This is a genomic window from Olsenella sp. An290 (assembly GCF_002159535.1).
Taxonomy (GTDB): domain Bacteria; phylum Actinomycetota; class Coriobacteriia; order Coriobacteriales; family Atopobiaceae; genus Thermophilibacter.
Genome location: NZ_NFIU01000014.1, coordinates 1 through 50103 on the forward strand (window position 1 = coordinate 1; position 50103 = coordinate 50103).

Consider the following 50103-nt stretch of genomic DNA (forward strand, 5'->3'; position numbering starts at 1 on the left):
TGCATGTTATTTTTCCTCGCGGCCCGCTCTGGTGGCGCAGCCGCCAGGAAACGCGCCGAGTGAGCGCCCGGCTGCGGTGCGCTGCCAGGAAACGCGCCGAGTGCGCGCTCGTCCGGCGTCCCGGGCGCGCACTCGTCAATCTTTCTGTCCGTCCGGACAAAAGTTGCGCCCACTGCGCGCAGGGCAGCGCGCACTCGGCGCGTTTCCTGGCAGCGCACCGCAGCCGGGCGCTCACTCGGCGCGTTTCCTGGCGGCTGCGCCACCAGAGCGGGCCGCGAGGAAAAATAACATGCACAAATCGAGCTCGCAGGCCGATTATTTCAGGTTCGGACCAAGATTTGTATGCTGCCGCACGCATGCCGCCAGTTGCGCGCCATGCCCGGCGACGCCGGCCTACCCCACCCGGCGCGAGGCGCTCACACCCCGAGCGGGCGCGCGGGCCAGAGGCGCTGCGGCCACGGCGTCTCGAGCGCGAGGCGCGCGCCGGTCACGGGATGGTCGACCCCCTCTCGCCAGGCGTGCAGCAGAAGCCCCGCGGTACTTCTCGCCCCGCCGTAGAGGGCGTCGCCAACGATCGGGAACCCAAGCGAGGCCAGGTGCACGCGAATCTGGTGGCGCCGCCCGGTGATGAGCCCCACCAGCAGCAGCGAGCGACCGCCCTCTCGGGCAAGGCAGCGAACGCGGGTCTGGGCCGGCTTTCCCTGCCCTGGCCGGCAGGCGCGCATCCGGCGGGCGTCGTGGCGGTCGCGGCCGATCGGGACGTCGATGGTGCGCTCGCCGGACGGAAAGGAGCCCCGCACGACGGCGAGGTAGGCCTTCTCCATCCCGTGTCCCGCGACCTGCGCGTCGAGCGCCGGCTGCGTGGCTCGGTCCAGCGAGAAGAGCACGAGCCCGGTGGTCTCCACGTCAAGGCGCTGCACCGCCTGCGGCCGCACGGCCCCGCGCCCCTCGGAGGCAAGGTGGGCCGCCACGGCATCCGTGAGCGTGGGCGCTCCCGTCCCGTCCCCATGGACAAGCATGCCCGCGGGCTTGTTCGCGGCGAGAAGGACCTCGTCCTCAAAGACCACGAGCCCCGCAGCGTCCGACCGACCTCTCGCTCCCACGCCCGACCTCCCCGCGCGACGCCCTCCCATACGAGAAAAGCGTAGCCCAAACGCCGACGCCCCGAGTCTGGAACCGCGGGCCGTCCGGACCTGGGGCCGCGGGCCCTTGGGGGGAGCGGAGGGACGGCGGGTGTGATGCCGCCGCCAGAAATTGCGCCCGGTGCGCGCCGGACGAGCGCGCCGGGCGCGCACCCGTCAATTCTTCTGTCCGCTCGGACACAAGTCGCGCCGGGTGCGCGCGAGCTGACGTACACCGGGCGTGATTTTCCGCACGCCAAAACCGCGCCCCGCGCTCCGCGCCAAAACCGCACCCCGCGCCACCCGCTGCGTGACAGTATCGTAAGCTCTGCCGCTCACCTGCCGTTTTGTCCCCTTCGGAACCGCGTGGGCCGCCGCGACCGTAGCACGCCCGCACCCGTTTGGGATACGCTCGCCGTGTCGGCCGAGCGGGCCGGCCGCCAGGACGTCACGACCATCGGAGGCATCATGCCCAGAAAAGACGAGAGGGTGCCCCGCGCGGACGCGACGGCCCCCGCGACCGACCCCTCCCCCGCCGAGCCCTCGACCAAGCCCCCAACCAAGCCCTCGGCCGAGCCCCTCGCCGTGATCGGGCCGGACGGCACGCCCGCGTCCGCAGGCGACGCCCCCGAGACGGAGGAGGACGTCGAGGCGCGGCTTGCCTACGAGTCCCTCATGCGCCACCGCAAGGCCCGTCGCCGCAAGAAGATCGTCGCCGGAGCCGTGGTGGGCGGCATCGCCCTCGTCGCGGCCATCGCCTGGGGCGTGATCGGGGGCCAGTCCTCGCAGGCACCCGACGCGGCCCCCCTCCAGACCATCCCCGTCACGCGCGGAGAGTTCTCCGAGTCCGTTCAGGCCACGGGCGCCGCGCAGCCCCTCTCCTCGGTGATCGTGACCCCGGAGGTCGACGGGATCATCGAGACCGTCAACGTTGCCGAGGGCTCGACGGTCAACGAGGGCGACGTGCTTCTCACCATCCGCAACGACGAGCTCGACCGCGCCGTCCGCTCGGCTCAGATCGACGTGCAGAGCGCCGAGGCGGCCGTTGCGCAGTCGCAGGAGGCCTACAACGCGACGTGGCGCGCCTGGAACGCCGGCGTCACCGAGCCGGAGGGCGAGGCCACCACCAAGGCCATGGTCCAGCAGGCCCAGGCCGACCTCGACGGCAAGAAGCTCCAGCTCGAGAGCGCGCGCGAGGCGCTCGACACGGCCACCTCCAACGCCGCCAAGCGCACCGTGAAGGCCCCCACGTCAGGCTCGGTGGTGGTCATGAACGCGGTGAGCGGCGCGGCGCTCGGGGCCGGGGCGTCCGGGGGCGGCGCGAACGCCGGGACCACGAGCGGCTCGGGCGGCCCGCTCGTGCAGATTGCCGACCTCTCCCAGATGACCGTCAAGGTGCAGGTCAACGAGGTCGACATCTCGCGGGTGTCCGTGGGCCAGGCCGCGCGCGTGACCTTCTCGGCACTGCCCGGCGTCATGCTCGACGCGCAGGTGACGCGCATCTCCACCGTCTCGACCATGGGCGACGGCATGACCGGCGCCTACGGCGTCGTGACCTATGACGTGGAGCTCCTCATCCCCGAGCCCGTCCCCGAGCTCAAGCCCGGCATGACCGCGAGCGTGGAGATCATGCAGCAGTACGTCCCCGACGCGCTCACCGTGCCCTCCTCCGCCCTCATGACCGACGACGGGACGAACTACTACGTCTACGTGATGGTCGACCCCGCGACCGAGGCGCTCGAGCGCCGCGACGTGACCGTTCCCGCCCAGAGCGAGACCAGCGCGGTCGTGGAGGGCAACGTGACCGAGGGCGACCTCGTGGTGCTCGACCCGTTTGCCGTCGACCCCGCCTCCGTCGCGGGCGGAGACCCGGCGGCCGCAGGGGAGCCCGCCTCGCCTGAGGGCGAGGGGACCGCGGACGAGAAGAACGACGGCTCGCCCGCGGGCGACGACGGCGCGGCCGACGCGACGGGCGACGCCGAGCCCGCCACGGGAGACGGCGCGACGCCGGCCGGCGCATCGGCGGACCAGTCATGACGCCGGCCATCGACGTCCGGGGCGTCTGGCGCATCTACGAGACCGCGGCGGGCTACACCCCGGCCCTGCGCGGCGTCTCGCTCACCGTGGCGCGCGGGGAGTTCCTCGCCATCATGGGCCCCTCGGGCTCGGGCAAGTCCACGCTCATGAACATCCTGGGCTGCCTCGACCGCCCCACCACGGGCTCCTATCGGCTCGAGGGCATCGAGGTCTCCGACCTCTCCGAGGACGACCTCGCGCACGTGCGCTCCTCGCGCCTGGGGTTCGTGTTCCAGTCGTTCAACCTGCTGCCACGGGCCACCGTCCTGCGCAACGTGATGCTGCCGCTCGTCTACTCGGACCTCCCCCCGCGCGACCGCGAGCTCGCCGCCTGGCGGGCCCTGCGCTCGGTGGGCCTTCCCGAGGAGCACTACCTCCATCGCTCGAACGAGCTCTCGGGCGGGCAGATGCAGCGCGTGGCCATTGCCCGCGCGCTCGTCAACGACCCGACGATCATCTTTGCCGACGAGCCCACGGGCAACCTCGACACCGCGACGGGAGAGATGGTCATGCGCACGTTCCAGCGGATGCAGCGGCGCGGGAAGACCATCGTCCTCATCACGCACGACCCGGAGGTCGCCGAGTGGGCCGACCGCACCGTGCACATCCGCGACGGCAGGCTCTTCTCGGACGAGGAGGAGCGCTCCTACCTCGCCGGGCTCGCGCGGGCGGAGGCCGCTGACGGCCCCTCCCGGGAGGGAGCGGGGGCCTCGTCCTTCTCGCCCGACCCTGCGCAGAGACGCACGAAGATCTTGGGGGTGCCCTGTCTATGAGAGTTCGCGACCTCGCCTACGAGACCTCGACCGCCCTGCTTGCCAACCGGGCGCGCACCCTGCTCACCGTCCTGGGCATCGTCATCGGCATCGCCGCGGTGATTGCCATGACCTCCCTCATCGACGGCGTGAAGGCGCAGCTCGTGGGGCAGCTCGGCCTCAACATGTCCCGGACCGTGAGCATCACGTGCTGGCCGCCGGGCAACCAGCCGCTCGACCTCGACGACATCGAGGAGATCGGGGGCGCGCTCGCCTCCGACTACGACTTCGTGACCGGCTTCACCTACGCCAGCGGCAAGGCCACGAGCTCCACGGCCGAGATCGAGTACCTGAGCATCACCGCCTGTCGCCCGGAGTACTTCGAGGCGATGGGGCTCAAGGCCGCGAGCGGACGGCTCTTCTCGGCGGAGGAAGAGGAGGAGGGCTCCATGGTCGTGGTCCTGGGAGGGTCCTCGGTGCAGAACCTCTTTGGGTCCCCCGACGCCGACTGCGTGGGACAGACCGTGCGCATTGGCTCGAGCCAGTACACCGTCATCGGCACGGTGGAGTCCAGCTCCCCCTACCAGGGCGACGTCGCCTACATGCCCGCCTCGACCGCGCAGACGCGCCTCATCGGGCAGCAGGGCAGCCAGTCGTGGTCCATTCTCGGCTTTGCGCGGGAGGGCTCGGACATGTACGCCGTGGCCACGCGGACCGAGGACTACCTCTACGAGCGCTTTGACATCCCCCGCCCCGACCCCGACCAGACGAGCTTCTCGAGCGACGAGGGCTACGTGAGCGTCCAGACCGCGCAGGCGATGATCGACCAGCTCGACGCCACCACGGCCACCTTCCGCGTCATGGCGCTCGCCGTGGCGAGCATCTCGCTTCTGGTGGGCGGCATCGGCATCATGAACATGATGCTCACCAACGTGACCGAGCGCATCCGCGAGATCGGCCTGCGCAAGGCGCTCGGCGCGCGTCGCGGCGACATCACGGGCCAGTTCCTGCTGGAGAGCGTCACGATCTGCGTCGTGGGCGGCGTGCTCGGCGTGGCCGTGGGCTACGGCGGCGCATGGGCGCTCGCGGCGGTGGCGGGCTCGGCGCTCGGGTCCATGATGGGGGCCGCCGAGAGCATCGTCCCCGTCATCTCCGCGACCACGGCGGGCGGGGCGGCCGCGATCTGCGTGGGCATCGGCGTGGTCTTTGGGTGGTACCCCGCGCGGCGGGCCGCCCGGATGGATCCCGTCGAGTCGCTCCGCTACCAGTAGCGGCGGCCGCCGCGCGGCAGGGCGCCCCGGGCGAGGTTCTTCTCGCCCGGGGCGGTTTGCGCGGTGCGGCGGTAACTCACTCGAAGTCACGCTTTGGTGGGTGAAGGCGTGACTTTATGCGAGGTTTCTTCGATAGCTCACTCGAAGTCACGCTCCGGGCGGTGAAAGCGTGACTTTAAGTGAGGTTGCCTCGGTAACTCGCCGAAAGTCATGCCCTGACAGATGAAAGCGTGAGTTTGAGCGAGGTTGCCCTGGCAGCTCACTCGAAGTCACGCTTTGGTGGGTGAAGGCGTGAGTTTGAGCGAGGTTTCTTCGGCAGCTCACCGAAAGTCACGCCACGGCAGCAAAAGCGTGACTTTGAGTGAGGCAGCAGCCGCGCAGCACAAAAAGGGCGCAGGCGAGAAGAGCCTCGGCCCGCGCCCCAGGCGCTGCAGAAGATGACCCTAGCGGCGCGTGTGCCGGCCAGATGCGGCGTGCCGGCCGGATGCGGCGTGCCGGCCGGGCGCGCCGTGGCGCCGCGGCGCGCCGGGGGTCTCGAGCCGCTGGCCGCCCGCGCCGGGGGCGACCCGGCGGCGCTGCCCGACGGCGATCTCGTAGCGGCCGCGCCTGCGACGGCGGCTCGAGGAGCTCGCGGCGAGCCCCACTGTCACGAGCACCGCCGCCACGATGACGACCACGATGATCGCGTGCACGGGGTCGGAGAGCCACCAGAGCACGAAGTCGGGGACGGAGAGCTCCATCGCAGAGGCGGCCTGGACGCCCACGGTCCCGAGCGAGCGCTCGCCCAGGGAGACCGTCACGTCGCCGAAGGACTGCCCCTGCTCGATGGGCGCCTGGACGGAGCCCTCGACGGGCGCGCTCACCGTGAGGTCCTCGAGCGTGGTCCCGCGCGGCACCGTCGCCGTGATGGAGCCCGCAGAGACGGCCGCGACCTCGTCGCCCGTGCTCGAGAGCTCCACGTCCACCGTGGCGAGCGCGTCCCCGGGGGCCACGATCTCGCCGGTCTGCCAGGCGCCGAAGCCCCACTCCAGAAGGTCGCGCATGTCGTAGAAGTTCTCGGTCACGCCGTGGGCGTCGAGCACGTTGGACGCCCCGAGCACCACGCCGACGAGGTTCATCCCGTCGCGCGAGGCGGCGGTGATGAGGCACTTTCCGGCGTCGTCGGTGTAGCCGGTCTTGCTCGCCACGATGGCGTCGCCCATGAAGACGGGGCTGTCCTCCTCGGAGAGGAAGTCCGTCGTCGTGAGGGTGCGCGCGGGGTTTTGCTCCGTGGCCGGGAGGTCCCAGGTGGCGCTGCCCGCGATCTTGGAAAACTCGGGCTGCGCGAGGGCGGCGTCGAAGATCTTCACGAGGTCGCGCGCCGTGGTGTAGTGGTTGTCGTCGTGCAGGCCGCAGGGGTTCACGAAGTGCGTGCCCGTGCAGCCGAGCTCCTCGGCACGCTCGTTCATGAGCTCCACGAACGAGGCCACGTCGCCGCCCACCGCGCGGGCGAGCACGTAGGCCGCGTCGTTGCCGGAGGGGATGAGCAGGCACGCCAGAAGGTCGCGGACCGTGAGTGTCTCCCCCGCCCTGAGGCCCGCGGTGGAGCTGTCGGGCGTGAGGTAGTCGAAGTCGGACTCCTGGGTCGTGACGCTGTCGTCAAGGTCCGCGTGCTCAAGCACCACGAGCGCGGTCATGACCTTGGTGATGGAGGCGGGATAGCGCCGCGCGTCGGCGTCCTTCTCGTAGAGGACCGTGCCGGTGTCGCGGTCCTGGAGCAGCGCGACCGGGGACGACACCTGCGGCGCACGGTCCGCAGAGAGCGTTGCGTCGTCGGCCAGGGCGCGCGCGGGAAGTGCGGAGAGGCCCGCCACGGCACCAAGCGAGAGGGTCAGCGCGCAGGCGAGGGCGGCCAGGAGGGGCCAGGGCCTGCGCGGGGAGCGGGGGTCGTTCATGGGCCTGCGCGGGGAGCGGGGGTCGTTCATGTCAGCTCCTATCCAACGAGCGCGAACCAGGCGATCACCGCGACGCCCAGCACGATGCGGTACCAGCCAAAGGGCTTGAAGTCGTGGCGGCGCACAAAGCCCATGAGGAAGCGAATCGCCGCGATGGAGACGAGAAACGCCACCACGCAGCCGGTGAGCAGGATGGAGAGCTCGCTGGGCGAGAAGCCGTTTCCGGCGAGGAGGTACTTGCCCAGGCGCAGGGCGCTCGCGCCAAACATCACGGGAATGGCCAGGAAGAACGTGAACTCGGCGACGGCGGTGCGCGAGCAGCCCAGGATGAGGCCGCCGATGATGGTTGAGCCCGAGCGCGAGGTGCCCGGCACGATGGAGAGCACCTGGAACAGGCCGATGCCCATGGCGGTCTTCCAGTCGATGTCGTCGACGCTCTGGATGCGCGCGTCGGCGTCGGCGAGCGCGGAGGCGCTCATCCCGGCGGGCGCGGCGGCAAGGTGGCGCGGGCCATGGGGGGCGGAGGAGGCCGCGAGCGCGGCGGCGCGGCGCTCGCGCACGGTCTCGATCACGATGAACGCGACGCCGTAGACGATGAGCGCGGCGGCGATCACGAAGGGGCTCCCGAGGTTGGCCTCCATCCAGTCGTCGATGGGGATGCCGATGACGGCCGCGGGCAGGCAGGCCACGATGGTCTTGGCCCAGAGCGCCCAGGTCCCCCGGCGCTCCTCGGCGCTCTTGCGGCGCGAGAAGGGGTTGAGCTTCCCAAAGAAGGCCACGCACACGGCAAGGATCGCGCCGAGCTGGATGACCACGAGGAACATGTTCCAGAAGTCCTCCGACACGTCGAGCGTCAGGAACTGGTTGAGCAGCAGCATGTGGCCGGTCGACGAGATGGGCAGCCACTCGGTCACGCCCTCGACGACGCCGAAGACGGCGGATTTCAGGAGCTCGATCAGGTCCACGGTACCTCCCTAGACTTTGGCAAACCGTCCTATATTGTCGCCTCCCCGCGCCGCCGTCCCCGAGGCGTTGCCGCCGCCACCGAAAAACTACGCCGTTTGTCGAGAAGAACGAGCCGCTCGTCGGCCTTGGGGGCATAAGTGAGGCAACCCGCAGGAAACCGCCCGCGGAACGGGAAGGAGCCATCATGGCCGACAACGCCACCCAGTCATACCAGGACCTCGGCTACGACAAGATCTTCGTCTCCCTGGACGGGTCCGACCAGCAGGACAAGGTGCTCGACCGCGCCATCGTCATGGCGGCCAACGACAGCGCCGAGCTCTATATCGGGCACGTCATCGACTCGACCGCCCTCGAGGCGGCCGGGACCTTCCCGGTGGACGTGATCCCCTCGCTCGAGAAGGCCTTCCGCGAGTCCATCGCGGAGAAGGTCGCCCACGCCAAGGCCATCCCCGACATCCCCAAGGTCGAGGTGCTCGTGCGCGTGGGGCGCATCCGCGAGACCCTGAAGGACGAGATGCTCGACGTCATCAACCCCGACCTCGTGATCTGCGGGGCGCGCGGGCTCTCCTCGATCAAGTACGCCATCCTCGGGTCCATCTCCACCTTCCTCACCCGCAACACGGACTGCGACACCCTCATCATCAAGTAGCGCCGAGCGCCGGCACGCTCCCGCGGCGCCCCCTGCGCCCCGCGACGCTCCCCCGAGGCGTCGCGGGGCGCTCCCCTGCCGCGCCGCGACCAAAGCCCCCGGATCGCCGGCCGCCGCGCTTGGCTCTCCGGCCGCACGGCCCCAGACGCGTCGCCCCCATGGGCGCCCGGAGGCGCGCAGACTCATGAAGAAGCGGTGAGAGCGCGCAAATGGTCGTAAAATGGAAAAGCTTGTTATTTGAAGCCCGCCAGAGCGGGACCCGGAAACGCGGAGGTCCTGGACCTTGACGTCACAAACAGCAGCGCACAGGCCGCGCCGGCGCAGGGGCGCGATCGTCGCCCTCTCCTGCGCCACCGCCCTCATGGGGGGCGCGCTCGCGTGCCCACAGGCGGCCCGCGCGGACGCCACCGAGGAGCTCAAGGCCGTCCAGCAGCAGATTCAGGCCGGCAACGAGGCCTACGAGGAGGCGAGCGAGCACGTCGAGGAGCTCGCGGGGCAGATCAAGGAGTACGAGAGCCGCATCGCCCAGATCGAGGAGGAGCTCCCCGAGCAGCGCGAGCGCGTCGGGCTCTCCGTGCGCACCCTCTACAAGATGCAGCAGGCCTCCGGGAGCCTGCTGAGCCTGCTCCTCTCCGCGGACGACTTCAACGACCTCATCACCACGATCCAGTACCTCGACGCCGTCCAGGCCCACAACTCCGAGGCCGTCGAGGACCTCGCGGCCCTGCAGTCCGAGCTCACCTGGACGCGCGACACCCTCGAGAGCCAGAAGGAGGAGGCCGAGACCGAGCGCCAGCGTGCCGAGGAGGCCCTCGAGGAGGCCAACGCGGCCCGCAAGCGCCTTGAGGACGAGATCGCCGCCCAGGCCGCGGCCGAGGAGGCCGCCCGCCAGGAGGCCCTGCGCGCGGCGCAGGAGGCGGCCGCCGCCGCTGCCGCTCGCGGCGAGGAGGACACCTTCACCACCGAGTCCGGCTCCACCGTCGTGGTCGACGTGCCGTCGAGCCCGAGCCCCGACCCCGACGACGTCGACTGGACGAGCGAGAAGGACGCCTTCGTCTCCGAGTGGACCGCACGCATCGACGCCTACCTCGCCGGCTCCCCCCTCGCCGGCCAGGGCAAGACCTTCGCCGAGGCCGCCTGGGAGTTTGGCTGCGACCCGCGCCTGTCCCCGGCCATCTCCACCGTCGAGAGCTCGACGGGGCGCGTCTGCTTCCTCCCCCACAACGCATGGGGCTGGGGCAGCTCCAGCTGGGACAGCTGGGAGGAGGCCATCTGGGACCACGTCGAGGGCCTGGCGATCGGCTACGGCGGCCAGCTCACCCTCGCGGGCGCGCACAAGTACTGCCCGCCCAACGCGGACCGCTGGTACCTCTCCGTCCTCGCTCAGATGGAGATGATCTGATTCGCTCGCAGAGCGTGACGCCGGGCGCCGAGGTCTCCCTCGGCGCCTTTTTTGTGCGGCTCGGCCCCGGCGGGGGCGCGTCGGGAGGGACGACTACGCCGTCAGGTACACCATCGCGATGATGAGCGCAAAGCCCACGAGGTCGGCAGGCGAGAAGGACGTGCCCAGCCAGAGCGCGGTCGCGGCCGTCGCCGTGACGGGCTCGATCGTCCCGAGCAGGCTCGCGCGCATGGAGCCCGCGTCCTTCACTCCCTGCAGGTAGAGCGCGTACGCTCCGAAGGTGCCCACCACCACGCAGGCGGCGAGCACCGCCACGGCCACGCCGTCGAGCGCGGGCATGTGCTCCCACGGGCGATAGACCGCCGACATGATCAGCCCCGAGGCCAGAAACGCCAGGCCGTTCACCGTGAAGTTGCCCCAGCGTCGCATGGGCTCGGCCGGCAGGATCGAGAGGCACGCGGCCGCGGCGGCGCAGGCGAGCCCCCAGAAGAGACCCTCGGGCGGAAGGCTCAGCTGGCCCGGGTTGCCGCCCGTCGCCACGAGATAGGTGCCCACGAGCGCGAGCGCCACGCCGAGCAGCTCGCGCCGGCGCGGGCGGCGCCCCATCCGCACGCACACGTAGCCGAGCACGAGCACCATGCCCAGGCTCTGCATGATCGTGGCCGTGGCCGAGTTGGTCCAGTCGATCGCCTCGAGGTAGGCCACCTGCGAGAAGAGGATCGCGCCCAGGCTCACGCCCAGGATGGCAAGAAGGTCGCGTGGGCTCCTCCAGACGCCGGAGAGCTGCTCGCGGCCGCGCGCGGTGACGGCCGCCGCGATGAGGAACAGCCAGCAGGCCAGAAGCTCGCGCGCGCACACGAGCCAGAGCGGGTCGATGGCGTAGGTGTCCATGAGCCACTTTGAGACCGTGCCGTTGAGGCCCCAGAAGGTACCCCCCACGAGCGTGGCCACGATGCCGCGGCGAATGCGCCGCCGGCGCTCGAGGCCTCTCTCAGACAGCTGGTTCTTCTCGGCCACGCGCCCTCCCTGCTCAAAACGGCCCACGATAGCCTACCATCTTCCGCACGCGGTCGGAATATCAAATCTCTCCGCGGATTTCTGGCACTTTCAAGGGCCTCCGAGGGCCCAAAAGTGCCAGAAATCCGCGGAGAGATTTGATGTGCGCCAATGGCACGGCCGCCTGCGCTATGCTCAGCTGAGAGAAAACGACAAGGGAGGTATCATGAGCGAGAAGGACTTTCGGGCCGCCGACCCAGACCTCGCCGTCGGCACCGCGCACGCCGGCTTCACCGTCACCCGCACAGAACCCCTGCCGGAGATCTCCGGACAGGCCTACGTCATGCGCCACGACGCCACCGGCGCCCGCGCGCTCTGGCTTGCCTGCGCGGACACCAACCGGTCCTTCTCGATCTCCTTCAAGACGCCGCCCGCCGACGACACGGGCGTCTTTCACATCATCGAGCACTCGGTGCTCTGCGGGTCGGACCGCTACCCGGTGAAGGAGCCCTTCGTCAACCTGCTCAAGACGAGCATGCAGACGTTCCTGAACGCCATGACCTTCCCCGACAAGACCATGTACCCCGTGGCCTCGACCAACGTGGCGGACCTCGAGAACCTCATGGGCGTCTACCTGGACGCGGTGCTGCACCCGGCCATCTACGGCCGCCCGCGCATCTTCGAGCAGGAGGGCTGGCACCTCGAGGCCGCAGACGACGGCTCGCTCTCCTACAACGGCGTGGTCTTCAACGAGATGAAGGGCGCCCTCTCCGACCCCGAGGACGTCCTCTACCAGGAGCTCACCCGCCAGCTCTTCCCGGACACCGCCTACGGACACGAGTCCGGCGGCAACCCGCGCGCCATCCCCACCCTCACCTACGAGGCCTTCCTCGACGCGCACGCCCGCCACTACGCGCTCGCCAACAGCTACACCATCCTCTACGGCGACCTGGACATAGACCGCGAGCTCGCCCTCATCGACGCCCACTTCCACGGCGCCGTGCGTCCCGGCGAGGGCGGCCGTGCGGCCGGGGAGCCCAACCCGCTCCGGCTCCAGGCGCCCGTGCGCCCCGAGCGCGTGGAGCGCCGGATGGCCACGGCGCCGAGCAACGCCTCGATCGGCCTCTCCTACGTGCTCGGCACGGCGGCGGACCGCACGCGCGTGCTCGCCGTCGACGTCCTTCTGGACGCGCTCTGCGGCTCCAACGAGGCCCCGCTCAAGCGCCGCGTCCTGGACGCGGGCCTCGCCGACGACTTCTCCGCGATGCTCGTGGACGGCGTGCTCCAGCCCCAGGCGCTCTTCCTGCTGCACGGCCTCAGGCCCGGCGCGGGCGAGCGGTTCCGCGCCTTGGTGGAGCAGTCCTGCGCCGAGCTCGCGGAGGGCGGCATCCCGCGCGACAAGCTCGAGGCGGCGCTTGCCCAGGCCGAGTTCAACCTCCGCGAGCGCGACTTTGGCGGCTACCCCGACGGCGTGGCGCTCTCCATGGCCGTGATGTCGAGCTGGCTCTACGACGACGAGCGGCCCCTCGACTACCTGCGCTACGAGGACGCCCTCAACGAGCTCAAGCGCGGGCTCGACGACGGTTCCTTCGAGCGGCTGCTCCGCGAGCTCGTCTGCGAGAGCGCGCACGCGGCCGAGGTCGAGCTCGTGCCAACGGAGGAGGGCGACGACGCCGAGGAGGCCGCCGAGCTCGAGCGCCTGCGGGCGGGGATGGACGAGAAGGACCTCGAGGCCGTGCGCGCCGAGGTGGCGGCGCTCCGCGCCGAGCAGGAGGCGCCCGACTCCCCGGAGGCCCTCGCGACGCTCCCCCAGCTCACCCCGGCCGACGTCGAGCCGCCCGCGCCCGAGCCCGCGCCGCTCGAGGTGGAGGCGCCGCTCCCCTGCGTGGCCCACGAGCTCGACACCCACGGCATCGACTACGTCTACCACTACTTTGACCTGCGCCGGCTCGCCTTTGCGGAGCTGCCCTGGGTGGGCGTTCTGACCGACGTCATCGGGCGCCTGGACACGGCGCGCCACTCCGCCTCCGACCTCGACACCCTCGTGGAGGCCAACCTCGGCGGGCTCGACTTCTTCGTGGAGACGGGCACGCGCGATGACGACCTCTCCTTCGCGGCGCCGCGCCTCGTGGTGGGGGCCTCGGCCCTCTCCGAGAAGGTCGACGCGCTCGCCCACCTCCCACGCGAGGTCTGGGGGGAGACCTCCTACGCCGACACCGACCGCATCCGCGACATCCTCACGCAGCGCAAGGTCGCCCTCGAGCAGTACTTTGTGAGCTCGGGCCACGCCGCGGCGAGCCGCCGGGCCAACGCGTACTTCTCGTCCGCCGCCGTGGCCTCGAGCCACATGGGCGGGCTTGACTACTACCTCTTCCTGCGCGAGCTGCTCGCGTCCTGGGACGAGCGGGCCGGCGAGATCCCGGCGCGGCTCTCCGCGCTCGCGGCGCGCGTCTTCACGGCCGACGAGGTGACCGTGAGCTTCACGGGCCCCGCGCGCGACCGCGACCGATTCTGGGAGGCCGGCGGCACGCTCGGGCTCTCGAGGACGGGCGCGGTCGAGCACGTCCTCGAGGTCCCGACGCCCGAGCCGCGCAACGAGGGCTTTGTCATCCCGTCGCCGGTCAGCTACGTCGTGCGCGCCGCCGCGCCATCGACGGCCGACGCCGGCACCCCGGGCCTCTGGGCCGTCGCCGCGCGCGCCCTCTCCTACGACTGCCTCTGGAACGAGGTGCGCGTGAAGGGCGGCGCCTACGGCTGCGGCTTCAAGCGCTCGACGGAGGGGCTCACGCTCTTCTGGTCCTACCGCGACCCGTCCCTCGACGCCACGCTCTCCCGCTATGACGCGGCGGCGGCGTGGCTCGCGGGCTGGGAGCCCGCGCGCGAGGAGCTCGACGGCTACGTGGTGGCCACCGTCGCCGCGCACGACGCCCCGGTGAAGCCCCGCCAGATGGCGCGCCGCCAGGACGTGGCCCGCTTCGACGGCAGGCCGGCCGGCTGGCGCGACGAGGTGCGCGCGCAGGAGCTTGCCGCCACGGCCGAGGACATCCGCTCGCTTGCCGCCGCGCTCGCCGGCGAGCGGGCCGCCCGCGGCGTGTGCGTCTTCGGCGGTCGCGAGGCCCTCGAGGCGAGCGGGCTCGACCTCCAGATCACCGAGCTCGTGAGCGAGTGACCCCCATGCCGCGGAGGGACGGCCCCCTCGCCTCGCTCCTCGCGACCGCGGGCCTGCTCGCGCTCGCCACGCTCGCGGGCGCGGCGCTGCGCGCGGCGGGCCTCCAGGAGGCCGCGGTCGTGGTCGTCTACGTGCTCGCCGTCATCGGCGTGGCGCTCGCCACGCCGGGCGGGCCGTGGTGCCTCGTCGCCTCGGCGCTGGCCGTCCTCGCCTTCAACTTCTTCTTCGCCGCGCCCACGCTCTCCCTCGCGGCGCTCGACCCCGCCATGCCGGGGACCTTCGTCGTGATGTTCGCCGTGGCGCTCGTGGCGGGGCACCTCGCCGCGCGCCTGCGCCTCCAGGCGCGAGCGGCCGAGGCGGCCCGCACGCGCACCCAGGCGCTGCTGGACCTCTCCCAGCGCCTCCAGGACTGCACCGCGCAGGCGGACGTCATCGCCGCCATGGCCGCCACCGCCACCGGGCCGCTCGGCCGCTCGCTCGCCTGGTACCCGGCCGCCGGCGGGCGGGCGCTCGGCGAGCCCGCGCTCTTCTCGGCAGACGGCTCGTCGGTCGTGGAGGAGGGCACGGTCGCGCTGCGCGCGCTCGCAAACGGCGAGCCCGCCGGGTCCGGGACGCGGGCCTTTGGCGCGGCCGCAGGGCTCTACCAGCCTGTCGGCCCCGCGGGGCGCCCGCACGGCGTGGCGGGGGTCATCCCCGCCGCCGGCCTCTCCGCCGAGGAGCGCGACCTCTGGGACTCCGTCTGCGGGCTCGTGGCCCTTGCGCTCGACCGCGTGGACGCCCTCGAGCAGCGCGAGGAGGAGGCGGTGCGCGCCCGCGACCAGAAGACCCGCGCCGACCTGCTGCGCTCCATCTCGCACGACCTGCGCACGCCGCTCACCTCGATCGCGGGCACCGCGGACGTTCTTTTGGAGGCGGGAGACGCGCTCGACGGCGCGGCGCGCGGGCGCCTGCTCGCCGCGATCCGGGACGACGCCCGCTGGCTGCGCGGCACCGTGGAGAACCTCCTCACGGTCACGCGTCTCGAGGAGGGCGGGGTGAGCCCGCTCGCGGACGTGGAGCTCGTGGACGACCTCGTCGAGGAGGCCCTGCGGCACGCCGTGGCCGACCCCGCGCACCCCGTGCGCTTTGAGCCGACGGCCGCCCCCCTGCTCGTGCGCGCCGACCCGTCGCTCGTGGTGCAGGCGCTCGTGAACCTGGTCAACAACGCCGTGGCGCACACGCCGGCCGGGTGCTCCGTCACGGTCTTCGCCGCGCGCTCGGGCGCGCGCGTCGAGCTCTGCGTGGCGGACGACGGCCCGGGCATCCCGGATTCCAAGAAGGACCTCATCTTCGAGGCCTTTCACAGCGGGTCGGGCACGCTGCCCGACGGCACCCGCAGCGTGGGCCTTGGCCTCTCCGTCTGCCGTGCCGTCGCGCGGGCCCATGGGGGCGACGTCTGCGTCCGCGACCGCACGCCCCACGGCTCCGTCTTTGTCCTCTCCCTTCCCGCCGAGGAGGTTCCCGATGTCTGACGCCTCGCACGGACCCGCGCTCGTCCTCGTCGTGGAGGACGACCCCGCGATCGCAAACCTCGTCCGCACCGCGCTCGAGTCGCATGGGGCCCGAGTGGCCGTGGCCGGGACGGCCGCGGAGGCCATCTCGCGCGCGGCCGAGCTCTCCCCCGGGGTCATCCTGCTCGACCTGGGCCTGCCGGACGCGGACGGCATCGAGGTCGTCCGGCGGGTGCGCACCTGGTCCCAGAGCCTCCCGATTATCGTGGTCTCCGCGCGCGCGGAGGACGCCGACAAAATCGGCGCGCTCGACGCCGGCGCGGACGACTACCTCGTGAAGCCCTTCTCGGTGGGGGAGCTTCTCGCCCGCGTGCGGGTGGCGCTGCGCCGCGCGAGCCACGAGCCCGGAGCCCCTGGGTCGTCCACCTTCGAGGACGGCGGGCTCGTGATCGACTACGCGGCCGGAATCGCCCGCGTGCGCGGGGAGGAGCTTCGCCTCACGCCCATGGAGTACCGGCTGCTCGTCCTTCTCTCCCAAAACGCCGACAAGGTCCTCACCCACCAGTACCTGCTCGAGCACGCCTGGGGCGAGGGGCAGGTGGGGGACCTCGCGTCGCTTCGCGTGCTCATGGCGTCCCTGCGCAAGAAGCTCGCCCGCGCCGGGGCGGACGGCCTCATCCAGACCCACGTGGGCGTGGGCTACCGCCTGCTCCGGCAGGCCTGACAAAGGCGGTGGGGCACCTTTGCCAGGGCGCCCCACCTGCGGCGTTAATGCGGTCTTTATACCGGCACACCCCTTCTTAACAGGGTCTTTATGCCCATGGCGTGACATTTTGACCACATGCCCGCCCGTCGCGGACGACCGGCTCGCGCTGACCTACCCTAGCCGCGTACGACAGCAGCGAGTAGGAAGGGCGCGATGATGGCCACCGGTCAGACGCAGCCCGTCGCCGTGCAGAGGCTCACGGCGGACAGGGTCTTCTCGGCGCTGGGGACCTCTGCGGCGGGGCTCACGCAGGCAGAAGCCGAGGCCCGTCAGGCAAAGCAGGGCAAGAACCTCATCCAGACCGAGAGGAAGAAGTCCCCGGTCCTGGCGTTTCTCTCCAACTTCACCCACCTCATGGCGTGCCTGCTGTGGGCGGCCGGAATCATCGCCTTCGTGGCGGGGCTACCGGAGCTGGGCGTGGCGGTGTGGATGGTGAACCTCATCAACGGGTGCTTCAGCTTCTGGCAGGAGTACCGCGCCGGAAAGGCGACGGACGCCCTCAAGAAGATGCTCCCCTCCTACGCCACCGTCATCCGCGACGGCCAGGAGCAGAAGATCTTGGCCGAGGACCTCGTGCCCGGCGACGTGATGGTGCTCGCGGAGGGCGACAAGATCTCCGCCGACGCCCGCGTGGTGCGCGCGAGCGACCTGCAGGTCAACCAGTCAACGCTCACCGGCGAGTCCAACCCCGTGCGCAAGACGTCGGACGCCGTGCTCGAGGAGGACCTCACGCAGGCGGAGACGCCCAACCTCGTGTTCGCGGGGACCTCGGTCTCGGAGGGCAACGGGCGCGTCGTGGTCACGCGCATCGGCATGGACACGGAGTTCGGCAAGATCGCGCACCTCACGCAGAACATGGAGGAGGCCGAGAGCCCGCTGCAGCTGCAGCTCAACCGCACGACCAAGCAGATCACGGTCTTCGCGGCCTGCATGGGCGTGGGCTTCTTCGCCCTTGACCAGCTCTTCGTGGGAAGCGAGCTCGCGGCGGCCTTCATCTTCTCCCTCGGCATGGTCGTGGCCTTCATCCCCGAGGGGCTCCTGCCCACGGTGACGCTCTCGCTTGCCATGGCCGTCCAGCGCATGAGCAAGAGAAACGCCCTCGTGAAGAAGCTCAACTCCGTGGAGACGCTCGGGTCGTGCTCGGTCATCTGCACGGACAAGACGGGCACGCTCACGCAGAACGAGATGACGGTGAACCACCTCTGGACCGTGACGGCCGAGTACGAGGTCACGGGCGTGGGCTACGGGCCCGAGGGCGAGGTGCGCGTGGCGGGCCACCGCATACAGGCCGCCCATGACGACGACCTGCGCCTGCTCGTGGCCGGCGGGGCGCTCTGCTCCAACGCGCGCCTGCTCCCGCCCGAGGAGGAGGGCGGGCGCTACACCGTGCTCGGGGACCCCACCGAGGCCTGCCTGCTCGTGGCCGCCCAGAAGGCGGGCGTGGACCCCGCCGAGCAGGAGCGGGCGTGGCCGCGCGTGCGCGAGCTCCCCTTTGAGAGCCGCCGCAAGCGCATGACGACGGTGCACCAGCTGCCGGAGGAGCTCGACGGCGCGCGTCGCGTGGCCTTTGTCAAGGGCGCCCCCAACGAGATCTTGCGCCTCTCGACCCGCTGCCGCGCCTACGAGCAGACGGTCCCCATGACCGACGAGCTGCGCGAGAAGATCGCGGCGGCCAACGACTCCTACGCCGCCGACGGCCTGCGCGTCCTTGCCGTGGCCTACCGCCCGCTGCGCGCCGACGACGAGACGCTGCCGCGCTCCGTGAGCGCCTACGAGCCGGACAACGTCGAGCGCGACCTCGTCTTCGTGGGCCTTACGGTCATGCAGGACCCGCCGCGCCCCGAGGTCGCCGACGCCGTGGAGCAGTGCCGGCGCGCCGGCATCCGCGTCATCATGATCACCGGCGACTACGGCCTCACCGCCGTCTCCATCGCGCGCAAGATCGGCATCGTGCGCGGCGAGCGCCCGCGGGTCCTCTCGGGCGTGGAGCTCGAGCGCATCAGCGACGACGAGCTCAAGGAGGCCCTCTCCGGCGAGGTGGTCTTTGCCCGCATGGCGCCCGAGCAGAAGCTGCGCGTGGTCGAGAACCTCCAGCAGATGGGAGAGATCGTGGCCGTCACGGGGGACGGCGTGAACGACTCCCCCGCCCTCAAGAAGGCCGACATCGGCGTGGCCATGGGCATCACGGGCACCGACGTGGCCAAGGAGGCCGCCGACATGGTCCTCACCGACGACAACTTCGCCTCGATCGTCCACGCCATCGAGGAGGGCCGCGCGGTCTACGCCAACATCCGCAAGTTCATGCTCTACATCCTGAACTCCAACATGCCCGAGGCCGTGCCCTCGGCCGTCTACCTGCTCTCCGGGGGCGCCGTGCCGCTGCCGCTCACCACGATGCAGATCCTCACCATCGACCTTGGCACGGACATGCTGCCGGCCCTGGGCCTGGGGTGCGAGGCGCCGGAGGCAGACGTCATGGACCGCCCGCCGCGCGACCCCAAAGAGCCCCTGCTCACGGGCAAGCTCATGCGCAAGGCCTTCCTCTGGTACGGGCTCATGGGCGGCGTGGTCTCCATGGCGGCCTACCTCTTCGCGCAGCTGGAGGCCGGGTGGGCCCCGGGGCTCGAGATGTTCGGCGTGGCCGCCGACCTCGACCCCGTCTACGTGCGCGCCACGACCATGTGCCTCGCGGCGATCGTGTTCGCCCAGATCGGCCAGGTCCTGAACTGCCGCACCGAGACCGCCTCGGTCTTCTCGCGGGGGCTCTTCTCCAACCGCCACATCAACGTCGGCATCGTCTTCGAGGTCTGCCTTATCGTGTTCATAACGCTCTTCCCGCCCTTCCAGGCGGTGTTCCACACGAGCCCGCTCGGGGTCTGGGACTACGCGTTCCTCTGCTGCCTGCCGCCGATCGTGCTCGCGGTCGAGGAGGCCCGGAAGGCCCTGTTCCGTCACGTCAAGCGGCGCCGCGCGGGCGCCGAGGGGAGGTAGTGCCATGAACGTCATCGTAGTGGGCGCGGGCCACATGGGACGCGGGCTCGCGGAGCGCCTGAGCCGCCAGGGGCACGACGTCACCGTCATAGACCGCGACGCCGGGGAGCTCGACGAGCTCGACGAGGGCTTTGCCGGCAGGCGCGTGGTCGGCGTGGGGTTTGACCGGGAGGTCCTCGCCGAGGCGGGGGTGGAGCGCGCGAGCGCCGTCATCGCCTGCACCTCCTCCGACGAGGCCAACATCGTCATCGCGCGCATCGCGCGCGGAACCTACCGCGTGCCGCGCGTGATCGCCCGGCTCTACGACATCAGCAAGGCAGAGACGTATCGACGCCTGGGCATCCAGACCATCTCCACCACCGACTGGGGCATCCGCCACGCCTGCGAGCTCATCACCTACCAGGAGATGGACACGGTGCTGGAGATCGGGTCGGGGGACGTCCAGCTCGTGCGCAGCGACGTCCCGGCCCTTCTCGAGGGGCGACCCGTGCGCGAGGTCACGGCCATCGGCGAGGTCGAGGTCGTGGCGGTCTCGCGCAACAACGAGACCTTCATCCCCACCCTGGGGACCGTCCTGGAGCACGGGGACGTCATCTACGCGGCCGTGGCGTCGAGCGCCTCGGCGAAGTTCCGCTACATGCTCGGCACGAGCGCGTAAGGAGGGGCCATGGACATCATCATCGTTGGCGGCGGAAAGACCGGCATCCATCTCGCGGCGCTGCTCACCGAGGACGGCTACCGCATCCGCATCATCGAGTCCCGCAAGGGGCTCGTGCCCCACCTGCGCGACCGGTTCGGCGAGCGCGACGTCATCCTCGGCAACGGCGCCGACCCGCACACCCTCGAGCGCGCCGGCATCCTCCATGCCGACGTCGTGGTGGCGGCGACGGGCTCCGACGAGGTCAACCTCGTGGTCTCCACCCTCGCCAAGATGGAGTACAACGTGAGCCGCGTGGTGGCGCGCGTGAACGACCCGGCCAACGCTTGGATGTTCAACGAGTCCATGGGCGTCGACGTGGGCATCAACCAGGCGGACATCCTCGCGCGCTCCGTGCAGGAGGGGCTCGACCTGAAAGACGTCTTCACGATCTTGCGCCTTGGCAAGGACGGCCATGCCGTCGTGCGCGTGGAGGTGCGGCCCGGCTCGCACGTCGTGGGCGAGGCACTGCGCGACGTCAAGCTGCCCGGCCAGACCATCCTCGTGGCCATCGACCGCGGGGGCGACATCATCGTCCCCAAGGGGGGCACCCGCTTCGCCGCGGGCGACAAGATCATCGCCTTCACCAACGCCGAGGGACGCTCGCGCCTCCATCGCGCCTTCGCCTAGGGGTGCGGCCCCCCTCGAACCTTGCGAAAGCATAAGGCACGCGCAACCTTGTGCGATGGCACCCCGTCGGCCGGCGCCGGACAATGGTCCCGACAAGCCGGAGAAAGGGGTCCATGATGGTCCAGCAGCTCTACGTCCTTCTTGCCACGCTCGCCACCCTGCTCGTCCTGGGGCCCATCGCGCTCTGGCCCGTCATCCAGGAGCGCCTGGACGGAGCCAGGTAGCGGGACCCAGGCCGCATAACCCGACAGTTTTGGCCAAATCTCGCCGAATGTGTCGGGTTATGCGACCCTGGCGGCACGAAGCGGCACGACCCTCTAGACGAGCAGGTCCTCCAGCCGCAGCTTGGGCACGCAGTGGGTGCCGTCGGGCTCGCGCCAGTAGGCAAGGCCGTGCTCGGTGTCGGGCCCCTCGAGCAGCACGCGCTCGCCCCGGCCGCCCACGGCCAGCACGAGCGCCGGGACCAGGCCCTCCGGCAGCGCGAGCTCCTCGGCGAGGCCCGCGTCGAAGCTGCGTAGCATGCAGCAGCCGAGGCCCCGCGCGCAGGCGGAAAGCGCCATCGTCTGCGCCGCGATGCCCACGTCAATGAGGCGGATGGGGTTGTCCGCAAGGCCCTCCGGCACGCAGATCACCACGTAGCCGTGCGGGCGCTCGTCCTCGGAGGGGCCGTCCCAGTCCTTGTAGAGGGCGGCCCAGCGCAGGTGCGGGAAGACGGCGTCGCACGCGTCCCTCTCGCCCACCACGCGAAAGCGCAGCAGCTGCATGTTGTTGCCGCACGGCGCCAGGCGCGCCGCGTCGACGAGGTCCGCAAGCACCGCGGGCCCCACGCGCTCGTCGCTGAAGCGCCGGTAGGTTCGCGACGCCGCCACCAGGTCCTGGAACTCCCCGCCACTCATGTGACGCTCCCTCCTATCTGTCCAAAACGGCGCAAAAGGGGCCTGCCCCCTTTTGCGCCGTCAGAGAACTGGGCCGTCGATGAGGCCCAGGCGCACGCAGGCGTTCCAGATGCCGTCCTCGTCCACGCCGTCGGTCACGTACGTCGCGGCCGCGCGGGCGTCGGCGCCGCCGTTCCCCATGGCCACCGACGTGCCCACCACGCCGAACATGTCCACGTCGTTGCCGCCGTCGCCAAAGGCCACGCACTCGCGCGGGTCGAGCCCGAGCTCGTCCATGACAATGCGCACGCCCGCGTCCTTGCCGCCCGCGTCCGGCATGCCGTCCACAAAGAGCTCGCTCCAGCGCGTGGTCTTGCAGTGGCGGGTCACGTCGAGCAGCAGGCGCTCCTCGCCCGGGGCGAGGAAGACGTTGAGCTGGTAGACGTCGTGCTCGAGCGCCCAGGAGACGTCCCCGAGCTCAAAGTGGTTGTGCGTGAGCTCCTCCATGGCACGCACGCGCGCGTTGGAGGAGCTCAGGTACATGCGGTCGCGCTCCATGAAGAGGCACGCAAAGGTCCCGCGGCGCACCTCCCCCACCACGGCCGCCACGTCGTCCGCGTCAAGCGGGTTGGAGTGCAGCACGCGCCCTCCCACCTCGACGAGCTGGCCGTTGAAGGTGATCGCGCCGGCAAAGTCCGTGAGGTCGACCATGTCGAGCAGGTAGCTCGTGCGACCCGTTGCCAGGATCGGCATGATGCCGGCCTCCGCGAGCGCGCGGACGGCCGCGCGCGTCGAGGCGGGCACGACGTTGCGCGCGTGGCTGAGCATCGTGCCGTCCACGTCCAGAAACACGGCGCGCACCGGCGCCGGGGCGGCCCAGGGGGCCAGGTTCCTCTTGCCCATGCGCTCCTCCCTGCTCGGCGCGAGCACGCTACATGCCGGCGGCGGCGATGGCGGCCACGGCCTCGCGCAGGCCGTCGGGCGGCAGCACGAGCGCCATGCGGACGTAGCCCTCGCCCGAGGGGCCAAAGCTCGCGCCCGGCGTCACGATCACGCCCGCGCGCTCCATGAGCTCGAGCGAGAAGGATACCGAGTCGGTGCGCCCCTGCGGCAGGCGCGCCCAGACGAACATCGAGCCGTGCGCGTTGGGCCGCTCCCAGCCGATGGCCTCGAGGCCGTCGCAGAGGGCGTCGCGACGCTCCTGGTAGAGCGCACGCTGGCGCTCGACGGAGTCGCGCGGCCCGGTGAGCGCGGCGATGGCGGCGTCCTGCTCGGGGTAGAACATGCCAAAGTCCACCTGGGAGCGGAGCTTGCGGGCGGCGGCCACCACGTCGGGCCGGCCCACGAGGAAGGACAGGCGCGCGCCCGTCACGTTGAAGGACTTGGAGAGCGAGAGAAACTCCACGCCCACCTCGGCGGCGCCGGGATAGGCCAGGAAGGAGCCGCCGGGCTCGCCGTCAAAGACGATGTCGGAGTAGGCGTTGTCGTGGATGACCACGAGGTCGTGCTCGCGCGCGAAGGCGATGGCCTCCTCGTAGACCTCCGGCGTGCCCACCGAGCCCACGGGGTTGGCGGGAAGCGAGAGGATGAGGTACTTGGCGGCGTCGGCGACCTCGGCGGGAATGTCGGCCAGGTGCGGCAGGAAGCCGTGCTCGGCCGTGAGCGGGTAGTAGGCCGGACGCGCGCCGGCGAGCAGCGTGGCGTTCTGGAAGACGGGGTAGCACGGGTCCGGGACCAGGCCGGTGTCGCCCGGGTCTGCCAGCGCGGCAACCACATGCCCCAGGCCCTCCTGCGTGCCCCGGCAGCTCATGACCATGTCGCGCGTGATGCCCGAGACGCCGAAGCGGCTCTCGTAGTAGGAGGACACGGCGTCGAGCAGCTCATCCTTGTCGTGAAGCGAGTAGCGCCAGTTGGCCGGGTCGGCCGCGCTCGCGCGCAGGGCCTCTATCACGTGGGAGGGAGGCTCGAAGTCGGGGGTTCCCACCGAGAGGTCGAAAACCCTCCGCCCCGCGGCCTCCAGCTCGCGGCGGCGCGCGTTGAGCGACGCGAAGACCTCGCTGCCAAACAGGTCGAGTCGCCTGGAGAACTCCATGGGCACCTTTCCCCTCTGTCCGTCGGCCGGACGCGACGCGACCCGTCATGTCCCACCAACGGACGACCATGCCATCCTCCCAAACACTGTAGCCCTTGGCGGCCCGCCGGTCGCCGGGCGTTTCAAAGCGTTCACAGGGAGCTCCACGGAAGGGTCAAAATCTCGTGTAGGGCAATTAGAAAAAAGGTTTTTTGGGCGCATTATGCCTACCTGCACGGATATGACTTATCAACAGCCTTCAACTTCTTCTCATCAATATCTAGTGTAGTTGTCGACACCAGGACACTAGAACTTGTGTCATAGTAGCTTCTAGCACGCAATCTACGACTTTGGGCGCGTCCCCCAGGGCGCGCCTTTTCAGCGAGAGGGGCCCGCATGAAGATCATCAAGCGCAACGGCTCGGAGGTCACCTTTGACATCTCCAAGATCGAGAACGCCATCCGCGCCGCCAACCTCGAGGCCCCCGAGGACGAGCGCCTCACCGAGCGCGAGATCAAGTTCGCCTCCCTGAACGTCACCGACGAGTGCATGGAGGCCGGCCACACCGTCACCGTCGAGGAGGTCCAGGACCTCGTCGAGGACCAGCTCATGGCCCTCGACCACTTTGACGTGGCGCGTCGCTACATCATCTATCGCTACGTGCAGAACCAGAAGCGCCACAAGAACACCACCGACGACAAGATCCTCTCCCTCATCGAGTGCAACAACGAGGAGGTCAAGCAGGAGAACTCCAACAAGAACCCCACGGTGGTCTCCGTCCAGCGCGACTACATGGCCGGCGAGGTCTCCAAGGACCTCACCATGCGCGAGCTGCTCCCCGCCGACATCGTCGAGGCCCACAACGAGGGCATCATCCACTTCCACGACTCGGACTACTTCGCGCAGCACATGCACAACTGCGACCTCATCAACCTCGAGGACATGCTGCAGAACGGCACGGTGATCTCGGGCACCCTCATCGAGCGCCCGCACAGCTTCTCCACCGCCTGCAACATCGCGACTCAGATCATCGCGCAGGTGGCCTCCTGCCAGTACGGCGGGCAGTCCATCTCGCTCACGCACCTCGCACCCTTCGTCGACGTCTCGCGCAAGAAGATCCGCCGCCAGGTCGAGGCCGAGATGGAGGCCATCGACGCCCACCCCGGCGAGGAGAAGCTCTCCCAGATCGTCGAGCGGCGCCTGCGCGAGGAGGTCGCCCGCGGCGTCCAGACCATCCAGTACCAGGTCGTCACCCTCATGACCACCAACGGCCAGGCGCCGTTCATCACGGTCTTCATGTACCTCAACGAGGCCAAGAACGAGCAGGAGAAGGCCGACCTCGCCCTCTGCATCGAGGAGATGCTCAAGCAGCGCTACCAGGGCGTCAAGAACGAGGAGGGCGTCTGGATCACGCCGGCCTTCCCCAAGCTCATCTACGTGCTCGAGGAGGACAACGTCCGCGAGGGCACCCCGTACTTCTACCTCACCAAGCTCGCGGCCAAGTGCACCGCCAAGCGCATGGTGCCCGACTACATCTCCGAGAAGAAGATGAAGGAGTACAAGCTGTCGGCGGGCGAGACCGAGGGCAACGGAGACTGCTACACCTGCATGGGCTGCCGCTCCTTCCTCACGCCGGACCGCTCGGGCAACGGCTTTGGCAACGTGGCCAACGCCGGCAACTACGAGCCGGGCAAGCCCAAGTACTACGGCCGCTTCAACCAGGGCGTCGTGACCATCAACCTCGTGGACGTGGCGCTTTCCGCGGGCCGTGACATGGACAAGTTCTGGCAGATCTTCGACGAGCGCCTCGACCTCTGCCACCGGGCCCTGCGCTGCCGTCACGAGCGCCTGCTCGGCACCACCTCGGACGCGGCGCCGATCCTCTGGCAGTACGGCGCGCTCGCCCGCCTCAAGAAGGGTGAGAAGATCGACAAGCTGCTCTACGGCGGCTACTCCACGATCTCCCTTGGCTACGCGGGGCTCTATGAGTGCGTGCGCGCCATGACCGGCCACAGCCACACCGACCGAGAGGCCACACCGTTCGCGCTGGCCGTGATGCAGCACATGAACGACCGCTGCGCCGAGTGGAAGGCCGCCGAGGACATCGACTACTCGCTCTACGGCACGCCGCTCGAGTCCACCACGTACAAGTTCGCCAAGTGCCTGCAGCGCCGCTTTGGCATCATCCCGGGCATCACGGACAAGGGCTACATCACCAACAGCTACCACGTCCACGTGACCGAGGAGATCGACGCCTTCACGAAGCTCCGCTTTGAGTCCGAGTTCCAGCGCCTCTCCCCCGGCGGGGCCATCTCCTACGTCGAGGTCCCCAACATGCAGGACAACCTCGAGGCCGTCATCTCCGTCATGCAGTACATCTACGACCACATCATGTACGCCGAGCTCAACACCAAGAGCGACTACTGCCAGGTGTGCGGCTACGACGGCGAGATCAAAATCGTGGAGGACGACGGCAAGCTCGTCTGGGAGTGCCCGCACTGCGGGAACCGCGACCAGTCCAAGATGAACGTCGCCCGACGCACCTGCGGCTACATTGGCACCCAGTTCTGGAACCAGGGTCGCACCGAGGAGATTCGCGACCGCGTGCTGCACCTGTAGACGCCCGTGACCATGCGGCCCGCCCGCGCCCGCCTTCCAGCGGGTCTCAGGCGGGCCGCATGGCGCAGAAAGTCCCTTCTGGTAGTGACTTGCCATTAAGTGAGTGCAGTTTGGCCCTTCTGGTAGTGGACATAGGGGCCCTTGGGCGCGGATTGGCACGAAGCATTTCATCATAAGCTGGCCTTTCCCCGCCAATCTTGGCACGAGGCCGCCCTACGGGCGGAAAAGCCCACTACCAAAACGTCGAAGCTGCACGTCATGGCGGCCATATCACTACCAGAACGCTAAGATTGCACCCGACGGTGCCCTGGGATCACCTCGGCACAGGGCAAACCCGAAACGACCCCCGAAAGAAGCGCCCATGAACTACGCGAACATCAAGTACTGCGACATCGCCAACGGCGTGGGGGTGCGCACGACGCTCTTTGTCTCGGGGTGTCGCCTGGGCTGCCCGGGGTGCTTCAACGAGGAGGCCTGGAGCTTCGAGGCGGGCGAGCCCTTCACGGACGACGTTGCCCAGAGAATCATGGACTCGCTCGACACGCCCTACGTGAGCGGGCTCACCATCCTGGGCGGGGAGCCGATGGAGCCGGAGAACCAGGCCGGGCTCGTGGGCTTTCTCGAGGCGGTGCGCGAGCGCTTTGGAGCCACCAAGAGCATCTGGCTCTTTTCAGGCCACACCTGGGAGCAGCTTGCGCCCGGCGGTCCCTGGAACCTGGGCGACGTGACGGACCGCATCCTGGACACGCTCGACGTCCTCGTGGACGGCCCCTTCGTCGAGGCCAGGCACGACATCACGCTGCGCTTTCGTGGCTCATCAAACCAGCGCATCATCGACGTGCCGGCCACGCTGAGGGCCCCGGGCGACGAGGTGGTCTGGTGGCAGGACGACCCCGTCTTCTCCTCTCACTCGATTGAGTAGGCGCCACGCGCCACGGCGCGACAAAAAGTGAGGCCCCCTCGGGTTAAACATCAACTACGCAACCTACCCTACCGTCCGCCGACCTGGGGCCACCTCCCGCGGATACGCTCGGGGCGCCCCGTCATCGGACGGGGCCCTGACCTCCCTGTGCAGAATCGCGTCAGCCAGCCGAAAGACAACGCTCGCGTCCTACCTGCTAGGCTCCTTCGCACCCCGTCGAGAAGGAGGAGCCCATGTCCGTCCTGTCTGGCATCGTCAGCACGGCCCTGCACGGAACCCAGCCGCCCTACGCGCACATGAGCGAGGAGGACGCCGAGCTGTTCTACACGACGCTCAACGCGCTGCTCGTCTACGCCAACGAGCAGCTGCACGTCGTCCGACCGCAGACGCTTCGCGTGCGCCCCGAGAACCCGCTCATGATCTATGCAAACGGCGGCCGCGTGTCCGAGGAGCTCTGGCGGAGGCGCGCACTCGTGGCGGACTTCGTGCGCGAGAACCCACGGGGCCTCTCCAGGGAGCAGCTTGCCGTGGCCCGCCCCTGGCGGTACGCCCTGCGCGACGCCTTCTGCGTTCTGGACGCCACCCCGGACCGGCTTGTGGCCATGAACCAGGACCGGCTCTTCGTGGTAGGCGCCATGCAGGACCCCGCGGACGAGCACGTGCACGGCACGCCCTCGCTCGACCTCCTCACGCTCCTCCCCTTCAAGGGCGGCATCGTCCCAAGCGGCATGACGCTCCACCTCTCCCCCAGGCCCGTCGCGGGCGCCCTGCCATCAATCGTCGAGCAGGCGCGCGAGCTTGCGGCGCGCCCCGTCATCGCCACGGCACATGACCTCGTGGCGTACGCGCGCATGATTCCCGACGAGGAGAACCGCGTGGGGCCCCTCTTCCAGCAACGGGTGGACGAGGGCTTTGCGAGCGGTGCGCTGGCCTAGCGCAAGCGGGATGACGAGGCGGGAGCTGCCGGGCACCCCGTACGCAACGGGGGGGCGTGACGGCCGGCAGAACCGCTCAGGCACACGGGCACCGGCCCAGCCCCTCGTCCCCCTACGCCGTCGCCAGCTTCCCGAAGGCGTGCTCGGCCAGCCGCTCGAAGGCCTCCTGCACGCGCGAGAGCGGCAGCGCGAGGTTCACGCGGATGTGGCAGGACCCGTTGAAGGCGCGCCCGTCCTGCCAGTAGACCCCCACGCGCCAACCGGCGCGCAGGAGGTCGTCGAGCGTGCGCCCGCTCTTCTCGCACCACTGCGAGCAGTCAAGGAAGAGCATGTAGGTGCCCTGCGGGCGGAAGACGCTCACACCCGGCAGGCGCCGCTCGATGAAGTCGCACGCCCAGTCCACGTTGCCGGCGATGACCTGGTTGAGCTCGTCCGCCCAGGCACGACCCTCGGGGCCGTAGGCGCCGATGAGCGCGTGCTGCGAGAGCACGTTCATGCTGTTGTAGTGGGGCTTGGCGCCCTTGGACTCCACGCGATCGCGCAGATAGTCGCTGTAGATGACGTGGTAGCTGCCTATGAGGCCAGCAAGGTTGAAGGTCTTGCTCGGCGCGTAGAGCGCGACCGTCCGCTCGCGCGCGTCTGCGGAGACCGACTGCGTGGGGACGTGCTCGTACCCCGGGCGCACGATGTCGGACCAGATCTCGTCGGAGATGACCACGCAGTCGTGGGCGCGGAAGAGCTCCATCGCGCGCTCGACCTCCCAGCGCTCCCACACGCGCCCGCAGGGGTTGTGCGGCGAGCAGAAGATGGCCACGTGGATGCGCTCCTCGGCGAGGCGCCGCTCCATGTCCTCGAAGTCCATGCGCCAGGTGCCGGATTCGTCGCGCACGAGCGGCGAATGAACGATCCTGAAGCCGTTGTCCTCGAGCGCGTGCGTGAAGCCCACGTAGGTGGGGCTGTGCACGAGCACCGGGTCCCCCGGCGCCGCAAAGGACGTGAGCGCCGAGACCACGCCGCCGAGCACCCCGTTCTCGTAGCCGATGTGGCGCGGCTCGAGGTCGCCCACACCCTTGCGATCGCGATGCCAGTCAATGATGGCCTGGTAGTAGGCCTCGCTCGGACGGAAGTAGCCAAAGGTGGGGTGCCTCAGGCGCTCCTCGATGGCGCGGGTGATCGGGGGCGCAACGGGAAAGCTCATGTCCGCCACCCACATGGGGATGGGGTCAAAGCCAGCATCGGGCGCAGGGTAGCCGGAGCCCGGCGCGCCGATGGCATCGAGCGCGAGGGCGTCGTGGCCCGCACGCTCCAGGATGGTGGTGAAGTCGTAGGTCATGGGAGTCCCTTCGTCGCAGCTATCCTCTGCTAGGATACCCCCATCCCCTTCCGGCCAGAACAGGAGGCTCGCCATGAGAATCGAGCACGCCGCCCTCTACGTGAACGACCTCGAGGCCGCGCGCGAGTTCTTCGTCCGCTTCTTCGGCGCCGCCGCGGACAAGGGCTACCACAACCCGCGCACGGGCTTCCGCTCCCACTTTCTCACCTTTGACGACGGGGCGCGCCTCGAGCTCATGACCCGTCCGGACATGACGGACGCCGAGAAGGACCTCGCGCGCACCGGCTGGGCGCACCTTGCGTTCTCCGTGGGCTCCGAGGCCGAGGTCGACCGCCTCACCGCCGAGCTCGCCGCCGCGGGATACGAGGTCGTGAGCGGGCCGCGCACCACGGGCGACGGCTACTACGAGTCCTGCGTCCTCGGCCCCGAGGGCAATCAGGTGGAGATCACGGCGTAGACGGACGGCGGGCGGCGCGGCGGCTCCTGGCACCGCGTCGCCCCTCCGGCCAAACGGCAGCCCGGACCTTAGCCCAGGGCCTCTACGATCTTGTCGCCCATCGCGACGGTGCCGAGCACGCGGTCAGCCGGCGTGGCCTCGTCGGCGATGTCCACGGTGCGCCAGCCCTCGTCGAGCACGCGCGTGACCGCGGCGGCAAGCTCGTCGGCGGCGGCGTCCATGCCAAAGCTGTAGCGCAGCATGAGCTCAACCGAGAGGATCTGCGCGATCGGGTTGGCGATCCCCTGCCCCGCGATGTCGGGCGCCGAACCGTGGCTCGGCTCGTAGAGCGCCGTGCCGTCGCCCAGGCTCGCGGAGGCGAGCATGCCGAGCGAGCCCGTGAGCATGGAGGCCTCGTCGGAGAGGATGTCGCCGAAGGTGTTCTCGGTCACGAGGACGTCGAACTGAGCCGGGTTGGCGATGAGCTGCATCGCGGCGTTGTCCACGTACATGTCCTCGAGCTCGACGTCGGGGTACTCGGCGGCGATGTTGTGCGCGACCTCGCGCCACATGCGGGAGGTGTCGAGCACGTTGGCCTTGTCCACGGAGTGCACCTTGCCGCGGCGGCGGCGCGCCGCGTCGAAGGCCCAGCGAACCACGCGGTCGACCTCGTACTCGGAGTACTCCAGGATGTCGCGCGCGTACTCGCCGCGCGCTCCGCCCACGCCGGCCCCCTCGACGCCCATCATGCGCTCGTGGCCGCCAAAGTAGAGGCCGCCCGTGAGCTCGCGCACGATGATGAGGTCAACGCCCGTGAGCACCTCGCGCTTGAGGGTGGAGGCGTCGATGAGCGCGTCGAACATGCGCACCGGGCGGAGGTTCAGGTAGAGCCCGAGCTCCTTGCGGATGGCAAGCAGGCCCTGCTCCGGCCGCACGGCCCCCACGCGGGTGTCGGTCCACTTGGGCCCGCCCACCGCGGCGAGAAGAACCGCGTCGGCCGCGCGCGCCGCCTCGAGCGTCTCGGGCGGGAGCGCCGAGACGGGGCCGCCGGCGGCCTCGGTGGCGTCGATCGCCGCGCCGCCGATGAGCTGGTCCTCGCAGACGAACTCGACGTCGTGCTTCTTGCCCAGCGCCGCGAGGACCTTCTTGCCCTCGGCGATGATCTCGGGCCCGATGCCGTCGCCCGGCAGGGTGCAGACGTGATAGGTCGCAGACGCCATGACTAGTTACCGCCCTTCTCGGCAAGCACGCGCTTGGTGCGCGCGACGAGCCCGCCGTCGTTGATGATCTCCTGGATGAACGGCGGGAACGGCTGCGCCTGGAAGGTGGCGCCCGTGGTCTCGTCCGTGATGGTGCCGGTGTCCGCGTCAACGGAGACGGTGTCGCCGTTGGAGATGGCGTCGACGGCCTCGGGGCACTCGAGGATGGGCAGGCCCATGTTGATCGAGTTGCGATAGAAGATGCGCGCGAAGCTCTTGGCGATGACGCAGGACACGCCGGCCGCCTTGATGGCCACGGGCGCGTGCTCGCGACTGGAGCCGCAGCCGAAGTTCTCGTCCGCGACCACGATGTCGCCCGGCTGCACGCGGCTCACGAACGTGGGGTCGAGGTCCTCGAGGCAGTGCTTGGCGAGCTCCGCCGGGTCAGAGGTGTTGAGGTAGCGCGCCGGAATGATGACGTCGGTGTCGATGTCTCGTCCGTACCTAAAGACAGTTCCCTTGAACTGCATGGGTCTTCCTCCTCGTTACGTGCCCGGGTCGTGGGACATGCCCCGTGCTCAAACAGTTGCTGCGCAAAACTGCGCGCGGGGCATGTCCCACGACCCCGCGAAGCGTGCATAAAACCCGGCGGTAAGAGGAGCTGCCTTGCGGACCGCGCCATCGCGGGACCTCCACCGCCTGGATAGAAGTGCTGCCGTCCGGGGTTCTTCTCGTCCAGCGACTTCTGAGCGAAGCGAAGTGAGCTGGCGAGAAGAACCCCGGACGGCCCAGAGACGCTACAGGTCCGAGGGCAGGGCGATGTGCCCCGCGACGGCCGAGGCGGCCGCGACGGCGGGACTCGCCAGGTAGACCTCGGAGGTGGGGTCGCCCATGCGGCCGACGAAGTTGCGGTTGGTGGTGGAGACGCACTTCTCGCCGGCGGCCAGGATGCCCATGTAGCCGCCCAGGCAGGGGCCGCAGGTGGGCGTGGAGACCACGCAGTGGGCGTTCACGAAGATGTCCATGAGGCCCTCGTGCACGCACTCGAGCCAGACGCCCTGCGTGGCGGGGATGACGATGCAGCGGACGCCGTCGGCGACGGTGCGGCCGCAGAGCACCTCGGCCGCGGCGCGCATGTCCTCGATGCGGCCGTTGGTGCACGAGCCAATGACCACCTGGTCGATCTTGATGTGGCGGCTCTCGGTCACGGGATGGGTGTTGGAGGGCAGGTGCGGCCAGGACACCGTCGGGACCACGTCGGCGGCGTCGATGTGGATGACCTGCTTGTAGGCGGCGTTGGCGTCGGGGTGGTACTCGACGAAGGGGCGCTGGGTGCGACGGGTCACGTACTCGCGGCACTTCTCGTCCACCTCGAAGAGGCCCGCCTTGCCGCCCGCCTCGATGGCCATGTTGGCGATGGTGAGGCGCCCCTCCACGGAGAGCGCCTCGATCGTGGAGCCGGCAAACTCCATCGCGCAGTAGAGCGCGCCGTCCACGCCGATCTTGCCGATGACGTAGAGGATGATGTCCTTGGCCGAGGCACCCTCGGGCAGCTCGCCCTCGACCTCGATGCGAATGGTCTCGGGCACCTTGAACCAGGCGCGGCCGGTGGCCATGCCCACGCCGGCGTCGGTGGAGCCCACGCCGGTGGAGAAGGCGCCGATGCCGCCGTAGGTGCAGGTGTGGGAGTCCGCGCCGATCACGAGGTCGCCGGGCACCACGATGCCGCGCTCCGGGAGAAGCGCGTGCTCGATGCCCATGCAGCCCTGCTCGTAGTAGTGGGTGATCTGGTGCTCGTGGGCGAAGTCGCGCGTGACCTTGGTCTGCTCGGCGCTCTTGATGTCCTTGTTGGGCGCGTAGTGGTCCGGCACGAGGCAGATCTTGTCGCGGTCAAAGACGCCGGCGCCGATCTCGCGCACGGTCTTGATGGCAATGGGGGCCGTGATGTCGTTGGCGAGCACGAGGTCGAGGTCGCACTCGACGAGCTGGCCGGGGACGACCTCCTCGAGCCCGGCGTGGGCGGCGAGGATCTTCTCGGCCATGGTCATGGGACGTGCCATGTCTCTCCTTCCGTGGTGCCGGCGCCGTCCTTCTCCCCGGCTCACTTCGCTTCGCTCGGAAATCGCCGGGCGAGAAGGACGGCGCCGGCGGCAGCTCGATGATGGCTACGGCAGCGAGAACAACTACTAGCTGCTACTTGCCCTCCTTGGCGCGGGTGGTCTGGATCATGCGGTTGATGGCGTTCACGTAGGCCTTGGCGCTGGACACGATGATGTCGTTGTCGGCGCCGCGACCGGTGTAGACCTTGCCGTCCTCGGCCGTGATGCGCACCGTGACCTCGCCGATGGCGTCGATGCCGCGGGTGATGGCCTTGACGGAGAACTCCGCGAGGTCGCCGTGGACCGCCACGACCTTGTCGATGGCCTGGTAGGCGGCGTCAACGGGGCCGGTGCCGGTGGCCGCGACCACGTGCTTCACGCCCAGCTCGTCGGTGATCGTGGCGGTGGCCGTGGGGATCAGCGGGTCGCCGCAGGAGACCTGCAGCGCCTCGAGCGTGTAGACGGCCGCGACGTCACGCTGGCGCTCCTGGACCATGGACTCGAGGTCCTCGTCGTAGACCTCCTTCTTCTGGTCCGCAATCTCCAGGAAGCGCTGGTAGACCTCGTCGAACTCGGCGTCGTCGAAGGTGTAGCCGAGCTCGGCCAGGCGGTGGCGCAGCGCCGCGTGGCCGGAGCGCGCCGAGAGGATGATCTCGGAGCCGGCGGCGCCCACGTCGGCGGGGTCGATGATCTCGTAGGTGTTGCGGGCCTTGAGGACGCCGTCCTGGTGGATGCCGGAGGAGTGCGCGAAGGCGTTGGCGCCCACGATGGCCTTGTTGGCCTGGACGCTCATGCCCGTGATGCGGCTGACGAGGTGGCTCGCGCGCGTGAGCTCGGTGGTCACGATGTCGGTGTGGGCGTCGAGCTCCTGCCCGTGCATCTTGATCGCCATGACGACCTCCTCGAGGGCGGTGTTGCCGGCGCGCTCGCCCAGGCCGTTGATCGTGCACTCGATCTGGCGGGCACCGCATCTGACGCCCTGGAGGGCGAGCGCCGTGGCCATGCCGAGGTCGTTGTGGGTGTGCACGGAGATGATGACGTTCTCGATGCCGATGACGTTATCGCTGAGGCCCTTGATGCGCCGTCCAAAGTCCTCGGGCAGCTGGTAGCCCGTGGTGTCGGGGATGTTCACGACGGTGGCGCCGGCCTTGACCACGGCCTGAATCACGCGCTCGAGGAAGGCCTGGTCGGCACGGCCCGCGTCCTCGGCGTAGAACTCGACGTCCTCGACGTACCTCTTGGCGTACTCCACGCAGTGGATGGCGCGCTCGACGCACTCGTCCTCGGTGATGCGCAGCTTGTCGCGCAGGTGAGAGGGCGACACGCCGATGCCGGTGTGGATGCGCGGGCGCTTGGCGCAGGCCAGCGCCTCGGCCGCGCGGTCGATGTCCTTCTCCACGGCGCGCGTGAGGCCGCAGACCACGCAGTCGTCACCGGCCAGCCGGCCAATCTCCTGCACGGAGCGGAAGTCGCCCGGCGAGGAGATGGGAAAGCCCGCCTCGATGACGTCCACGCCCATGCGGATGAGCTGCTGGGCAATGACGAGCTTCTCCTCGGTGTTCATGGAGGCTCCGGGGCTCTGCTCGCCGTCGCGCAGCGTGGTGTCAAAGATGTGAATCTTCCTGGTCATGGCCGTTGCCTTTCTCGTGTCGCGTGAGGGGTCGACAGCGCGAGCGCCGCTGAAAAAAAGTGCCCCGCCCCAAGGGGCGGCGGCACAGATGCGCGCGCAAGGGTGTGGTAAGAGCCCTAGCGCGCGCCGGCTAGCGAGAGTAGGTCCTGGGCGGCCAGCAGCAGGTCTCGGCCGCCGAGAAGGACGGGCGCGCCCATGCGCCCGGAAACTCGAACGTCAGCAGCCTCGTGCCGTGTCATGCTGGACCCCCTTGGGATGGCGCGCCCCCCATGGGCGCTCTATCCCGCACTATGCCACAGCGCGACGCGACGTCTCCAGAAGGATTCGGACCGGAAACAATCGGGTCCGCGGGCGGGGCGTGCGGCGGGACGGACGGCGGGGCAAGAAGGACCGGCGCGCGACGGGACAGCGCCAGGCGACGGCCGCAACGCGCCGCGCCGCCGCTGTTACGCCGAAACGGGCCGCCTCGTCACTTCTGACACGACCGCGGCGGCGCAGCAGATGAGGAGGGCCGCGGCGAGCCAGGCGAGGTCGTGCTCGAGGGCCCCGGTCGAAGCCGCGGTGCCGTCCGGCTGGACCAGGACTCCCGTGGGCGCGACGAGGTTGGCCGCCACGTGAGCGCAGACAAAGACGAGCGCCGCCTGCGCGAGCGAGCCATGGGGCGTGGGCGCGGAGGCGAGCAGGCACCGGCGCGCCACGTAGATGAGGGCCGCGGCAAGCGCCATCCCCACCCAGAACCCGACCGGGGAGCCCCCCAGCCGAAGCGCGGCATAGCCGACCGCACAGCACGCCGTCGACAGCAGCGCGTCAAGCGCAACGGAAGCGGGGCGACTTAGCCTCATGCGACCACCTCCCGGAACGCGGCGCCGGCGGCGCCAGGGCCTATAGTCCCTTATTCCCGCCAGGCGACGGCCACAACGCGCCGCCCCTCCGCTTTTGCCATGAGGTGTGCGCGATTGCGTCTTTTCCGGAAACGGGGACCACAACGGGCCCGAGCGTGGCACAATCGTCACAAGCACAACCAACCCGCGCACGCAAGGAGCATCCATGCCTGAGGGAATCCGCAAGGTCAACGTCATCGGCCACCTGCATCCGGACACGGACAGCATCTGCTCGGCCATCAGCTACGCATACCTCAAGAACGCCATCGAGCACACCACCATCTACGAGGCGCGCCGCGCGGGCACCGTCAACCGCGAGACGGCCTTTGTCCTCAAGCGCTTTGGCTTCGAGGAGCCCAAGCTCATCACCTCCGTCGCCCCGCAGGTCAAGGACACCGAGATTCAGCGCCAGGGCGGCATCGACGGGGAGATGAGCCTCTTCTCCGCCTGGAACCTCATGCGCGAGACCAAGGTCGACACCCTCTGCATCACCGACGAGAACCGCACCCTCGAGGGCCTCATCGCGGTCAAGGACATCGCCAACGCCAACATGGACGTCTTCGACAACGCGGTGATCGGCAACTCGAGCACCTGCTACGCCAGCATCGTCGACACGCTCAACGGCGAGATGATCCTTGGCGACCCCACGGCGCGCGTCGAGGGCGGCAACGTCTGCGTGGGCACCACGCCCGAGATGATGGAGGACACGGTCAAGCCGGGCGACATCGTCTTGGTGACCAACCGCTACGAGACGCAGCAGTTCGCCGTTGAGTGCGAGGCGAGCTGCCTTGTGATCTGCTGCAGCGCCCAGGTGTCGAGCCGCGTCGTCGCCGCCGCCGAGCGTCGCGGGTGCGCGATCATCGCCACGCCCTATGACACCTACGCCGCCGCGCGCCTCATCTCCATGTCCATCCCGGTGCGCGCCAAGATGCTCTCCGAGGGCATCCTCAAGGTGAGCGTGAACACCTCCATCGACGACGCCCGCAAGATGATGGCCAAGAGCCGCCACCGCTTCTTCCCCGTCATCGACGAGGAGGGCAAGTACGTGGGCCTGCTCAGCACCCCGAACCTGCTGTCCGCCAAGAAGAAGCACGTCATCCTCGTGGACCACAACGAGCGCTCCCAGTCCGTCGAGGGCCTCGAGCAGGCCGAGATCATGGAGATCATCGACCACCACCGCATCGGCTCCATCGAGACCGCCGGCCCCGCCTACTTCCGCAACATGCCCGTGGGCTGCACCTGCACGATCGTCTCCATGATGTACCGCGAGAACGGCGTGGAGATCCCCCGCGACATCGCCGGCCTCATGCTCTCCGCCATCCTCTCGGACACGCTCGCGTTCCGCTCCCCCACCTGCACCCAGGTCGACCGTGACACCGCCGAGGCCCTCGCCAAGATCGCGGGCGTCGACATTGCCACCTACGCCGACGAGATGTTCGAGGCGGGCGCCGACCTCACCGGTCGCACCGCCGAGGAGGTCTTCCACGGCGACTTCAAGGTCTTCTCGCGCGGCAACGTCAAGTTTGGCGTGGGCCAGGGCACCTACATGACCGAGAACAGCCGCAAGGCCGCCGAGGCGCTCGTGGGCCCCTACCTCAAGGAGGCAGCCGCCCAGGAGGAGCTCCCGCTGATCTTCTACCTGTTCACGGACGTCAAGAGCTCCTCGAGCGAGGTCCTCTGGTACGGCGAGGGCGCCGCCGACGTGATCGCGCGCGCCTTTGACGTGGAGCCTGAGGACGGCATCGCCATGCTCCCGGGCGTCGTGAGCCGCAAGAAGCAGGTCATCCCCGCCCTCATGGCCACGCTCCAGAGCACCCAGGAGGAGCAGGACTCGTGACGCCCTCCCCCGCAGCGCAGCCGGGCCCGCGCGACCCCCAGGGGCCGCGCGGGTCCCACTTCCTGGCCCTGCTCTCCCGCATGAAGTACATCGAGCGCTGGGCGCTCATGCGCAGCTCCCGCCCCGAGAACCTCTCCGAGCACGCGCTCGAGGTCGCGCTCATCGCCCACATGCTCTGCGTGATCGGCAACGTGCGCCACGGCCGGCACCTCGACGCCGACCGCGCCGCGCTCGTGGCCCTCTACCACGACGCCTCGGAGATCGTCACCGGGGACATGCCCACGCCCGTGAAGTACCACGACGGCACGATCCGCGACGCCTACCGGGCCGTCGAGCACGAGGCGGAGCGACGGCTGCTCGAGACCCTGCCCGATGACCTGCGCCCCACCCTTGAGGACGTCTTCTGGGGCGAGAAGAACCCCGGGGACGAGCCGCTCATGCGCCGCCTCGTGAAGGCGGCCGACAAGGTCTCCGCCCTCATCAAGTGCGTCGACGAGGCCCGCTCCGGCAACACCGAGTTCGCGAGCGCCGAGCGCACCTGCCGCGCCGCCGTCGACGAGATGGCGCGCGAGCTGCCCGAGGTCGCCGACTTCGTGGCCGAGTTCCTTCCCTCCTACGGCGCGACCCTCGACGAGCTGCTGTAGGCCGGCGCCCCCTCGCCTTGTGACCCACGACCAAGCCCTCTGAAACGGAGACGCCATGCCGCACGGCCTGCACGCCCGCCTTCCCAAGAACTTCGTGCTCGAGGAGCGCATCGAGCGCTACGCCGACGCCATCGAGCTCGTGCCCGCAGGTCTGCGCGGCCGCTGGGCCAGCGCGTGCTTCCCGGGCATCGGGGCCGAGGGCGCCGGGGAGGGCGGGGAGGCCTTTCGGGAGGTGCGGCTCGACCTTGGCTGCGGCAAGGGCGCCTTTGCCGTCGAGGCCGCCCGCAGGAACCCTGACGTGCTCTTCGTTGCCATGGACTCCGAGCCCATCTGCGTCGCCTACGCCGCGCAGCGCGTCTGCGAGAGCGGCGTCTCCAACGTGGTGGTGGTCCCCGGGAGCGGCTTCGACGTGACGCGGTACTTCTCGCCCGGCGAGCTCTCCCTCATCTACCTCAACTTCCCCACCCCCTTCCCGCGCAAGCGCGACGCGCACCGCCGCATGGCCTCGGTGGAGCGCCTCATGGACTTCCGGCACGTCCTCTCCCCGACGGGCGAGGTGCGCCTGCGCACGGACAGCCAGCCGCTCTTTGACTTCATGCTCACGCAGGTGCCGCTTGCGGGCTACGAGCTCGCCTGGTCGAGCCGCGACGCCCGCGCGGACTTCCCCGGGGAGCCCACGAGCGAGTACGAGGAGCGCCTGGGTGCGCAGGGGGCGCGGGTCTGCGCGCTGGCGGCGACGCCGGGCCCGGAGCCCGCGCACGTCGAGCAGACGGCCGAGCTCTCCCTTGCGGCCTATCTCCCCCGCAGCCTCGACGAGCTCGAGGGGCTGGCCTACGCGCCCCACGGGATGCAGGCGACGGTGACGAACCTCCGCAACCGCGCCGCGAAGGAGGCGGCGCGGGGCGGCCGCTGAGGCTCGACCGCTCGGGGAATCAAGGTCGCCCGGGCACGGTCCGGGTAGTAAGGTAGAGGTTCGCGTTTTTTGCCCCCGCCTTCCCAGAGGAGAGACCTCCCCATGCCCAAGCTGACCCCCGGCAACCGCCTGTACCTCTACCAGCTGCTCTCGCGCGAGCTCGGCGCGGGTCGGCAGACGCTCCTGCCCCGAGCCGAGGAGGCGCTGCGCGCGGACGGACTCGCGCCCGAGGACGTGGGCTGCGCCGACATGCGCGCGCTCTGCGAGGCGCTCCCCGAGTTCATCAAGCTCACCGTCTTCAAGAAGGGCTACGTCTACGCGACGGTCCTTCCCAACGAAGAGTACGACCGCGCGCTCGCGGCAGGCGAGAAGGACGCCGGCGACCGGGCCGCAGCCCAGGGAAAACCCTGGAAGCGCAGGAAGGGCGCCAAGGCGCTCCGCCCCGTGCGGCCGCGGCACGTCGAGCGCCCGGCGGAGCCGGCCGCCAAGGCCCCGGCGGACGAGCCGGCGGGCGAGGGGGACCGCGCGGCGACGGACGCGACGGCCGAGCCGAGCGGCCCTGCGGCCGAGGGCACGGCGGAGCACGCGGGCGGTCCCGTCGATGCGAGCGTCGACGGGACCGCCCCGGCGCCCGAGCCCGAGGAGGCGCCCGCACCGGCGGCCGAGGCCCCGGATAAGACGGGGGCAGACCTTGCGCCCGGCGCCGCGGCCGAGCCCCCCGCGCCCACCCCGGCGCCGGCGGTCGCGCCCATCACCCTCACCATCACCTACGTCCCCGAGCCCGAGGAGGCGCCGCTCGGACCCGAGGACCCCGCGCCCGCAGGCGAGGCCGCGGCCGCTGAGGCGCCCTCCCCGGAGCCGGAGCCCGACGTCGTGCCCCGCGTGCAGGCGGACCTGCCCCGGGACTTCCATGCCGACGTCCGATGCTCGAGCGAGCAGCTCAGCCTGCTCTACCAGGTCCTCCCCGTCGACGTTGACCCGCTCTCCACCCTCGAGGAGGACTTCCGCGCGGCGCGGGCGACAGGGGCGCTGGAGGGCACGCGCAGCAACGTGTCCTTCTCGCTGAGGTATCTTCAGGCAGACGGCGTCACGCCCGTCCGCGTGACGCTGAGGCGCTCGGCGCGCGCCGTGGCCGGCAAGCGCTGGGCGCTCGTCGAGGTCGACGCCGGCGAGCCCGCCGAGGTGGGCCTTGAGGGGCTCGCCGCCTCCCCCACCGGGCCGTGGTCGGGCTTTGCCGCGGCCGCGGCGGAGGGCGGCGAGCGTAGGGAGGACCCGCTCCGCACGCTCACGCAGACGGTGGTGCTCGGTCCCTGGGACGAGGTGCTCGAGCGGCTCTCCTCGCTCGCGGCCCCCGAGGACTGGGGCCAGGGACGCTGGGTCCTGCGCGCCTACCTCACGATGACCCTCGCCCGCGACGCCGCGGCGGGGACGCTTGCGCGAGGGGGCGGCGCGTCGCGGCTGCGCCTGGACACGGGCCTGCTCACGGCAGGCGGCGAGCCCGTCGCCGCCGAGCTCGCCGCGATTCCCGGCGACATCCCCTGGCAGCTCGAGGGCTTTGTCGCGGACCCGGGCGCCGAGCGCGCGGGCACGCCCGTCCCGCCCGCGCTCCAGGCCCTCGACCCGAGCCTGCCCGCCCCCGACTTCTCCGGGGCCGCGCTCGTCGCGCGCAGCCCGCGCGCCGCGACGAGCGCCTACGACCCCTTCGCCGACGAGGCGCGCCTGCTCGTCCCCGACGAGGGGCAGGCGCTCGCCCTGGCCCTCACGCCCGAGGGCTATGTCGCCGTGGCCACGCTCACCCTCGCGGACGCCTATGCGTGCGCGCGCGTGCTGAGCGCAGACCAGCCCGCCTGGCTCTGCGCCGGGCGGGACGAGGACGCGGCCCCGCACGCCTGACGGTCCCCTTGGCCCCGTCTGTGTCCAGCACGTCTCAACTTGCCGGTGTGCGCCCGCGCGGGCCTCGGGCCGTGGTACGCTCCATGCGACCGCTACGACCTGGAGGCGAACATGGCCAAGATCGAGATGAAGACCCCGCTCGTCGAGATGGACGGCGACGAGATGACCCGCATCATCTGGCAGATCATCAAGGATGAGCTCATCTGCCCGTACGTCGACCTCAAGACCGAGTACTACGACCTTGGCCTTGAGAACCGCGACAGGACCGACGACCAGGTGACCGTGGACTCCGCCGAGGCGACCCGCCGCCTGGGCGTGGCCGTCAAGTGCGCCACCATCACCCCCAACGCCGCGCGCGTGGAGGAGTACGGCCTCAAGCAGATGTGGAAGAGCCCCAACGGCACCATCCGCGCGCTGCTCGACGGCACGGTCTTCCGCGCCCCCATCGTGGTCAAGGGCATCGACCCCGTGGTGAGCTGCTGGAAGAAGCCCATCACCATCGCCCGTCACGCCTACGGCGACGTCTACAAGAACGCCGAGATGCGCATCGACGCACCCGGCAAGGTGGAGCTCGTCTACACCGCCGAGGACGGCACCGAGCGCCGCGAGCTCGTCCACGTCTTCGACGGCCCGGGCGTGGTCCAGGGCCAGCACAACCTCGACGCCTCCATCGAGAGCTTCGCGCGCAGCTGCTTTGAGTACGCCCTCTCCACGGGCCAGGACCTGTGGTTCGCCACCAAGGACACGATCTCCAAGACCTACGACCACCGCTTCAAGGACGTCTTCGCGGACATCTACGAGGCCGAGTATCGCGAGCGCTTCGAGGCGGCCGGCATCGAGTACTTCTACACGCTGATTGACGACGCCGTGGCGCGCGTGGTCAAGTCCGAGGGCGGCTTCATCTGGGCCTGCAAGAACTACGACGGCGACGTCATGAGCGACATGCTCTCCTCGGCCTTTGGCAGCCTCGCGATGATGACCTCGGTGCTCGTGAGCCCGCACGGCTACTTTGAGTACGAGGCCGCCCACGGCACCGTCCAGCGCCACTACTACAAGCACCTCAAGGGCGAGCCCACGTCCACCAACTCCGTGGCCACGATCTTTGCCTGGACGGGGGCGCTGCGCAAGCGCGGCGAGCTGGACGAGCTTCCCGAGCTCGTGGACTTTGCCAACCGCCTGGAAGCCGCCACGGTCAAGACAATCGAGTCCGGCCGCATGACCGGCGACCTCGCGCGCATCACCTCGCTGCCGAACCCCGAGACGCTCGGCACGCGCGAGTTCATCCTCGCGGTTCGCGAGGCGCTCTAGCGGCGGCGCGAGGCGCGCTACCCCCGGACGATGGCCATGAGGACGTCGTCGCAGTAGCCCTCGTCGGCACCCAGGTAGATGGCATCGCGAAGCACGCCCTCCACGACGAACCCCGCCCGCTCGTAGACGTGGCGCGCCCGCGGGTTGATGGAGAACACGTCGAGCGAGAGCCGATGGAGCCCCAGCTCGTCGAGGGCGAGGTCGCGCGTCAGGCACGTGGCCCAGGTCCCCAGGCCACGGCCGCGCGCGGCGGGGCCGAAGAGGCAGATCCGGAAGTTGGCGCTTCTCGCCTCCCAGTCGATCTCGTTGATGACGCTCTCCCCCACCACGCGCCCGTCGGGCGCGATGACGAGCAGGTCGTAGCGGGTGGGGTCGTCCACGCAGCGCAGGAAGAAGTCGCGGACGGCCTCCCGCGGGTAGCTCGGCGCGCTCCCGGTGAGGCGCACGGCCTCTGGGTCAAGGGCCTCGAACCCGTCAAGGTAGGCTCCCACGTCCTCGCGCCGCGCGAGGCGCAGCACGTAGCCGTCCGTACGCTCCCAGCGCACGTCACGCTTGCCCATGGCCTCCCCCCAGCTTCCGGCGCGCATCCCTACAGGTTCCCCACGAGCGCGTCCTTCACGATGGCCGCGCACTCGCGCAGCGCGCTCTGGGGCAGGTAGAGCGGGTTGGAGGGCGCGGCCAGGCCGTGGGCCGCGCTCAGACCGTTCTTCTCGGCAATGCGCAGGGCACGGTAGAGGTGGAAGTCGTTGGTGACCACGCCCACCGAGGCGCCCTCCGGCAGGAGCGCGGCGGAGTTGCGGACGTTCTCGGCCGTGGTGGTGGAGCGGTCCTCGCGCATGACGCGAGCCTCCTCGAGGCCGTGCTCCATGAGGTAGTCGTACATGGCGTCGGCCTCGGGGCGAACCTCGCCAAAGCCCTGCCCGCCCGAGACGACGCAGGTCGTCTCGGGGTTGTCCCCCAGGTAGTCGAGGGCCGCGTCGAGCCTGAACGCGAGGGCCTCGCTCGGGGTGCCGTCCGGTCGGAGGCCGGCGCCCAGCACGACCAGGTAGTCGAGGCCCGCAGGCGGGGCTGCCGCGGCCGTCGTGGCGATGACCCCGCAGAGCCCGCCCGCCACCACGGCGAGCGCGGCGAGCGCGGCGACGATCGCACGGCGGGCCCAGCGCACGCGCGCGGCCACGAGGAGGGCCGCGGCGAGGGCAAGCCACACGAGAAAGAACCCGCCGGCCGGGTAGAGCAGCGCCATGGCCACGCCGTAGGCCGCGGAGGCAACACCCAGGACCGTCAGTGCCACAACCATGTCGCTTCTCCCCCACTCGCCCATTCGTGCCCGCCGACCGGGCCTCCCTGGGCACAATGGTACCAGGCGCAACGCGCGACACACAAATCCGACGCGATCGCCGCCGCTGGGGGGAGGCCCGCATGCCCATCGTCATAGCCGCCGCCGTACCGCACCCGCCGCTCGTCGTCCCCGGCGTGGGGCACGGCCGCGAGCGAGAGATCCCGTCCACCGTGGACGCATACCGCGAGGTCGCGCGGCGGATCGCCGAGCTCGGGCCGGACACGGTCGTCATCTCGAGCCCGCACACGGCGATGTACCTCGACTACCTCCACATCGCGCCCGGGCCGGGCGCGAGAGGGACGTTCGCGCAGTTCGGTGACGCCGCGGACGGCTCCGGCGTCACCTACGACGAGGAGCTCGTCGCCGAGCTCTGCCGCCTCGCGCGGGAGGAGGGGCTGCCCGCCGGCACCGCGGGCGAGCGGGAGCGCGAGCTCGACTGGGGCGTCCTCGTGCCGCTCCACTTCATACAGGACGCCTATGCGGAGCTGCGCGCCGACCACCGCGAGCCCACCCCCTACCGCGTGGTGCGCATGGGCATCTCCGGCCTCTCCCCGCTCCAGCACTACCGCCTGGGCCAGCTGGTCGCGCGCGCGGCCGAGCGCCTGGGGCGCCGCGTGGCCTACGTGGCCTCGGGAGACCTCTCGCACAAGCTGGCAAAGGACGGACCGTACGGGTTCGCCCCGGAGGGGCCCGTCTTTGACGAGCTCGCCTGCAGGGCGCTCGGCTCCGGTGCCTTCCTCGAGCTGCTCACCGCAGACCCCAGCCTCTGCGAGCGCGCCGCGGAGTGCGGCCTGCGCTCCTTCCAGATCATGACGGGCGCGCTCGACCGCACGCCCGTCACGGCCGAGCTCCTCTCCTACGAGGGCCCCTTCGGCGTGGGCTACGGCGTCGCGTGCTTCTTGCCCTCCGGTGCGGCCGGCAGCGACCCCTCCCGCGCCTTCGGCGAGGCATACGAGACCTGGCACGCCGCGGACATGGAGCGGCGCCGCGCCGGGGAGGACGCGTACGTGGCGCTTGCGCGCGCCTCGCTCGAGCATCGCGTGGGCACGGGACGGCGCCTGCCCGTCCCGGACGGCCTTCCCCCGGAGCTGCTCTCGCGCCAGGCCGGGGCCTTTGTGTCGCTGAAGAAGAACGGCCAGCTGAGAGGCTGCATCGGCACCATCGCGCCCACGCGCGCGAGCCTCGCGGAGGAGATCGTGGCCAATGCGGTCTCGGCCGGCCTCCACGACCCCCGCTTCCCGCCCGTCACGGCCGACGAGCTCCCCGAGCTCGTCTACGACGTCGACGTCCTCGGCGCGCCGGAGCCCGTGCGCGACCCCGAGGAGCTGGACCCGCGCCGCTACGGCGTGATCGTGAGCGCGCCGGACGGCAGGCGCGGCCTGCTCCTCCCCGACCTCGACGGCGTGGACACCGTCGAGGAGCAGCTGCGCATCGCCGCGCGCAAGGGCGGCATCGCGCTCACGGAGGAGGGCGTCGCCCTCGAGCGCTTTGTCGTGGAGCGTCACCGGTGAGCGCGGGCGAGGGGTGCCGCGTCGCCCGCGCCGGCACCGCCATCTGCGACGTCTGTCCCCGTCACTGCCACCTTGGCCCGGGGGCGCTCGGTGCCTGCCGCGCGCGGCGCAGCCTCGGCGGCGCAGTCGTGCCGGAGGGCTACGGCCGCGTGACCTCCATCGCGCTCGACCCCGTGGAGAAGAAGCCGCTCGCCCGCTTCATGCCCGGCGCGTACGTGGTCTCCGTCGGGGGCTACGGCTGCAACCTGCGCTGCCCCTTCTGCCAGAACTGGGAGATCTCCCAGGCGGGCGAGAAGGACGTGCGCTGGCGCGAGGTCATGCCGGACGAGCTGGTCTCGCTGGCCGCCGAGGCGCGGAGGCGCGACCCGCGCGTCTTGGGCATCGCCTACACCTACAACGAGCCGCTCGTCTGCTGGGAGTACGTCCGCGACTGCGCGCGGCTGGCGCACGAGGCCGGCCTCGTCAACGTGCTCGTGTCAAACGGGTGTGTTGAGCCGGGCGTCCTCGACGGGCTCGCGGGGCTCGTCGACGCGGCGAACATCGACCTCAAGGGCTTCTCGGACGCCTTCTACGACGCCTGCGGGGCCGCACCGGGCTCCTTCTCGCGCGTGCGCGCCACGATCGAGCGGCTCGCGGCGGACCCCACCTGTCACCTGGAGGTCACCACGCTCGTCATCCCCGGCATGAACGACTCCGAGGGCGAGGGCGAGGCCATCGCCCGATGGCTCGCCGGGCTGGGGGACGTCCCCTATCACGTGACGCGCTTCTTCCCGTGCTGGCGCATGGCCGACCGGCCGCCCACGCCCGTCTCGACCGTGCGGCATCTGGCCGACGTCGCCCGCCGCCACCTTGCCCACGTCTTTGTGGGCAACTGCTAGCGCGCCATGGGCTCAAGGGCTATCTGGCGCGCCGCCCCGACAAGGCGGGCGACGCCTGTGGCGGTCGCTAGCGAACCACGCGAACGCGCTCGGACGCGGGGAGCTTCTCGATCGGCGCCGCCGGCGCGGAGATCCCGCCGAAGACCATCTGCGAGGCGAGCGCCCACTCCACAGGAACGCCCCAGCGGGCCTTGACCGCATCGTCGATGAGCGGGTTGTAGTGCTGGAGGCTCGCGCCCACGCCCCTCTCGGCAAGCGCGTTCCACACGTTGACCTCGACCATGCCCAGCGCGTGCTCGGCAAAGCCGTCAAAGGCCGCGGCATAGGTGGGGAACCGCGCCTTGAGGTCCTCGACGGCGGGGCGGTTCTCGAAGAAGAGCACCGTGCCCGCGCCGGCGGCAAAGCCGGCGAGCTTCTCGGCCGTCGGGGCGAAGGACCCTGCCGGCACGACGGCCTCGAGGGCGGGGCGCACGACCTCGTTCCACAGCGCGCGGTGCTGCCCGCCCAGAAGGACCACGGCGCGGCCGCTCTGCACGTTGAAGGGAGAGGGCGAGGCCACGACCGCCTCCTCGACGGTGCGGACGAGCTCCTCATCGGGGATGGGAAGCTGGTCAGAGAGCGCGTAGACGCTGCGACGACGGTTGATGACGTCCAGGTAGCTCATGGGGACTCCTTTGCGACGGCGTTTGTTAGCCGTGTTCTACCCAATATGCTATCTGTCTAGTCACATATTGCCGCCGGGCGCCCGGGAGCGGCGCGGCCGGCAGGCGCCAACGGGAGTCGGCCCCGGCGGGCAGCCGTGACGGCAGCCGGCCGGGGCCGATGGCGGGGGCGCTCGCGAGAGCCTGCCCCGTCGCTACTCCTTGCCGTTCCAGCAGTAGGTGCAGACCTTCTTGCGGTCGATGCCAATGGCCTCGAGCATGCCGTCCAGGCTCTGGTACTCCAGGGAGTCGAAGCCCATCTCCTCGCAGATGGAGCGCAGCAGGCAGCGCCCGCGCTCGGTGCGGCCGTCGGCGTACTCCTCGAGGTGCTTCTCGCCCTCGTCCCCCTCGAGCTCGCGGACCTTGCGCCGGGCGATGAGCTCGTACTCGGAGCGGCTGCGGGAGAACGAGAGGTACTTGCAGCCGTACATGATCGGCGGGCAGGCCGAGCGCATGTGGACCTCGGAGACGCCGGTGTCGCGCAGGAAGTCGATCGTCTCGCGCATCTGCGTGCCGCGGACGATGGAGTCGTCCACGAGGAGCAGCCGCTTGTCGCGGATGAGCTCGGGCACCGGGATCTGCTTCATCTTGGCCACGCGGTTGCGGACCTCCTGGTTGGCGGGCATGAAGGAGCGCGGCCAGGTGGGCGTGTACTTGACGAAGGGACGCGCGAGCGGCACGCCGGACTCGTTGGCGTAGCCGATGCCGTGCGGCAGGCCCGAGTCGGGCATGCCGGCCACGTAGTCGACCTCGGGCAGAAGCCCCGCCGCGCGCTCGTCGCGGGCCATGATGGCGCCGTTGCGGTAGCGCATGACCTCGACGTTCACGCCCTCGTAGTTGGAGTTGGGGTAGCCGTAGTAGACCCACAAGAACGCGCAGATGCGCATCTCGTCACGCGGCTCGGAGAGCGTCTCGTAGCCGTCGGGCGTGATCTTGACGATCTCCGCGGAGCCCAGCTCGTACTCGTCGGCGTAGCCGAGCTTGCCGTAGGCGAAGGACTCAAAGGACACGCAGTAGCCGTCGTCGTCCTTGCCCACCAGCACCGGCAGGCGGCCCATCTTGTCGCGCGCGGCGATGAGCTCGCCGGACTCCGTCATGATGAGCAGCGTGAGCGAGCCCTCGATCTGGTCCTGCGCGTAGCGGATGCCGTCCACGAGGGAGCCCTGCGTGTTGATGAGCGCCGCAACGAGCTCGTTCACGTTCACCGCGCCCGAGCTCGTGGCCATGAACTGGTGGCCGTTGCCCTCGAAGCGCGCCACGAGCTCGTCGGCGTTGACGATGGCGCCCACCGTGGAGATGGCGTAGAGCCCCAGGTGCGAGCGCACGAGCAGCGGCTGCGGGTCGGAGTCGGAGATGCAGCCCATGGCGCACGTGCCGGAGAGCTCGGGGAGGTCGTGCTCGAACTTGGTGCGGAAGGGGGTGTTCTCAATCGAGTGGATCTGGCGGTTGAAGCCGCCGTTCTCGCGAAGCGAAACCATGCCCGCGCGCCGCGTGCCCAGGTGCGAGTGATAGTCCACGCCAAAGAACACGTCAAGTGCGACGTCACGGTGCGAGACCGCGCCAAAGAACGCTCCCATGCTACCTCCATGTCCGGGGCGTGCGGGTTGAATCGCGCAACGCCCGCCATCTGCCACAGTGCAGTATATCGTGTGGCCGCGACGCAGCGTGACCGTGTCGGGGAACTTGTCACGCCCACGTGACAAACCGGCGCGGGAGGCGGGGTTCTTCTCGCCTGGCGCATAGTTCAAGTTAGATTGGGTATACTCTGAGGAAGGAAGAGTTAGCCAACCTAAACAGAAAGGCACTCACCATGAGCAAGATCGCAAAGGTGTACGGTCGCGAGGTCCTGGACTCCCGCGGCAACCCCACCGTCGAGGTGGAGGTCACGCTCGAGGACGGCTCCTTCGGCCGCGCCATCGTCCCGTCTGGGGCGTCCACCGGCGAGTTCGAGGCCGTCGAGCTGCGCGACGGCGAGAAGGACCGCTATCTGGGCAAGGGCGTCACGCAGGCCGTGGCGCACGTGAACGACGAGCTCGCCGCCGTGCTCGTGGGCCGCGAGGCCACCGACCAGCGCGGCGCCGACGAGGCCATGATCGCCGCCGACGGCACCCCCAACAAGGGTCGCCTGGGCGCCAACGCCATCCTCGGGTGCTCGCTTGCCATCGCGCGCGCCGCCGCGGCCTCCGCGGGCCTGCCGCTCTACGCCTACCTCGGCGGCCCCAACGCGCACACCCTCCCCGTCCCGATGATGAACATCCTGAACGGCGGCGTCCACGCGGACAACAACGTCGACTTCCAGGAGTTCATGATCATGCCCGTGGGCGCGCCCGACTTTGCCACCGGCCTTCGCTGGTGCGCGCAGGTCTACCACACGCTCAAGGACACCCTCAAGAAGGCCGGGCTCTCCACCGGCGTGGGCGACGAGGGTGGCTTTGCGCCCGACCTCAAGACCAACGCCGAGCCCTTCGTCTACCTGATGGAGGCCGTGCGGGCCGCCGGCTTTGAGCCGGGACGCGACTTCATGTTCGCGATGGACCCCGCCACCTCCGAGTGCTACGACCGCGAGACCGGCCGCTACGAGCTCAAGGGCGAGGGCCGCAGCCTCACGTCCGACGAGCTGGTGGACTACTGGGCGGAGCTTGTTGAGAAGTACCCCATCATCTCCATCGAGGACGGCCTGGCCGAGGAGGACTGGGACGGCTGGGTCAAGCTCACCGAGCGCCTGGGCAAGAAGGTCCAGCTCGTGGGCGACGACCTCTTCGTCACCAACACCGCGCGCCTGCGTCGCGGCATCGAGCTGGGCGCCGGCAACGCCATCCTCATCAAGGTGAACCAGATCGGCACGCTCACCGAGACCCTCGACGCCATCGAGACCGCCAAGCGCGCGGGCTACACCGCCGTGGTCTCCCACCGCTCCGGCGAGACCGAGGACACCACGATCGCCGACCTCGCGGTGGCCGTGAACGCGGGGCAGATCAAGACCGGCGCGCCCGCGCGCACCGACCGCGTCGCCAAGTACAACCAGCTGCTGCGCATCGAGGACGCCCTCGGCGACGCGGCGACGTACCCGGGCCGCGCGGCGTTCTACAACCTCGCGTAGGCAGGCTCGCGGCGCACGCCGCGCGGTGCCGGGACCTGCCGCGCGGCGGGCCGCTCCCCCGCCCCCCTC

General features: G+C 70.1%; 41 protein-coding genes. 23 read left to right on the forward strand and 18 right to left on the reverse strand.

The features are described from left to right. Positions 1-416: 416 nt before the first annotated feature. Entirely contained in the window at positions 417-1103 is a 687-nt protein-coding gene (locus B5F84_RS07640) for an RluA family pseudouridine synthase (protein WP_239378315.1), read from the reverse strand. Between the two features lie 486 nt (positions 1104-1589). Between B5F84_RS07640 and B5F84_RS07645 the strand changes: the two genes are divergently transcribed. The 3 genes from B5F84_RS07645 to B5F84_RS07655 are packed head-to-tail and all read left to right on the forward strand — an operon-like array spanning position 1590 to position 5220. Next, positions 1590-3158: an efflux RND transporter periplasmic adaptor subunit gene (locus tag B5F84_RS07645; RefSeq protein ID WP_158094518.1), complete on the forward strand. Its 1569-nt coding sequence runs from the start codon at positions 1590-1592 to the stop codon at positions 3156-3158. Further along, the gene (locus B5F84_RS07650; RefSeq protein WP_087322436.1) at positions 3155-3970 is read left to right on the forward strand and encodes an ABC transporter ATP-binding protein; all 816 of its coding nucleotides are present in this window, start codon (positions 3155-3157) and stop codon (positions 3968-3970) included. Before B5F84_RS07645 ends, B5F84_RS07650 begins: the two co-directional genes overlap by 4 nt. Beyond that, complete coding sequence (locus tag B5F84_RS07655; protein ID WP_087322438.1) at positions 3967-5220, forward strand: ABC transporter permease; 1254 nt, start codon at positions 3967-3969, stop codon at positions 5218-5220. Before B5F84_RS07650 ends, B5F84_RS07655 begins: the two co-directional genes overlap by 4 nt. Positions 5221-5663: 443 nt before the next feature. Here B5F84_RS07655 and B5F84_RS07660 read toward each other — a convergent pair whose 3' ends face one another. Next, positions 5664-7184 carry a D-alanyl-D-alanine carboxypeptidase family protein gene (locus tag B5F84_RS07660; protein WP_087322441.1) on the reverse strand — a complete coding sequence of 507 codons (1521 nt, stop codon included), beginning with the start codon at positions 7182-7184 and terminating at the stop codon, positions 5664-5666. Positions 7185-7192: 8 nt separating this feature from the next. Continuing rightward, a complete protein-coding gene (locus tag B5F84_RS07665) occupies positions 7193-8119 on the reverse strand; it encodes an undecaprenyl-diphosphate phosphatase (RefSeq protein ID WP_087322443.1) in 927 nt (308 codons plus the stop codon). A gap of 185 nt (positions 8120-8304) precedes the next feature. Between B5F84_RS07665 and B5F84_RS07670 the strand changes: the two genes are divergently transcribed. Together B5F84_RS07670 and B5F84_RS07675 are read left to right on the forward strand one after the other, a co-directional pair. After that, positions 8305-8769 (forward strand): universal stress protein, encoded by a 465-nt coding sequence (locus tag B5F84_RS07670; RefSeq protein ID WP_087322445.1) that lies wholly within the window; start codon positions 8305-8307, stop codon positions 8767-8769. A gap of 361 nt (positions 8770-9130) precedes the next feature. Beyond that, the gene (locus B5F84_RS07675; RefSeq protein WP_239378316.1) at positions 9131-10171 is read left to right on the forward strand and encodes a hypothetical protein; all 1041 of its coding nucleotides are present in this window, start codon (positions 9131-9133) and stop codon (positions 10169-10171) included. 93 nt (positions 10172-10264) lie between these two features. Here the strand turns inward: B5F84_RS07675 and B5F84_RS07680 are convergent, their stop codons facing one another. After that, the gene (locus B5F84_RS07680; RefSeq protein ID WP_239378317.1) at positions 10265-11188 is read right to left on the reverse strand and encodes a DMT family transporter; all 924 of its coding nucleotides are present in this window, start codon (positions 11186-11188) and stop codon (positions 10265-10267) included. A 205-nt stretch (positions 11189-11393) separates the two neighbouring features. Between B5F84_RS07680 and B5F84_RS07685 the strand changes: the two genes are divergently transcribed. The 6 genes from B5F84_RS07685 (at position 11394) to B5F84_RS07710 (ending at position 20910) form a co-directional block, all read left to right on the forward strand. Continuing rightward, a complete protein-coding gene (locus B5F84_RS07685) occupies positions 11394-14336 on the forward strand; it encodes an insulinase family protein (protein ID WP_087322447.1) in 2943 nt (980 codons plus the stop codon). 5 nt (positions 14337-14341) lie between these two features. After that, on the forward strand, positions 14342-15847 hold the full coding sequence (locus tag B5F84_RS07690; protein WP_087322449.1) for an ATP-binding protein: 1506 nt from the start codon (positions 14342-14344) through the stop codon (positions 15845-15847). Beyond that, positions 15840-16550, forward strand: coding sequence for a response regulator transcription factor (locus B5F84_RS07695; RefSeq protein ID WP_087322451.1), 711 nt, complete (start codon positions 15840-15842; stop codon positions 16548-16550). Before B5F84_RS07690 ends, B5F84_RS07695 begins: the two co-directional genes overlap by 8 nt. 228 nt (positions 16551-16778) lie before the next feature. Then, positions 16779-19583 (forward strand): cation-transporting P-type ATPase, encoded by a 2805-nt coding sequence (locus B5F84_RS07700; RefSeq protein ID WP_204205537.1) that lies wholly within the window; start codon positions 16779-16781, stop codon positions 19581-19583. Between the two features lie 4 nt (positions 19584-19587). Then, positions 19588-20241: a TrkA family potassium uptake protein gene (locus B5F84_RS07705; RefSeq protein WP_087322454.1), complete on the forward strand. Its 654-nt coding sequence runs from the start codon at positions 19588-19590 to the stop codon at positions 20239-20241. Positions 20242-20250: 9 nt separating this feature from the next. After that, on the forward strand, positions 20251-20910 hold the full coding sequence (locus tag B5F84_RS07710; protein ID WP_087322455.1) for a TrkA family potassium uptake protein: 660 nt from the start codon (positions 20251-20253) through the stop codon (positions 20908-20910). 317 nt (positions 20911-21227) lie between these two features. Here B5F84_RS07710 and B5F84_RS07715 read toward each other — a convergent pair whose 3' ends face one another. Genes B5F84_RS07715 through B5F84_RS07725 form a run of 3 tightly spaced genes read right to left on the reverse strand, consistent with a single transcriptional unit; the run spans position 21228 to position 23877 of the window. After that, the gene (locus B5F84_RS07715; protein ID WP_087322456.1) at positions 21228-21806 is read right to left on the reverse strand and encodes a nitroreductase family protein; all 579 of its coding nucleotides are present in this window, start codon (positions 21804-21806) and stop codon (positions 21228-21230) included. Between the two features lie 60 nt (positions 21807-21866). After that, positions 21867-22688: an HAD-IIB family hydrolase gene (locus tag B5F84_RS07720; RefSeq protein ID WP_087322458.1), complete on the reverse strand. Its 822-nt coding sequence runs from the start codon at positions 22686-22688 to the stop codon at positions 21867-21869. Between the two features lie 28 nt (positions 22689-22716). Further along, on the reverse strand, positions 22717-23877 hold the full coding sequence (locus B5F84_RS07725; RefSeq protein WP_087322460.1) for an aminotransferase class I/II-fold pyridoxal phosphate-dependent enzyme: 1161 nt from the start codon (positions 23875-23877) through the stop codon (positions 22717-22719). Positions 23878-24252: 375 nt separating this feature from the next. On the opposite strand from B5F84_RS07725, the gene nrdD reads away from it, so the two are divergent. The 3 genes from nrdD to B5F84_RS07740 all read left to right on the forward strand — a co-directional run bounded on the left by nrdD (position 24253) and on the right by B5F84_RS07740 (position 28332). Then, positions 24253-26475 carry an anaerobic ribonucleoside-triphosphate reductase gene (nrdD, locus tag B5F84_RS07730; protein WP_087322462.1) on the forward strand — a complete coding sequence of 741 codons (2223 nt, stop codon included), beginning with the start codon at positions 24253-24255 and terminating at the stop codon, positions 26473-26475. A gap of 361 nt (positions 26476-26836) precedes the next feature. Further along, positions 26837-27397, forward strand: a complete 561-nt coding sequence (gene nrdG, locus B5F84_RS07735) for an anaerobic ribonucleoside-triphosphate reductase activating protein (protein ID WP_087322464.1) — start codon at positions 26837-26839, stop codon at positions 27395-27397. 233 nt (positions 27398-27630) lie between these two features. Continuing rightward, positions 27631-28332, forward strand: a complete 702-nt coding sequence (locus tag B5F84_RS07740) for a hypothetical protein (RefSeq protein ID WP_087322466.1) — start codon at positions 27631-27633, stop codon at positions 28330-28332. Positions 28333-28444: 112 nt separating this feature from the next. Here B5F84_RS07740 and B5F84_RS07745 read toward each other — a convergent pair whose 3' ends face one another. Then, positions 28445-29665, reverse strand: coding sequence for an aminotransferase class I/II-fold pyridoxal phosphate-dependent enzyme (locus tag B5F84_RS07745; RefSeq protein ID WP_087322468.1), 1221 nt, complete (start codon positions 29663-29665; stop codon positions 28445-28447). A gap of 73 nt (positions 29666-29738) precedes the next feature. Here B5F84_RS07745 and B5F84_RS07750 point away from each other — a divergent pair, with 73 nt between their 5' ends. Continuing rightward, positions 29739-30122, forward strand: a complete 384-nt coding sequence (locus B5F84_RS07750; protein WP_087322470.1) for a VOC family protein — start codon at positions 29739-29741, stop codon at positions 30120-30122. Between the two features lie 68 nt (positions 30123-30190). Here the strand turns inward: B5F84_RS07750 and leuB are convergent, their stop codons facing one another. From leuB to B5F84_RS07775, 6 genes are all read right to left on the reverse strand, one after another. Next, a complete protein-coding gene (leuB, locus tag B5F84_RS07755) occupies positions 30191-31321 on the reverse strand; it encodes a 3-isopropylmalate dehydrogenase (RefSeq protein ID WP_087322472.1) in 1131 nt (376 codons plus the stop codon). 2 nt (positions 31322-31323) lie between these two features. Next, on the reverse strand, positions 31324-31830 hold the full coding sequence (leuD, locus tag B5F84_RS07760; RefSeq protein ID WP_087322474.1) for a 3-isopropylmalate dehydratase small subunit: 507 nt from the start codon (positions 31828-31830) through the stop codon (positions 31324-31326). A gap of 267 nt (positions 31831-32097) precedes the next feature. Further along, positions 32098-33360: a 3-isopropylmalate dehydratase large subunit gene (leuC, locus tag B5F84_RS07765; RefSeq protein ID WP_204205538.1), complete on the reverse strand. Its 1263-nt coding sequence runs from the start codon at positions 33358-33360 to the stop codon at positions 32098-32100. Positions 33361-33493: 133 nt separating this feature from the next. Next, positions 33494-35029 carry a 2-isopropylmalate synthase gene (locus B5F84_RS07770; RefSeq protein WP_087322476.1) on the reverse strand — a complete coding sequence of 512 codons (1536 nt, stop codon included), beginning with the start codon at positions 35027-35029 and terminating at the stop codon, positions 33494-33496. Positions 35030-35145: 116 nt separating this feature from the next. After that, entirely contained in the window at positions 35146-35268 is a 123-nt protein-coding gene (locus B5F84_RS09755) for a hypothetical protein (RefSeq protein WP_255375240.1), read from the reverse strand. Positions 35269-35475: 207 nt separating this feature from the next. Next, positions 35476-35871, reverse strand: a complete 396-nt coding sequence (locus tag B5F84_RS07775; protein ID WP_087322479.1) for a hypothetical protein — start codon at positions 35869-35871, stop codon at positions 35476-35478. Between the two features lie 205 nt (positions 35872-36076). Between B5F84_RS07775 and B5F84_RS07780 the strand changes: the two genes are divergently transcribed. The 5 genes from B5F84_RS07780 (at position 36077) to B5F84_RS07800 (ending at position 42505) form a co-directional block, all read left to right on the forward strand. Beyond that, positions 36077-37747 carry a putative manganese-dependent inorganic diphosphatase gene (locus B5F84_RS07780; protein WP_087322480.1) on the forward strand — a complete coding sequence of 557 codons (1671 nt, stop codon included), beginning with the start codon at positions 36077-36079 and terminating at the stop codon, positions 37745-37747. Continuing rightward, the gene (gene yfbR, locus B5F84_RS07785) at positions 37744-38391 is read left to right on the forward strand and encodes a 5'-deoxynucleotidase (RefSeq protein WP_255375241.1); all 648 of its coding nucleotides are present in this window, start codon (positions 37744-37746) and stop codon (positions 38389-38391) included. Before B5F84_RS07780 ends, yfbR begins: the two co-directional genes overlap by 4 nt. Positions 38392-38446: 55 nt before the next feature. Then, complete coding sequence (locus tag B5F84_RS07790; RefSeq protein WP_087322482.1) at positions 38447-39304, forward strand: methyltransferase domain-containing protein; 858 nt, start codon at positions 38447-38449, stop codon at positions 39302-39304. Positions 39305-39406: 102 nt separating this feature from the next. After that, on the forward strand, positions 39407-41197 hold the full coding sequence (locus tag B5F84_RS07795) for a hypothetical protein (RefSeq protein ID WP_087322485.1): 1791 nt from the start codon (positions 39407-39409) through the stop codon (positions 41195-41197). Positions 41198-41308: 111 nt separating this feature from the next. Beyond that, the gene (locus B5F84_RS07800) at positions 41309-42505 is read left to right on the forward strand and encodes an NADP-dependent isocitrate dehydrogenase (RefSeq protein ID WP_087322487.1); all 1197 of its coding nucleotides are present in this window, start codon (positions 41309-41311) and stop codon (positions 42503-42505) included. A gap of 17 nt (positions 42506-42522) precedes the next feature. Here the strand turns inward: B5F84_RS07800 and B5F84_RS07805 are convergent, their stop codons facing one another. Continuing rightward, on the reverse strand, positions 42523-43065 hold the full coding sequence (locus tag B5F84_RS07805) for a GNAT family protein (protein WP_087322508.1): 543 nt from the start codon (positions 43063-43065) through the stop codon (positions 42523-42525). A 29-nt stretch (positions 43066-43094) separates the two neighbouring features. Continuing rightward, the gene (locus B5F84_RS07810; protein ID WP_158094519.1) at positions 43095-43802 is read right to left on the reverse strand and encodes a YdcF family protein; all 708 of its coding nucleotides are present in this window, start codon (positions 43800-43802) and stop codon (positions 43095-43097) included. Between the two features lie 122 nt (positions 43803-43924). Here B5F84_RS07810 and amrA point away from each other — a divergent pair, with 122 nt between their 5' ends. Both amrA and amrS read left to right on the forward strand, forming a co-directional pair. Beyond that, a complete protein-coding gene (amrA, locus tag B5F84_RS07815) occupies positions 43925-45355 on the forward strand; it encodes an AmmeMemoRadiSam system protein A (protein WP_087322491.1) in 1431 nt (476 codons plus the stop codon). After that, positions 45352-46233, forward strand: a complete 882-nt coding sequence (amrS, locus tag B5F84_RS07820) for an AmmeMemoRadiSam system radical SAM enzyme (RefSeq protein ID WP_087322493.1) — start codon at positions 45352-45354, stop codon at positions 46231-46233. Before amrA ends, amrS begins: the two co-directional genes overlap by 4 nt. A gap of 67 nt (positions 46234-46300) precedes the next feature. On the opposite strand, the gene B5F84_RS07825 is transcribed toward amrS, so the two are convergent. Both B5F84_RS07825 and B5F84_RS07830 read right to left on the reverse strand, forming a co-directional pair. Next, entirely contained in the window at positions 46301-46897 is a 597-nt protein-coding gene (locus B5F84_RS07825; protein ID WP_087322495.1) for a nitroreductase family protein, read from the reverse strand. Positions 46898-47089: 192 nt separating this feature from the next. Then, entirely contained in the window at positions 47090-48511 is a 1422-nt protein-coding gene (locus tag B5F84_RS07830; protein ID WP_087322497.1) for an amidophosphoribosyltransferase, read from the reverse strand. A 233-nt stretch (positions 48512-48744) separates the two neighbouring features. Here B5F84_RS07830 and eno point away from each other — a divergent pair, with 233 nt between their 5' ends. Continuing rightward, positions 48745-50034, forward strand: a complete 1290-nt coding sequence (gene eno, locus B5F84_RS07835; protein ID WP_087322499.1) for a phosphopyruvate hydratase — start codon at positions 48745-48747, stop codon at positions 50032-50034. Positions 50035-50103: the final 69 nt, after the last annotated feature.

What these genes read in the sequence shown, in the direction of transcription:
- B5F84_RS07710 (WP_087322455.1), top strand. Translation starts at nt 20,251, where the DNA reads ATGGACATCATCATCGTTGGCGGCGGAAAGACCGGCATCCATCTCGCG.
- leuB (WP_087322472.1), bottom strand. Translation starts at nt 31,321, where the DNA reads ATGGCGTCTGCGACCTATCACGTCTGCACCCTGCCGGGCGACGGCATC.
- B5F84_RS07670 (WP_087322445.1), top strand. Translation starts at nt 8,305, where the DNA reads ATGGCCGACAACGCCACCCAGTCATACCAGGACCTCGGCTACGACAAG.
- B5F84_RS07660 (WP_087322441.1), bottom strand. Translation starts at nt 7,184, where the DNA reads ATGAACGACCCCCGCTCCCCGCGCAGGCCCATGAACGACCCCCGCTCC.
- amrA (WP_087322491.1), top strand. Translation starts at nt 43,925, where the DNA reads ATGCCCATCGTCATAGCCGCCGCCGTACCGCACCCGCCGCTCGTCGTC.
- B5F84_RS09755 (WP_255375240.1), bottom strand. Translation starts at nt 35,268, where the DNA reads ATGACACGGCACGAGGCTGCTGACGTTCGAGTTTCCGGGCGCATGGGC.
- nrdG (WP_087322464.1), top strand. Translation starts at nt 26,837, where the DNA reads ATGAACTACGCGAACATCAAGTACTGCGACATCGCCAACGGCGTGGGG.
- B5F84_RS07745 (WP_087322468.1), bottom strand. Translation starts at nt 29,665, where the DNA reads ATGACCTACGACTTCACCACCATCCTGGAGCGTGCGGGCCACGACGCC.
- B5F84_RS07810 (WP_158094519.1), bottom strand. Translation starts at nt 43,802, where the DNA reads ATGGTTGTGGCACTGACGGTCCTGGGTGTTGCCTCCGCGGCCTACGGC.
- B5F84_RS07805 (WP_087322508.1), bottom strand. Translation starts at nt 43,065, where the DNA reads ATGGGCAAGCGTGACGTGCGCTGGGAGCGTACGGACGGCTACGTGCTG.
- B5F84_RS07715 (WP_087322456.1), bottom strand. Translation starts at nt 21,806, where the DNA reads ATGAGTGGCGGGGAGTTCCAGGACCTGGTGGCGGCGTCGCGAACCTAC.
- B5F84_RS07830 (WP_087322497.1), bottom strand. Translation starts at nt 48,511, where the DNA reads ATGGGAGCGTTCTTTGGCGCGGTCTCGCACCGTGACGTCGCACTTGAC.
- B5F84_RS07825 (WP_087322495.1), bottom strand. Translation starts at nt 46,897, where the DNA reads ATGAGCTACCTGGACGTCATCAACCGTCGTCGCAGCGTCTACGCGCTC.
- leuD (WP_087322474.1), bottom strand. Translation starts at nt 31,830, where the DNA reads ATGCAGTTCAAGGGAACTGTCTTTAGGTACGGACGAGACATCGACACC.
- B5F84_RS07790 (WP_087322482.1), top strand. Translation starts at nt 38,447, where the DNA reads ATGCCGCACGGCCTGCACGCCCGCCTTCCCAAGAACTTCGTGCTCGAG.
- leuC (WP_204205538.1), bottom strand. Translation starts at nt 33,360, where the DNA reads ATGGCACGTCCCATGACCATGGCCGAGAAGATCCTCGCCGCCCACGCC.
- eno (WP_087322499.1), top strand. Translation starts at nt 48,745, where the DNA reads ATGAGCAAGATCGCAAAGGTGTACGGTCGCGAGGTCCTGGACTCCCGC.
- B5F84_RS07695 (WP_087322451.1), top strand. Translation starts at nt 15,840, where the DNA reads ATGTCTGACGCCTCGCACGGACCCGCGCTCGTCCTCGTCGTGGAGGAC.
- B5F84_RS07650 (WP_087322436.1), top strand. Translation starts at nt 3,155, where the DNA reads ATGACGCCGGCCATCGACGTCCGGGGCGTCTGGCGCATCTACGAGACC.
- B5F84_RS07780 (WP_087322480.1), top strand. Translation starts at nt 36,077, where the DNA reads ATGCCTGAGGGAATCCGCAAGGTCAACGTCATCGGCCACCTGCATCCG.
- nrdD (WP_087322462.1), top strand. Translation starts at nt 24,253, where the DNA reads ATGAAGATCATCAAGCGCAACGGCTCGGAGGTCACCTTTGACATCTCC.
- B5F84_RS07655 (WP_087322438.1), top strand. Translation starts at nt 3,967, where the DNA reads ATGAGAGTTCGCGACCTCGCCTACGAGACCTCGACCGCCCTGCTTGCC.
- B5F84_RS07795 (WP_087322485.1), top strand. Translation starts at nt 39,407, where the DNA reads ATGCCCAAGCTGACCCCCGGCAACCGCCTGTACCTCTACCAGCTGCTC.
- B5F84_RS07800 (WP_087322487.1), top strand. Translation starts at nt 41,309, where the DNA reads ATGGCCAAGATCGAGATGAAGACCCCGCTCGTCGAGATGGACGGCGAC.
- B5F84_RS07775 (WP_087322479.1), bottom strand. Translation starts at nt 35,871, where the DNA reads ATGAGGCTAAGTCGCCCCGCTTCCGTTGCGCTTGACGCGCTGCTGTCG.
- B5F84_RS07720 (WP_087322458.1), bottom strand. Translation starts at nt 22,688, where the DNA reads ATGGGCAAGAGGAACCTGGCCCCCTGGGCCGCCCCGGCGCCGGTGCGC.
- B5F84_RS07705 (WP_087322454.1), top strand. Translation starts at nt 19,588, where the DNA reads ATGAACGTCATCGTAGTGGGCGCGGGCCACATGGGACGCGGGCTCGCG.
- B5F84_RS07675 (WP_239378316.1), top strand. Translation starts at nt 9,131, where the DNA reads ATGGGGGGCGCGCTCGCGTGCCCACAGGCGGCCCGCGCGGACGCCACC.
- B5F84_RS07645 (WP_158094518.1), top strand. Translation starts at nt 1,590, where the DNA reads ATGCCCAGAAAAGACGAGAGGGTGCCCCGCGCGGACGCGACGGCCCCC.
- B5F84_RS07750 (WP_087322470.1), top strand. Translation starts at nt 29,739, where the DNA reads ATGAGAATCGAGCACGCCGCCCTCTACGTGAACGACCTCGAGGCCGCG.
- B5F84_RS07725 (WP_087322460.1), bottom strand. Translation starts at nt 23,877, where the DNA reads ATGGAGTTCTCCAGGCGACTCGACCTGTTTGGCAGCGAGGTCTTCGCG.
- B5F84_RS07770 (WP_087322476.1), bottom strand. Translation starts at nt 35,029, where the DNA reads ATGACCAGGAAGATTCACATCTTTGACACCACGCTGCGCGACGGCGAG.
- B5F84_RS07685 (WP_087322447.1), top strand. Translation starts at nt 11,394, where the DNA reads ATGAGCGAGAAGGACTTTCGGGCCGCCGACCCAGACCTCGCCGTCGGC.
- B5F84_RS07740 (WP_087322466.1), top strand. Translation starts at nt 27,631, where the DNA reads ATGTCCGTCCTGTCTGGCATCGTCAGCACGGCCCTGCACGGAACCCAG.
- B5F84_RS07690 (WP_087322449.1), top strand. Translation starts at nt 14,342, where the DNA reads ATGCCGCGGAGGGACGGCCCCCTCGCCTCGCTCCTCGCGACCGCGGGC.